The organism is Ignavibacteriota bacterium, assembly GCA_016212665.1.
Taxonomy (GTDB): domain Bacteria; phylum Bacteroidota; class Ignavibacteria; order UBA10030; family SZUA-254; genus FW602-bin19.
This window is the reverse complement of record JACREZ010000036.1, coordinates 1-49,350: the sequence shown is the minus strand read 5'-3', so window position 1 is coordinate 49,350 and position 49,350 is coordinate 1. Positions and strand designations below refer to the sequence as shown.

Sequence of the window (49,350 nt, the reverse complement as noted above, 5' to 3'; positions counted from 1 at the left end):
TGGCTGCACCGATACCGTGGGTGGAATTTCTTGCACGGTCGTATTTGACCATGCGACACATCCCGCTCGGTGTGTAGCACAACAGAAGGACTCGCTCAATAGATACAGAAGACTTGTTCAAGGATTGGCACTCGTCAAGAGAGCAGGGGTGTGCTTTATTTAATGGATAACGTAGTTCTCTTTTTTTGAACATCGTTCGTTCTAATTCCTCTGTTTTATTTCCTCATCCACCATTTCATGGGTGTATCTAGTTCTTACTTTTCACGTATTTGTTGGATTTGCCCCTCATAATTTTCCATGTCGGATTTTAGAGGCGTTAATAATCGAAGAACATCGATATTCATGTTAGAACAGGGCGGACATTCTACCTATATCTAAGAGCGATACTTTTTAAAGTGCCTATCATTCTCATTAAACTGCCTGAGTTATTTTTTGTATTTAACACAAAGTTGAATAAGCCTCCTAAAAAACGCGATTATGTTTCAGTAGTTACAAGGCACGTCATACAGAAATTATGGATTAAAGGTTTATGAAGTTGATTCATTTGATTTTGTTAAGTCTGTATCATAAATTCTTTTATGAGTTGCATATACACCGTCGAACCCACAACATAACAATCATTATGTCCCGCACCGGAGATTTCATAAAATTGTTTCGGTTCGTTCGCTGAGTCAAATAGTTTCTTTCCAAGTGTTATCGGAATAATGTCATCATCACTTCCGTGAACAAACAGGAGAGGAAGATGTAGCGACCGGATTTTTGTTTCTGAATCAAACCGGGAACGGATGAAAAGATGAATGGGGAACCAGGGGAACATTTCTTTAGCCATATCTTTTGCGTTCGTGAGGGAGGATTCAAGAATTAAGCCGGAACAACTTCGTTTTGTTGCAAGGTCAACCGCGTCTGCGGTGCCGAGACTTTGTCCGTACACAAATATTTTCGAGTGTTGAACATCGTTGCGTGTGCGGAGATAATCGTATGCGGCAACAGTATCGAGATATAATCCGTCTTCTGTCGGCTCGCCTTCGCTTCTTCCGTATCCCCTGTAGTCAATGATAAAGATATTACATTGGAGCAAGCGGAATCTTCGTAGTTGGTCGAGCCGGTGAATAATATTGCCTGCATTTCCATGAAGCCATAGAAGTGTTATAGTAGCGGTGTCATTCGGGAGGAACCAACCGTGTAATTTCAATCCATCGGAAGTTGTAAACGTACATTCTTCAATCGGTAAATCAAGAAGAGAGGTATTCCACATTCCCTCTGAGTATTTTATAGGATGATAGACAACATTGTTTTCAAACAAGAGAATGAGGATGATGCCGAGGAGAAGTCCGACGGCGAGAGGGAGAAGGAGGAACATTATGCGTGTGAATATTTTCTTCATGCGTATGAGTTAGCACAATGTAACGGTTGGTTTTGTTTGAACCAATCTTTTATACATTGTGTTATCTTCTTCAATCACAATATTTTGTTATCAACAACGATTGTTTGTAATTCAAGTGACAGTGAGATAGCTTCTCCCGATAAATCGGGAGAAGCAATGACTATTCGACAACACGCGCATCATCAATGGTACAATCGTAAATGAATAAATCTACAATTCAAACTCCTTGTTTTTCTATGCAAAATAGATTAACTTTGTTCCGTAAAAATCGAAAAAATTGAAGAAAATAGGTCTATTTAACGTGAACGCTCAAGGCGTTGCGCCTGCTCGCCATCGTTCAAAGAACTTAGGCGAGCCTGCCAACGGTGATGACCGGACAGTTCAGGAAAACCTGAAGCAGAACGGTCACATCCCTACTCATATTGCTGTCATTATGGATGGAAACGGTCGTTGGGCAAAGCAACGTGGTTTGCCGCGTATAGCCGGGCACAGCGAAGGAGTTGAATCGGTGCGCGATACGGTTGAGGCGTGCGGTCAACTCGGTGTGAAGTATCTGACGTTGTATGCGTTCTCAACTGAGAACTGGAAACGCCCAAAAGACGAAGTCTCGATGTTGATGCGTTTATTGATGCGTGCGTTACGAGATGAGACCGATAAACTCCACAGGAACAATGTTCGTGTTCATACAATCGGCGAGACGCAATCGCTCCCGAAAGAAGTGCAGGATGAATTGTACGACGCCATCGAACGGACGAAGCACAACACCGGATTAAATTTGTTTCTCGCATTAAGTTACAGCGGACGATGGGATTTAGTCGGCGCCGTCCGGAAGATTGCGGAAGATGCGAAGCAGGGAACAATCCTCCCGGAACAAATTAGTGAGAAGTTCATCGAACAATATTTGTCAACCAAAGGAGTTCCCGACCCGGACTTACTTATTCGGACGAGCGGTGAACTTCGCATCAGTAATTTTCTTCTCTGGCAACTTGCATATTCGGAAATTTATATCAGTCAATGTTATTGGCCCCAATTTCGTCGTGAAGAATTGTACGAAGCGATTCGGAATTATCAATCACGTGAGCGACGGTTCGGAATGGTGAGCGAACAGTTGCAGGTAGTTCAGTCGTAACGTGTTTTTACGTTGACGATTCTTTGTCATCCGAACCATTTCTTTCTTCTTTCCCTGCAAGGGTGTGAGGAGAAGGGTGCTTGGGTGATTATTATTTTTCATTTATCAAATAAATATTTTGCTTAAAAAATCTTTCATAGTTTTACTCAGTTTATTTCTTTCGTTGATTGTTTTCCAGAGTGGAAATGCGCAACAGCGAGAGCAGAAAATTTATAAAGTGTTGGGGATTTCCGTAGAAGGAAATACAGAGGGCGGAACCGATGCGAACGCCATCATTACACATTCGGGGTTGAGTGTCGGTGATGAAGTGACGATTCCCGGAAATCAATATCGGAATGCGATTAATCGGTTGCTTGCGTTACGAATTTTTTCTGATGTTCAGATTCTTTCCGACAAAAAAATAGATAACGGAATTTATTTAGTCATTAAAGTCAGGGAAAATTCCCGTCTCACTCGTGTTGAAATTCTCGGAAACGATGAGTTGGATGCGGATGATATTCAAAAGAAATTTACGTTCACAGAAGGACAATACGTCACTCCGAGCGAAATCCATAAAGCGATTCAAAAAATCAAAGAGTATTATTTTTCAGAAGGATATTTACTGACAAAAGTAACCTCGGAATCTGTAGTCGAAGACTCGACAAAGCCAAATTATGTCGTGGTGAAGTTTACGATTGATGAAGGACCTGAAGTGATGCTTGGCTCAATTGAGTTTGAGGGGAATGAAGCGTTCGACGATGGTGAACTCGAAGGAGAAATGGAAGATACGGAAGAAAAAGTCTGGTGGCAGTTCTGGTCATCGCCGCAGTTTGATTCAGTAAAATATAAAGAAGACAAGAAGCGCATTCTTTCATTCTACAGGAAAAGCGGTTACCTCGATGCGGAGATACTTTCAGATTCAGTTTGGTACAGTGAAGATAAAGAGAACGTGAATCTCACTGTTCGTGTGCATGAAGGACCACAGTACAAAGTTCGTTCGATGACATGGGAGGGTGCAACGGTCTATCCGACAGAAACATTGAATGAACGTCTTGACATGAAGAAGGGAGACATCTTTGATGAAGAACGCTTCGAAGGAAATCTTCGCGGCAACAAAGACTTGAACGATGTTTCCTCAATGTATCGTGACCAAGGGTATTTGACAATGGAACTTGACCCGCAGGTTAAGCGAGTTGAAGGGGACAGTGTTGATATTGCAATTCAAGTTATTGAACGGAATCAATTCAAAGTGGGGAAAGTAGAAGTACGCGGGAATACAAAGACGCACGACTATGTGATTCGTCGTGAGTTGTTTGTGAAGCCGGGAGAATATTACAGTCAGGCAAAAATTGTTCGTAGCATCAGACAGTTACAACAATTGAATTATTTTAACATGGAGAAACTTGGGAAAGGACCGGAACTTTCTCCAGTGGATGACCAAACAGTAAACGTTGTCTTCGACCTTGAAGAAAAATCGAGCGACAATGTGAACGCTTCGATTGGATACAGTCAGGTGTTCGGCGTAACGGGTGCGCTTGGATTTACCATCAACAATTTTTCGATAAAAGACCCGCTCGGCGGCGGCGCGGGACAAGTGTTTAACTTCGAGTGGCAATTCGGTGAGGGGCAACGGTACAGAACATTCAGTTTCGGATTTACCGAGCCGTGGCTCTACGGTTCGCCAACAACACTCGGTGTGAACTTGTTCGACACACGACAGAGTTACTTTTTAGATATTCAACAGACAGGAATTTCTGTTCGGTTCGGTCGCCGCTTGAAGTGGCCCGACGATTATTTCCGCGCAGATTGGACAGTGAGATTTCAGAACAACAATGTTCGGGATAATGGCGGGATTTATTATTATCAAACAGGGAACACACAGCAGTACAGTATCAGTCAGTCAATTTCCCGGAACAGTATTGACAATCCAATATTTCCGTCATTCGGTTCGAGCGTTTCGCTTTCTATCGAATTGACAGGCGGACCGTTCCTCCCTGGCAACGTGGATTACCACAAGTGGCAATTTCAAGGAGATTGGTACACACCGCTATTCGGTTCAAGTAAAGTTGTGTTAGCGTCTCAGACTTCGATTGGTTTTGTTGACGGATTTGAAGATAATTCCGTCATTCCGCCACTTGAATATTTCTGGATGGGTGGAAGCGGACTTGGCGCGGTTGCAACAACTCCGTTGCGTGGGTATGAAGAACGAAGTATCGGACCACGAAGCGATGCGGGGACAGAGTTAGGCGGCAAAGTGATGACTAAGCAAACGATGGAACTTCGTCTCGCGGTAACGCTTGAACCAATTCCGATTTATCTTCTTGCCTTCTTAGAAGGTGGAAATGTTTTTACGGATTTCTCTCATGCAGACTTATTCGATTTGAAACGCTCGTACGGTATCGGCGCACGATTGCTGATGAATCCGCTCGGACTGATTGGCTTTGATTATGGCTACGGAATTGATGATGTCAGCGGCGGGAAGTATGGTTTCCCGGACGGCACACCGGACGGCTGGCAGTTTCATTTCCAGTTTGGAAGAGGATTCTGAATATGCAGGGGTGCAGGGTGTTGAGCGCAAGGGAGAATTCTCCCATTCACTCCACTCCAGTGCCCCGATGCAATTTGTATTTATTTATTTACATTTACTCAAAACAATAACAACACGAGGAACAAGTGAAAGTACTACACAAAAATATTTTATTATTGATAATCGCCGGCTTACTTTTTGGCGGAATAGTTCATGCACAGACGATGAAAATCGGGTACGTGAATTCCGCGAAAATCATGCAGGAATTTTCTGAAGCGAAAGATGCACAGAAGCAGATTGATGCATTCCAGATGAAGATTCAGGATTCACTTGATATATTCAACAAAGAATATCAAGACAAACTGAAGGACTATCAGACGAAGGAATCCATGTTAAACGATGCGGCGAAGAAAGAAAAACAACAAGATCTAATCATGCTTGAGCAGCGCTACAACGAATTCCGCGACAGGAAATTAGGACGAGACGGAGAATTGGCTATTGTTACACAACGCTTGCTCGACCCGATTAAGGAAAAAGTTCTGAAATCAATTGCTTCTCTTGCAAAAGATGAGAAACTCACATTCGTGTTCGATAAGAACGAAGCGATTCAAATCTTGCTCTATGGCGATGTGAAATTCGATTACACTAATTTAGTGCTTGACCGCCTTACCCGCGGCAAGTAAATCAAAATAATCAAAAGGAATACGAAGATGATTCTGAACTATTCATTCAAAGCAGTTTTATTGATGATGTGTTTCGCATTTGTTGTGAACGCACAATCAAAAATTGGTTGGTTTAACTCTCAGGCGATAATGGAAAAATATCCTGAAGCGCAGGACGCACAACATCAACTCGACAATATCGTCGCAGATTGGCAGGCGGAACTTGCCAAAATGCAGAACGAGTGGAAGAAGAAATTTGAAGAATACGATAAAAAGAAACTCATTCTTACCGACCAACTTCGTGCTGATTCTGAAAAAGAGTTGCGCGAACTTGACCAAAAGATTTCTGAATTCCGGAACAAGAAGTTCGGACAGAACGGAGAGTTGTTTCAAAAGCAGAACGATTTGATGAAACCCGTTCAAAACAAGATTTACAAAATTCTTGAAGAGGTAGCGAAAGATGAAGAATTCGATTACATCTTTGATAAAAGTGGTGAAATCCTGCTCATGTATTCAAATCCGGCTCTTGATATGACTCAAAAAGTGTTGGAGAAACTGACGAACTTCTCCGAGTCGAAATGACACTTAGTGAAATTGCCCGGTTGCTGAACGGTGAGATTTCCTCAGGAGCGGAAATTGAAATCGAACGGCTTGCAAAAATCGAAGATGCGGGTGAAGGTGATATCACATTCTTCGCGAATCCGAAATATGCAAACCATCTTAGCAAGACATCCGCAACAGCAATTCTCATTACAAAAAATATTGAAGCAAAAGAACTCGCACAACGGACAACACCAATTCATGTTGTCCGGGTTGAAGATTCGTATCGTGCCTTTTTGCAACTCATTGATATCTTTCATCCCAAGGCAACTCCGCTACAAAAGGGAATTCATCCTTCAGCAGTGATTTCACCAATCGCAACACTCGGTGAAGGTGTTGCAATCGGAGCGTGTGTGGTTATTGGTGATGGATGTACGATTGGAAAAAATGTCACGCTTCATCCCGGTGTTGTTTTGAGTGAACATGTCTCGATAGATGAGGGAAGTTTGTTGTATCAAAACGTTTCTGTGCGAGAAGGGTGTAACATCGGAAAGCGAGTCATCATTCACCCGGGAACAGTTGTTGGAAGTGATGGCTTCGGTTTTGCGCCGACTCCGGATGGAACGTATGAAAAAATTCCTCAGCGTGGAATCGTCATCATTGAAGATGATGTAGAGGTTGGAGCGAATTGTACGATTGACCGGGCAACGATTGGAGAAACACGAATCAAACGTGGGGCAAAGTTGGACAACCTCATTCAAGTCGCGCATAATGTTGTGATTGGTGAAAACACTGTCATTGCGGCTCAAGCGGGAATTTCCGGCAGTACGAAGGTCGGGAAGAATTGTGTTATTGCGGGACAGGTCGGTTTGGTCGGACATATTACACTTGGAGACAGAACGACGATTGGCGCTCAATCGGGAGTATCCAAATCGGTGAATGAAACCGGGACGACAATTTTTGGTAGTCCGGCGAAGGAAGCGCGTTTCGCTTTTCGAGTACAGGGTGCAATTCAACAACTACCCGATTTGCTTGTTGAGGTCCGGTCACTACGAAACGAAATCGAGCGGCTAAAATCAGAGATAGAAAAAACAACATAACTTTTGTTCATGGAAAAATATCAACACACAATTAAGCATCCCGTTACGCTTGAAGGAATAGGGTTACACACAGGTGTCAACACAACGATGACGTTCAAACCGGCGCCACCGGATTACGGAATTCGTTTTCAACGGGTTGACTTACCGGATACACCGGAAGTTCCTGCTCTTGCCGACCATGTTGTTGAAGTTGCGCGTGGGACTACGATACAACTTGGCGATGCAAAGGTTTATACAACGGAACACATTCTTGCCGCGTTGGTTGGATTACAGATTGATAATGTTATCATCGAGTTGAACAACATCGAGCCGCCCATTTGCGATGGAAGCGCGAAACCATTTGTTGATGTCTTGCTTCAGGCAGGAATCGAACAACAACAGGCGCTTCGGGATTACTTGGTGGTTGATGAGACTATCAGATATGTTGATGAAAAAAATGGTGTGGACATCGTTGCACTTCCGACCGATGATTATCGTCTCACCGTCATGATTGATTATTCAAATCCCGCTCTCGGAAGTCAGCACACGGGTTTGTTCAATCTCGAAAAAGAATTTATCGAAGATTTTTCTTCGGCACGTACATTTTGCTTCCTCCACGAAGTAGAACATTTGTATGAACAGGGGTTGATTCAAGGAGGTAATCTCAACAATGCAATCGTTATTGTTGATAGAGAACTGCCAAGGAAAGACATTGACCGAATCACGAAGAAACTTGGCATCAGTGATGCAATCGTCATGGATAAAGGGGGGACGCTCAACAATAAACAACTTCACTATAAAAACGAACCTGCACGGCACAAACTCCTTGATTTGATGGGAGACCTTGCGCTCATCGGCGCGCCGCTGAAAGCACAGATTCTTGCCGCTCGTCCGGGACATGCAAGCAACGTTGAGTTCGCGAAGAAAGTCAGGAAGAAATATCTCCAGCATAAATTGGTCAAGAAATATCAACTCGACGGAAAGCAAGGGACAATATTTGATGTGAACGCACTTCAACGAATTCTTCCGCATCGTTTTCCGTTTCTTCTTGTTGACAAAATTATCGAGTTCAAACTTGATGAAAAAATAGTCGGTGTGAAAAATGTTACCATGAACGAATGGTTTTTCGAGGGACATTTCCCGGGCAAACCCGTTATGCCGGGCGTGTTAATCATTGAAGCGATGGCACAGGCAGGCGGCGTGTTGCTGTTGAACGGTGTTGAAAATCCTGATGGGAAACTTGCTATGTTTACGAGCATCAACAATGCGAAATTCCGAAAACCGGTTGTCCCCGGAGATACATTGGTGATGGAAGTAACGATGCAAAACCGTCGTGCAAGAATGGCGCAGATGAATGCCAAAGCATTTGTTGATGGCGTGTTAGCCGCAGAAGCAGATTTAAGTGCGGCAATTGTTGACAGAACAACACTTCCCGGTTCCTCCAATCCACAATAAGTAAAACATAAAAGTATGAGTACAGCAATTGATACAAGAGCCGTTGTAAGTCCGAATGCACAAATAGGCGAGGATGTCGTCATCGGTCCGTTCAGTGTTATTGAAGATGATGTCATAATCGGGCGGGGAACGCGCATCGGTTCGAGCGCGGTGCTTGCAAAAGGAACTCGCGTCGGAGAAGAGTGCAGAATTCATCATGGCGCAGTGCTTGGGACTGTTCCACAAGATTTGAAATTTCATGGTGAAGAATCATTGCTTGTGGTTGGCGACCACACGACGGTGAGAGAATATGCAACATTGAACCGCGGAACATCCGCAACCGGCAAAACAAAAGTTGGTAGTCATTGTTTCATCATGTCGTATGCTCATGTTGCTCATGATTGTGAGGTCGGCGATTATGTGATTCTTGCAAATTCTGTCAACATGGCGGGACATGTAAAGATTGAAGACCATGTAGTCATTGGCGGTATGGTTCCGATTCATCAGTTCACACGCATTGGTCGTCATGTAATGATAGGCGGAGGCTTCCGTGTCTCGAAAGATATTCCGCCCTACGCGCTTGCAGGTCACGACCCGCTGATGTTTGAAGGATTAAATTCAGTTGGATTACGACGGAGAAACTTTTCTCCTGATGTCATCCGCAACATCGAGCATGCGTACGAAATAATTTATCACAGGAAGATGAATGTTTCGCAAGCGCTTGAGACAATCAAAAAAGAAATGCAAATGACGGAGGAAGTAAAATATATTGTCGAATTCATCGAAGCGAGTAAACGAGGCATCATCCCTGCGTACCGATGAAGTGGCAGTTGCTTCAAACAGGATTTCTTTCAGGCAAACTCAACATGGAAATAGACGTTGCGCTTGCAAAATGTTTGAATGAAGAACAAAACGGAGCAGTCCTGCGATTGTATGGTTGGAATCCCCCGGCAATAACCATCGGGTACAATCAGGATATTCATGAGTTTGATGAAACGAAACTTTCACAAGCCGGAATTGATTTGGTGCGAAGACCGACGGGCGGTCGGGCAATTCTTCACTGGAACGAATTAACCTACAGCGCCATCATGCCGATTGAACAACAAGGACTCAAGGAAATTTACCGCTACCTGAATTTGGGCTTACTCGAAGGTGTTCGGTTAATGGGAATTGAGGCAGAACTTTTTGAGTCAGGCAGTTCAACACATCAGATGTATTATGAAACGACTTCAGCCGCGTGCTTTTCAAGTTCCGCAAAGTCAGAAATTCAATATCAACGGAGGAAGTTGATTGGAAGCGCGCAACGGAAAATCGGGAACGTTGTCCTTCAACATGGCTCGCTGTTGTTGGGACCACAACATCTTGAAATTAGTTCGATGTTGAGCGAAGAAAATACTTCACGACAAAATTCCATGAAACAACATTTGCTCGAACATGCGATTGATGCAAAAAGCATCCTCGGAAGGGATGTGTCATTTGAAGAAGCATCAATCTGTATTCAGGCAGGATTTGAACGAGTACATTCTATTAGATTTGAAGAACCGTCAGATACTCTTCTTGACGCAATAACTATTCATACAACAGTACAGTGAAACCGAAATGAAAAACAATAAGACAAAACAAAAACCGCGTGTCGTAACAACGAAAACCGTTTTGAAGATGAAACAAACCGGAGAAAAAATCTCCATGCTCACCGGTTACGATTTTCTCGTCGCAAAGTATTTAGATGAGGTGGGGATTGATATTATTCTCGTCGGCGATTCACTTGGAAATGTTGTGCAGGGGTACGAAACGACATTGCCCGTAACGGTAGATGATATGATTTATCATGCGAAAGCGGTAAAGCGAGCGGTGAAGAACGCGTTGATTGTGGTTGATATGCCGTTCATGTCGTTTCAAACAAGTACCGATGATGCAGTTCGAAACGCCGGAAGAATTATGAAGGAAGTCGGTGTTGGTGCGGTAAAACTTGAAGGTGGCGCGTATATCGCAGACATCGTTCGACATTTGGTGAAAGTGGGAATTCCGGTGATGGGGCATTTGGGATTGACGCCGCAGGCAATTAATAAATTCGGGACGTATGAAGTGCGTGCGACGGATGACGCAGAGGCGGAGGAATTATTGAATGATGCAAAAGTGCTTGCAGAAGCAGGAGTGTTTGCAATTGTGTTGGAAAAAATTCCGTCCGAACTTGCTAAACGTGTAACGGAATCAATTTCTGTTCCCACGATTGGCATCGGGGCGGGAACGGATTGTGACGGGCAGGTTCTTGTTGTGTATGATATGCTCGGATTGACGGAAGAATTTAAGCCGCGCTTTGTTCGTCGGTATGCTGAACTCGCAAACGTTATGCGTGGCGCATTCAAACAATATATTGATGATGTGAAGTTGCAGAAGTTTCCATCAGACAAAGAGAGTTATTAAGGTACGATGAGGACAACATCAAAGAAACGATTACAAATTTTAGTCTCCAATGATGACGGCATAGATTCAGCAGGTATCTTTGCTCTTGTTCGCGAAATGAAGAAACTTGGTGATGTTACCGTTGTAGCGCCGCACAAACAGCAAAGCGCCGTCGGTCATGCCATCACGATGAATTATCCATTGCGAGTAAGTAAATTCAATAAGAACGGAAAGTTTTTCGGTTACGCAGTGGAAGGAACGCCTGCCGATTGTGTGAAATTAGCTGTGCGTTCGTTGCTTCCTTCTCCTCCGGATTTGGTTGTCTCCGGAATCAATCATGGCTCGAACACGGCAATTAATATTATTTATTCCGGAACGGTCTCTGCCGCAACGGAAGGAACTGTGTTGGGAATTCCATCCATCGCTGTTTCATTGACTTCATACAAGAGCCAGGATTTTCTATTTGCCGCGAAGTTTGCGCGGAAACTTTCTACACTTGTTTTGAAGAAGGGATTGCCAAAAGCAACGTTATTAAATGTCAATGTTCCTGCAGTTCCTGAAAATCAAATCAAAGGAATAAAAATAACACGACAAGGAAAGACAAACTGGAACGATACATTTGACACACGGCTCGACCCGTACAAAAATACCTATTATTGGCTCACGGGTGAACTTGAAATCTTAGACCACTCGGAAGACACAGACCAGATTGCCGTGATGAAGAAGAATGTTTCCGTCACGCCGATTCATTATGACTTGACAGATTACAATTTGCTTAAGACATTAGATTCATGGGGAGTGGAGAAATTGCGGTAAGTTTTACCAGACAACAAATCGAATAACGATACCTGCCAACGTCGCATACTGAATTACGGTTGCGGCGTTTTTGTTTTTCTGCTTGATGAATTTCCAACCAAACGCTAACAAGTACATTGCAAGAATCAATCCGGCAGTGAGTCCGATACACTCGGCGTATCCAAGCGTTGGACCGAAAAACCGAATGAAACTCCATTCAAATGTATGTCCGTACACGACGAGTAAGTGTGCGACATACACAAGCAAAGACTCGGTTCCGATTAATGCCACTCCTTTTCTGACATAGCCGGAAGGAAGATGTTCAACGAACCAACATCCGACAAGCAATAAACAAACGATGCCAAATCGAACAAAGAAAAATTCAGGACTTGCATTCCAGAAGTTATGGTTTGAATAGAGATTCCATGGGAGCCATTCAATTAATAAAGAAAGAACGATAACAGAAAATGAAATCAAAGCAATGGAGCGTTGAAGAGTTTTCGGGTTTTTGTTCTGATTCATTTCATTAAGCACGAATCGTCCAACGATTGTTCCTCCGAGTAGAAATGCCGACCAAGGGAAAAGTGGAAATTGCGATTGGTATTTGATGGAAAGATAGGGACGAAGCAGAACGGAAAATTCAGAATAATCAACCGAGCGAACGAACGGGGCAAGAAATACAAACAACAAACCGGACAACAATGTGATGGCGAAAAATGGTTTTTGTTTTTTGATGAGCGCTACAAGTACTGCTGTGGCAATAAGAGTGAGACTGATAACATGAAGAATATCAGCCTGGAAGAATGTTTCCCATTTGTATGCATCAGACAGGTTCATCATCCCTCCGAGCGAAAAGAGTGGGAGATGCAGCGCGTACCCGACAATCAAGATGAATAGTAATCGTCTGATGTAGAGCCAGAACGATTTGTTGAAACTGATGTACTCAATCCATTTTTTTTGTAAAGTAATTGCAAAGGCAAAGCCAGCACAGAAAAGAAATGAAGGGGCAACGAGTCCGTTGAAGAATGTCACATAGGAAAAAAACGCATGTTCACGAAGAGAAGGCATCAGCAAGGCATTCACAACATGGGTTTCAATCATAATGATGACAGCCCAGCCGCGAAGCAAATCAACAAATGCTATTCGTTGAGTTGTAGGTTGGAGTGATGACAAATCAGAATGTGTTATTTCTGCAAGGAATGTATTATTGCCTCAGCGAGTTTGTCGAGGTCAACCGGTTTTGTAAAGTATTCCGTTGCACCGAGCGACGTACCATATTTTTTTGAGAGCGGGTCTTCAACCGCAGTGAGGAAGAAAAATGGAATGGTGGAAAGTCGGTTGATTTTTTTCACATGTTGAAAAAATTCAAATCCGTTCATCGGTTCCATTTTTAAATCAGTGATAATAACGTCGGGAGTAAACGATTTTAATCGTTCGAGCGCGTCGGCTGGATTATCAGTGGTGATAACATCAATATCATGGTCTTTTAATCCTTCCGAAAGAATTTTCAGGATTGTTCTATCATCATCCACAAATAGGACAAGTGGTTTCATCATCTCAGTTTCATTTCTAATTAGTTCGGTTTCTATGCAATTGTAGCAGGAAAAGGGATGAAAAACAAATTCGTGCGACTAAAATCTTATTCCGTACGCTACAACACTCGGTGAGATTTTAAGTGTAGGCATTGGCGCATGAAAATAATTTAATACGCGTTTTAATGTACTGATGAATCCCCCTTCGCCGGGGAGTTTCGTGAAATCAATGTCGAGGCTAAGATAGAGTTCGGATTCTTTGCTTGACGAGAGGTTCTTGACTCCATAACCGAGAGCAATGTTGAGGAATGAGGGGAGGAAATCGGGGGCATGTTTGCCGAGAGCATTTTTGATATTTACACTAAGCCAATAATATTGACTTTCATAATCATCAATCAGGCTTCTGAATTCTCCGTTTCGGAATCGTGGAGATGGAATTACGCTCCATTTGAAGGTGACGGAATGAAGAGAGGGATATTGCACACGAAGAAACGGGATTGCCGCGCCGGCAATATCCGCAACTCCATCGCCTATGCTAAATCCAAGATTGGGATGAAATGCGTCCTCGATTTCCACGTAGAGTTGAAACGCGAGGGCAATTCCTCCGCCAAGGAGCGCGGCGTTTTGTTGTTTCATCCCAGACCAGTAAAATGACTGAGTCATGATATCGCTTGCGACATAACTAAAAAGAAAATGTCCGAATTTATCTGCATACAAATTTGCATTTTCATCATTGTCGAGATGAAATGGAGAGCGTTCGCCTTTCCACCATGAGTTATAGTTTTGCAGATGTGCAACAGTAATTATTCCCGCTGAAGCGCCAACGACTAATCCAAAACGAAGCGGAGAAAGTTCTTGTTCGACAATTTCCGAGTCATTCTTCATTTCAAGATTTTGGGAGTTCAAGTTCTGAAGCATTGAAGTGATGGAGTCTTGGAGTTCTGGAGTTACTAACTTTGGGAGTTGATGCTGTCCCATCAATGCGGATTCTATCAGGAGGAGGAAAAGAATCGTTTTGAAGAAGTATGTATGGTTCGTCTTCATGGTTGGTGAAGTATAAGGAAAGGTGCATTCATTGTCAAAAAAAATATTTTGAAAAAGTCTTGGATTTGAAACCGTGCGAGTGTATATTCACTCTACAATTTACATAGCGATGAAAGTATTCTCCCAAAAATGGGAGAAAGGGAATTCCGTGAATTCGCCGCGGCGAATAATTCGGAAGCTGCCCCGCAACTGTAAGCCCGAACATGTAGTTGATCAAGTAGTGTCACTGTTCCGATTTATCGGGATGGGAAGACAGACCGACTCAAGGGCAAGCCAGGAGACCGACTCTCATCTTGCCTTGAAACACCTTCGCGGGAAGGTTGAGGAAGAAGGAATGATTTTCCTTTTTACCCAACTTTTTCATTTTGAAGGTTGGGTATTTTTTTTAGCCACGAAGTACACGAAACACACGAAGAAAAACTTGTTTCATAAAGCACTCAAAGAGATTCTTACTGTTCGACTTTTGCTTGGATTGATTTTCTTTATGATGAATCCATGGAATGTGCGTTCACAAGTGATTGATTCAACGAAAGAACTGAAAACCTATAAGTTGGAAGAAGTGCTGATTCATGGACGACGGTTGAGCGCACAAATAGGAATGATGACCAAACAATTGCGCAAAACAGATATCGAGGAATTATCAGCAAATACTGTAAGCGACCTTATTTCAATTTCAGGCGGCGTTTTTGTAAAAGATTATGGCGGTTCAGGAATAAAAACAATTTCACAACGCGGGCTTGGAACGGAACACAGTGTTATTCTTTTGAATGGTATGAGAGTCAGTTCGATGCAAAACGGGTTGATGGATTTGGGAATGTTCCCGGTTGAAGAACTGGAACTGCTGGAAATCGCTCAAGGAGGATATTCCGCGCTCGTTGGTGCTGATGCGATTGGTGGTGTGGTGAATTTAGTAACAATTCCATCCGTGAGACAGAATAAACTTCGATTACGTTCTTCGTTCGGTTCTTTTGGTGAACAGGAATTATCTGTAAACGGGTCAGTGAACATCGGGAACGCGAATGTACGGGTTGGTGCCGGGCAACAGCGAAGCAAGGGAAATTTTCCATTCACTTTTTCAAACGGATATTTAACGTACAATTTGGAACGGAAGAATGTTGATTTGCGGGCAACACACGAGACAGTGCAAACTTCGTTTTCATTGAATGGAAATGATTTACTCAATGTTGCAGGATATTGGTATTCATCCGAGCGGGGGAGTGGGGGATTGGTTGTTGGTCCTGTTGGCGAAAGTAAAGCACGACAAACTGATGATGAAGGAGTATTTCAGACATTCTATTATCGTTCGTTCGAAAAGAATTTTTCTTTTGGATTGAACGCGCAATTACATCATCAATATGAACGGTATTCAGACCCGTTGCTGAATGTGGCGGGGAAGCCGCTCGATAATTATTTCAAAAATAATGAACTGAGATTTGAACCTACAGTATCGTACATCAACGACAGTTCGCTCTCATTAACTCTTGGCGGCGAATTTGTCAACACGTTTGCTGAAGGGAATGTTATGAAAACGAAAATACAACGGGAACAATATGCCGCGTATATCCGGTCAGATTTACATCTGGATGTGAATACACGTATCCTGCGAACTGTCGCGCTCATTCCTTCGGTTCGGTATGATATTGTTTCCTCTCTTTTGAATTCATTCAGTCCGCAACTTGAGACACGATTACACTTTAAGAATATTACCTTGCTTGAATCTGAATTGATGCTTCGGATGAATATCAGTAAAAACTTTCGCGCGCCGACCTTTAATGAATTGTATTGGAGCGGTGGAGGTGGCATCGGCAATCCGAACTTAAACCCGGAACGAGCATTCAATTTCGATGGAGGAATATTGTACACATTTATTGCTCTTGGTAGTCATTCTTTGAAAGCGACATATTACACTATTTCAATGACGGACAGAATTATCTGGACTGCCGCAGGCTTTGGAGTTGTTACTCCGAAGAATGTTCGCTCTGTTTCTTCGTACGGAATCGAGACAGCATATAATGGAACATTGTTCGATGAATTGTTAGCGATTGATTTGAATTATACGAATGGAAAGAGCGTCAAAACATTAGCAGAGTATTCAGGAGACCCAACGATACACAATCAACTCCCGTTCGTTCCTGAGGAGATGATGAACTTTGCAATTTCTATCAACAACAAAGTGCATGAGAGTTTTGTTTCTCTTATCGGAGTAACGTTCACACATCAGTTTGTCGGGTACAGATTCACCACGGAGGATAATAAAAACTATGTGCCCGGCTATCGTTTGTACGATGGAAACATTCGGCTCCGTTCGAAAGTCGGAAGCGCTATGTTGAACATGAAATTTGAAGTGAAGAACATTTTTGAGCAGGAGTATCAAGTCATGCCGGCATATCCGATGCCGATGCGCTCATACAGGTTTTCTTTTAGTATTGAATTAACGTAAATTATGCCATGAAAAAATTCTTTTATCTCTTACTTGTTGCTTTTATTTACTTGGGATGTAAAGATGAACCGGTTTCAACATCTGAAATCTATGTTCCTCCACCTACGCCACCACCACCTGCGAAGGTTGTGTATATCCTGAATGAAGGAAATTTCGGAGACCCGTTCGGCGCGAGGTTGATGAAGTATAACATCACCGATGACACGGTCTATTACAACGTGTTTGAATCTGCAAACGGTGGAATCCATCTCGGAAGTACGGGGGATGATTTGCAATATTTACGCGGGAGGTTGTACGCACTGATGAGCGGCTCCATGAATCTTGTAGTGATGCGCGAAAGCGATTTGAAAGTGACACAGACGTTTTATTTTTCTTCTACGCCGCACGACCGTGTGATTGATTCAAACCGAAGTAAGGCATACATCACGCGCTTGTTCAGCAATTCGATTTACGTGATGAACCTTGCAGGTTTTGTGTTGAGCGATTCGATTGATGTCGGGACAAATCCGCAAGGGATGTTAGTGGTTGATAGTCAATTGTATGTGTGCAATTCCGGGTACGGAGCAGACAGTACGGTGACAGTGATTGACGTAAACGCGGACACGGTGAAAACAACGCTCAGAGTCGGCTATGGACCTTCCGGCATTACCGCGTTGAAAAACGGGAAAGTAATTATTTCGTGTACAGGTAATGCGACATCATTCGGCAGACTTGTGATTATCAACCCATCCACAAATACGATTGAAGATACGATTGACGTTGCAGAAAATTTATTTGGAAGTATTACCGTTGGATTCGATGGCTCGGTGTACGTTCTCGGAGTAACTGCAGGGAGTTACTATGGCGGTCCCGTGCATCGTCTCAATCCGGATACGAAAGTAGTGACGATGAATTTTATAGCCGGCACGTATTACAATATTGCAGTTGACCAGGCAGAGGATGAAATCTATGTTACCGATGTGAAGCAATTCAATGCAGACGGGGAAGTACAGATTTACAAGAAGGATGGAACACTGAAAAAATTATTCACTGCACAAATGGGACCGAGTGTGATTGTGTTTAAGAGGTAGAAGAGAGCAAAACATCGTGTTTGTTCCATGTAGGGACAGTGACACCAAAGTAAATAACAGTTGTTTTTGTCACTATGGATATGGACAATAGAAATAAAAAAAACTTCCTCATCTATTCATAAGTTTCTCCTTAATTCCAAGTAGATTTTTTACATATTGTTTTTCCCCATTCGGCAACATATTTGGCTCGAACTCATTGTTGGGTTTGTACCACGTCTGTTTTGCAAAATAATTTGATAACGAAGTATCTTTAAATACATATCCATGTCTGGCGAATAACTCATTTTTCATTAAACGTACTTGCTCAATCGACTCTATGGTACCATAAAATTCCGGACATGGATGAGTATCTGTTTCTTCTGAAAAAGACCAATATGAGTGAAACCAAATATCTACTTCTTCATTTCGTTTTGGCAAATAATTTGAAAATGAGTATACAGTACTATCGTTAAAGAATTCGGGTTTCAATTGAGCCCAAATAGATTTCTTAATAACAAAGTTCGTTGTTGCCAAATTTGAATGATCAAAAACAATCCGACCTTCTTTAATAGGACCTGCCCAAGATGAACCTGTCCCTATAGTATAAACAAAAGCTTGCTCACACATTGTACCACTCCAATCCCCGTCGTATTCGTTTTCAATAAAAACTGTATCCTTACTTTTGAATTCAACTATCCATGTATACCAGTTTTCTTCTTCCTCAGTGCTATCGTAGCGATAGGATGTTTGAAGTTTTGTTTCTCCAATATCTGTTACTGTTTCGCCGTTAACTCTACAAGTGAAATTTCTAATTGGATTAGAAGATGTTCCTGGGTTGATATGAAAATTAGGAAAACCGACGGACACAACATCATTAGAACCAGAATTATAAAACCAAAATTGACATTTAACGTGAGAGTCATTCTGGAATAATTGAATATAAATGTTCTCTTTGATCATTTGTATCGAATCTGCTCTACCCATAGGAAAGGCGTTTCCACCTACTGAACCGAGATAAGAATCATCCGAATAGGAAGTTATGCTGAAAATAAAAATAAATAAAATTGATTTCAGTCTCATGATCCCGCTAATTATTTAGTGTTTTTCTTTTCCAAATAGTGGAGTCCACTCATTATCAGGTACGGAATTGCTACGAGTGGACTCCATCTGAATACTTAGTACTGATTACTGAGAAACCTTCCCCTTAATCTCATTCAAAATATTTTGTGCATTGGCATATTTGTCAATGTAGAACAACACGTAGCGCGAGTCAACGGAGATTGTGCGGTTGACGGAGGGTTGGTAGTAATAGTCGTTTGCCATTCCTTCCCAGTTTCCATCAAATGCAACGCCGATGAGTTCGCCTTTTCCGTTCATCACGGGACTTCCGCTGTTGCCGCCGGTAATATCAAGCGTCGCAACGAACGCAACCGGAACATCGTTCGATTTCGGGTCTGCGTACTCACCGAATGCTTTTTTATCGTAGAGTGTCTTTAATTTTTCCGGAACAACAAACGGGTCGGCGCCAGTCTCTTTTTGCATTACGCCGGATAATGTTGTTACATAATTGTAGCGTACAGCATCACGTGCGTAATACGGCATCACTTGTCCGTACGTGAATCGTAAGGTGCGGTTCGCGTCGGGATAAATTTCCGTGTTCTTATATTTGAGCCATGCTTCCATCAATTTCGTGCGTAACGCTCCTGCCTTCGCATTGAACTTTTGCGTGGCTTCTTGAAGCGGGACAAAATCTTTATCAAGTTCGAGTGCGAATTGTACAAATGCATCATCTTTTATATCATCTGCATCTTTCGTGAGAAGTTTCTCACACCCTTCGACTGTCATAACGCGAGAATCATCATACAAATCATTAACAAAATTCCAGATTGCTTTATCAAGTTTCTCTCCGGTTTTCTCACCGGCTATTTTTTGTACAACTGAAATTTTCTGTTCCGCGGGAAGTTCCGTTGCTTTCTTCAGCATAGCAACGAGCAATGTCTTGTCCACATTCACGTCAGAGTTTTTCAAGACGTTTGTGTAAGTATCTTTCAGATTCTTTATTGCAGATTCTGTCGGTTTCATGTCGCCGCTTGCAGAATCCTTTTCAAACGAGTTTGCAAAATCTTTAAACGCTCCGGCAAGGCGGATTGCATCTGCAACATATATTCCTTGACCGAGAACGATTTGTTTTTTGTTGAACGTGCGAAGTTCTTTATACAACTGGTCAATTTCATAAATGATGTTCCCATACTTCTTCTGAAGTTCCGGAAAAGTGGAGAGGAATGATTTGAATTTTGTTTCTTCATTCTGTCGCAATTTAATCACGTCTGCCGATTTGATTCCGAGCAACGCGCCTTCACGATATTTCCATCCGTTGGAAATTCCCTGAACGCGGCTGTGGTACTTGATGGAAACAGCGTGGTCTTTTTTCCGCGCTTCATTAATAATATCAATTTGAGTTTTCCCTAAATCAATTCCGAGCGGCAGTGTTTCATCTACTTGAATTTGGATTTCCGGCGATGTGCGATAGCGGAATGTTCTTCCGGGGAACCCCATAATCATGGAGAATGTTCCTTCCTGAATTCCTTCGGTTGACATAGGGAGGAATTTGCGCGGTTTATACGGAACATTTTCTTTCGCATACGCAACCGATTTTCCTTCGGGAGAAACATACGCTCGCATGAACGCGAAGTCGCCTGTATGTCGGGGCCACATCCAGTTATCATCATCGCCGCCAAACGTACCGATGGAAACCGGCGGCGCAAGGACGAGCCGGACATCCTTCAATGTTTCATATTTTATCAAATAATATTTTACGCCGTAAAAGAAATCTACGACGCGGCAGGTATAGTCACTTTCGCCTTTTGCTTTCTTTTCCAACTCTGTTGATTTTGTTCGAATCGCTTTCGCACGGGCTTCGGGCGACATGGTATCGCTCACTACCGACATGATGTCGTTGGTAACATCTTGCATATCAACAACAACCTGTGCATTGTAGGATGGAATGGAAAGTTCCTTGTCTCGTGTATCGGCGGCAAATCCGTCGTTCAAATAATCTGTTTCAACAGAACTGACTGACTGAACCGCGCCGACTGCAACGTGATGGTTCGTGATAATCAAGCCATCTGCCGAAACGAAGGAACCGGTTCCGCCGCCAAGCAAAACGATAGCATCTTCAAGACTCGGTCCGTTGGGATTATAAATTTGTTCAGGAGTTAATTGAAGTCCGAGTTGTTGCAACAAAGTCCAATCAAGCGATTTAATTTGTGTGGGCATCCATTGTCCTTCATCTTTTGATGAAAGTGGGAGGACGAAAAGGCAAATTGATAAGAAAAGAACTGTGAGATGATAGAGGGATTTCGATTTCATAGATTCTCCGGAGTTATTATTCTGTGGGATTCATTATTTAGTGGGTGAAAAATGCGAAAATTTGAAATGAGAAAAAAGTTTCAAAGGGATTGTGAGATTGCTTCATCCCGTTCTTATACATGATGAACGGGATTCGCAATGACAGTGGAGTGTGGGTCATTGCGAATCCCGCTTCAGCGGAGTGAAGCAATCTTCGTCTTTCATGCTACGATGAATAAAACATGCGGTTCATTAGTAGTGGGTAGTAGTTAGTCTGAAAAAACTCACCACTCACAACTAACCAACAACCCTATTTCGTGATAATGACAAGATACTGCTCTGTCCAAAACTTTTCAGTATCAAGGATGAGGAGTTTTGCAGTTGAACCATCTTGTGTGAGTGTGTAATATTCCTGCTTACGTTTTGGGATGATTTCATCAACCTTCCCATCAATTTCAATGGTTGTTTGCTCGTTCTTATCAATCGTAATAAAGTCGCTTTTATCAAAGCCGCTTGCAAGCGTTGTAGTTTTTCCTACCAAGCCGAGGAATCCGCCTTCATGTTTGATAATATTCAGTTTCTCTAATTCATCGAATGTGCCGACGATATAAAATGCCTTGTTGATTTCTTTTTTCTGCGAGGATATTACCTGTTCTTTTTGTTGTTCAGATTCAGTCTTTTGTGCAAGCCGTTCCTCGAGTGATTGAATCTGGATGTTCATATCTTTCAACTTCGATTCGAGCGATTCAATGGAGCGCTCTTTTTCGGCGAGTGTTTGTTTCAGTGTTTCGACCATCTGTTGTAAGCCCGCATATTTTCTGTTTGCTGACTTCAACTTGTTCTCAAGTTCTTTTAACTTTTTTCTGTTCTCTGCCAGATAATTATCAATGCCGGAAATCTGACTGAGAATTTGTTCGCGCAATTGTGTCTGCATTGCGGCTTTTCCCGTTTCCAACTCTTTGGTTGATTTGGAAAGCATCGACTCGCCTTCGGTAATCTTCTGCATGTTCGAATAGACACCGTTGATTGCGTTTGTAACATCATTGATGTACTGACTTTGCACGGAAAGGTCACGCATTGCAGACTCGTATTGTTGTTGGAGTTGCGTATTCTTCCGTTCCAATTCCTGAACCTGAGATTTATCGCATCCAAGAAATACAAACGCGAGAAGAATAAAAGAAATGAGGGATTTCATAAACTTGCTTCTTTTGTGATAGATTAAACGATTACACTACTTTGCGAGTAGAGAATACGAAAAAAATAGGAGGGAATCAACCTTTTAAGCGAGCCGCAACGGGAAGTGGAATAGCATCGAACGACATGGCTGTCAATACGAACACGCAAGAAAGTAAATTCTACATTTTTTTGTTCGATGCTTAGAAGGAAGATTGTTAAATGTAAATCAATGATTCAATGTATATGTGTGAACAAAAACTAGACGAAATATTTGTATCTCACTTCCACGTTCTGTAATTTGCAGACGGACAAACAAATAAAGACGAGTTACATGTTCTCACATATTTACAGCGCCGGAACGTATGGCATCAACGCGCAAATTGTTGATGTGGAAATTCATTTGCAGAAAGGTTCGCCCTACTTCAGCATTGTTGGTTTGCCTGATAATGCTGTGAAGGAAAGTAAAGACCGCGTGTACGCGGCTATCAAAACATCGGAGATGTATTTCCCGGGTGGACATAAAATTACGGTGAATCTTGCACCTGCTGATTTAAAGAAAGAAGGTTCGGCGTACGATTTACCAATAGCGATTGGTTTGCTTGCAGCGTCCGAGTGCGTTGATTCCGATTTGCTGAAAGATTTTGTGATTCTCGGCGAACTTGCTCTTGATGGAACCTTGCGTCCGATTCACGGCACGTTGCCGATTGCTCTGGAAGTTAAAAAGCAAAAACTACGCGGCATAATTCTCCCGAAAGAAAACGCACGTGAAGCCGCGATGGTGGAAGGCATCGAAGTCTATCCGATGGAATCGCTTTCCGAAACGTACGCATTTCTCAACGGCGAATATAAACTTCTCAAACCATTTCATGTGGATTTGCGCGAAGTGTTTTCCACTCATCAAAAATACGCGGTGGATTTTTCTGATGTGAAGGGACAGGAGAATGTAAAGCGTGCGCTTGAAGTCGCCGCGGCAGGCGGTCATAACATCATCATGATTGGTCCGCCCGGCTCCGGAAAGACGATGCTTGCCAAACGACTTCCGACAATTCTTCCGCCATTGAATTTTGATGAAGCAATCGAGACAACAAAAATTCATTCCGTTGCGGGATTGTTGCCGCCCGATTCTGCCTTGGTTGCAACTCGTCCGTTCCGCTCGCCGCATCATACAATATCCGATAGCGCGCTTGTTGGCGGCGGAACGATTCCTCGCCCCGGTGAAATTTCACTCTCGCATCACGGAGTTCTATTTCTTGATGAGTTGCCGGAATTTGCTCGCAACGTGCTTGAAGTTCTCCGTCAGCCGTTGGAGGATGGACACGTGACCATCAGCCGCTCGAAAATGTCCATTGATTATCCCGCCAACTTCATGCTCATCTGTGCGATGAATCCTTGTCCCTGCGGCTACTACACAGACCCGGCGAAGGAGTGTACGTGCAACACAGGGATGATTCAGAAATACATGGCAAAAATTTCCGGTCCGCTTCTCGATAGAATTGATTTGCATATCGAAGTTCCGGCAGTGAAGTACAAAGAACTTGCAAGTAAAGAAGTAAGTGAAACTTCCGAATCAATTCGTTCACGAGTGATTCAGACGAGAGAAATTCAAACGAAACGATTTGCAGGGAGAAAAGGTTTGTATAGCAATGCCGATATGCAATCGAAAGAGATACAGGAATTTTGCAAGATAGATTCTTCGGGCGAGGAGTTGATGAAGATGGCAATCAACAAACTCGGACTTTCTGCCCGCGCGTATGACCGCATCTTGAAAGTCGCACGCACGATTGCAGACTTAGCACAATCAACTTCTATTCGTCCAGAGCATTTGAGTGAGGCTATACAGTACCGGACGCTTGATAGGAATTTGTGGCAGAATTAATTGGCTGATTTTTATAAGTAAAATAAGGAATGTGAATTTATAAGAATATGAAAGAAGTGCTTTGCGTCTTTACCTCCGATTCCATTAATTTATATTTTCAAAAATTTTCAACAGGAAGCTTAGTTTCTGCTTTGTCAGATAGGTGGGATAGTGGAATCCCAATGCATATTAGCCATGATATCACACGTCTTGCAGGATGGGGGCGACCGACAATGGTTTACTTTGAACCTGGCTTAACAAGGCTTGTAGGTTTAAATATCTTACCTGAAACAGACATTGAAATAGAAACAGTAATTACTGCTCAACGACTACATATCTCAGAACATATTAATAAAATATGCAGTCCTGATCTTGTTTATAAACTTAATGAACTGATTAAAGAGCATCTTCAGGGGAATGAGATTCCATTCGAAACTAACTGCGTTACTCTTTATCGAAAAAATCTTGCTAAGGAAGTTTTTCCGGAACTCTTCAATTTATCAGATAAAGATTCACTTATTTCAACCTCTGAATTAAAATATATGGGGCAAGGCCTCTTTGAAAAAAATGGTCTCCTTTTATTTGCGCATCCTTGGTATAGAAGATCTAATACCAGGCTGAATACTTTAAACACGGCATTTCTTGATCTTTTTTTTTCCGTTATTGATAAATATAAAAGCCATGGTTCAATAGCACTTGATTCTGATTTAGTAGGGCTATCATCAACACAACAAAAACATTTAGAGCATGAATATTGGTGGGGTCCAAAATTTTCAAATGATCTCGTGACGATTCCAATTGGAGTAACGAGACATGAAACATCTAAGTATGAACGATTATTTCATTCTATATCATCAACAGAATTCTGGTGGCAATCCAGGGATGGTCAACATATTTTGGAAATTGAAGAATTGAAGAATCGTCCGGTTTTGCAAGATGATGGTTCATCCTTTTACGGTTGTAGATATGTACATTCAATAGTTGATGAGAAAACCCGAAACATCATCCATCTTGATGGAGCCATTAGAGGGTACAATGAAGATGAAATGGTTCTAAGATTGGACAAGAAAATAAATGAAGCAGGAAAGCAAACATTATATACAAAATTGTGGCGACTGGATATACCTATAGGAATAGAAGAGTGGAAAAGGTTAATCTCCGATTATTTCCGTGATAATCATCTCATTGGAGAATACTTTGGAATTAATCCAGAGGAAAAGGATGGTCGTCCAGTAGTTTTGGAAAAGGAGGATCCCTCTGATGTCATTTTGAAGTATGTTCCGTATTCAATAAAAAAGGGAACTGGTTTTCGCGTATCTGTTAGTTTTCATTATCTAGATAATCATCCAACCGAATATTTGGAAATTGTACCCACCGATACTGTTACTGTTGACAACACAACATTAACAGTCGTTTCAACAGAGACTATTGAATTACGTAAAATTTGCGCACGTAATAATGTTCTACTACAGGTGCAGGATTCTATTAACTTTATAGCATTTGAGGATTTATATACAGATTTTCCTTTGATCAAGATTCCGTTCAATAACACAAAAAATAATTTAGACAAACTACTTAATACCTTTAGACAACTTATAAATGCATTTGTGAGCAAAAATCAAGATCGAATTGTATCGTTTGTTTTTGGTTTACCATTATCGGATAGGGAATTACGAATTGCATTTGTCGGACCTGTAGCTGATATTTTGAGTTGGCTAAACTCGCCCTTATCATTTCTCCCTTTCGATTTAGAAACATTGCAGGATTGGTCAGATAAGATGTCATATTTTCTTTCTTCTGAATTTAAAACGATTTCTGATTGCCCAAAACTAACCGATATATATCAATCATCAGGTATTTTTTTTCTAAAGAGAACTCCTCTCCCACCATCCGAATACGAAGTATTGTATTCAAAAGAAAAAAAAGGATTAGTTTACGAACTAAGGATTCATCCAACACAAGACGATCTTGGTTATGCACTTCAGGAAGAAAAATTGGCAATTTGCTCTTCTTTTTTTATTACATCTTCAGAATGTTCAATTTGCCATAGTGAATATAGAACCTGTCCATGCTCAAAATATCTTGACGGTGGAGGGCAAATAGTCAAAAAATGTGAACATGCGTTTGCGTATATTTCGGATCGTCCTGCCTTTATTCGAAAGGAATAAGTATGCAGAATTAAATTAATGTCTCGCGTTATCTCCACCCCATGCGCTTTCCACTGATTGTTTATCTTCAGGCATTGTTTCGTGTGGGATCAGGTTTTCCAACCTGACCCAGCTTGCCACGAAGAACATATATCCCTTAGGAAGAAATCAGTCGGGTCGAAAGAGCCGACTGCACGATAAATGAGCTGTAAACCGGAAAGAGAATCAGTGTCTCGCGTAATCTCCTCCCCACGCGCTTTCAACAGCATACTTATCATCAGGCATTGTTGGATGTTGCGGTACAGGAATTTCGTATCAATTATTTTAGTAGTAATGCTTCATTCAAAGTGAGTCATTCTTTCTCCATAGAAGTATAATCAAGAACGCCGAAAAAGGTTGCCTTGTTTTGAGGTGGGTAGGCAGGTTCGTTCCTCTCTTGAGTAAATCGAGCAATTCAATATAGTTTCAACATTGAAATCTTAAGTCTTCTTCCTCTTTTAATTTTTTGGGTTGAATTTTCTGGGGCGGTTTGGGTTTAGAACGAACGGGTTTCTGTTCGGGAATTATCTTCTCGGTAATGATTATCGGTTCTCCTCCAAAAAACCGGCATAACGTTTTCCGACGTTCAAATTCTGTTTTCTCTTCTTCGGTTTTTCCAGCATGTAATTTTGGATTCAAAATGGTTTCTTTCCAGCCGTTATATCCTCCCAATAGAGTATAAATGCTATCATAGTCCTTCATTTTCATTAACATCCACGCCTGAGAGGCGTGAATGCCACCTTCTGAATAAATGACCGTTAACTCATTCTTTTGCATTTCGTTATTCAAAAGTTGTTGCAGGGTCATCAATTCTGATTTGGGAATGTGTTCCTCGAAATGCGAAACAGAATCCCGGATATCAATCAAACGAATCTTCTTACCTGAAAATATTTGTTCAGCAAGTTCCAATGGAGTGATGTGGTCTTCTTCGGATTGAATAAGTAAAGCGATTTCTTCAAGGCGAGGGTCGTCTCGTTTAGGTAATCCGATGATTGCCGCAAGTAATGCCAGAGTTAATGCAACAGAGGCAAGTATTTTATTAAGAGACATAATAGACAAAATGTTATTGTTTTGAACGAAACCGCTCTTCGAGTTTTTCAGCGCCGTAAAATCCTGCAAGTGCAATTAGAACAATGAGGAGAACAACAGAGCCGTGTGAAAGATTGAAAACTTGTTGCAGTGTTAAATCTCCCATTGATGTAGAAGAATACCAGTCGCTCATAATCGGAAATAATTCTCCAAAAAGAAATATTCCTGTCATCATTCCGAAGAGATGAATCCATCCATCTATTTTTCCTGTTACTGCCGCGACGCAACACGTTCCCGGGCAATAACCTCCCATCACGAATCCAACACCGAACAGCAATCCGCCAACTAACTGCGGGACAAGATATGTCGGTAAAATATTCACCAACGATAGGTCAATGAATCCAAGCCATGAAAGCCAGAAGAGACCGAGCATAGCAGTAATGATTGCTGAGAACATTACTTTGAAAACGGTGAGATCGCGTAAGTAGAATTGCTGTGCTAATTTTATGCTGCTGCCGAATCCTGCCTGCTCGAGGAAGAATCCGAATCCGATGCCTATCACGATTGCAAGAAAAAGAGCCGAATCGTTTCCAAATAATCCGAGTTGATAGAATGGTGCATTCATATCGTTATGTCCACTGCTTTTTAAAAAAATAAGCAACCGCATATGCACTTGCAAAAACTGCCAACATAAAAACCCAACTCCCGACACTCAGCAATGCACCGCCAGTCAACGCTTGCCCGCTTGTGCAACCGCGGGCAAGTTTAGAACCAATACCAACTAACAAACCGCCGCAAAAAGCATAGAAAAATCTCGTGCTGTTTGTTGCTCGAATACCCTTATCAATAGTCCGATTCACTCTGCCCGAAAGTAGTCCGGAAATCAATCCGCCGATGAGAACTCCAACGATTTCAAAGACAAGCCAGTCATTCAGAGGATTTCCATTTGTAGTGTTGAGATATTCTTTGTAGAACGTGTTCGCACGTGCATGTTCCGGTGCAATCGTATTGACTCCGAAAGTAACGACCGAACTAAGCGCACCCGACGCTCCAAGCCCACGTCCCATAACTACAAATGCAGAAAGCAAAACAAGTCCAAGACCGATGCCGGCAAGAAATGGATTGAGGTATGGTTTTGGAGTTTGCATTTTTACATTATCAAGACTTTTATGTCAGGGAAGCCCATGAGTTTGAGAATAAAATAATTGACTGCCGCTTCACCCGGATCATCAGAGAAGCAGATAATTTCCGCGTATCGTGACACACCGGCTTTTGATAGAATATCCCAGATTTCATTCGCTTTTTTCGGGATGCCGTTATCTTTTACAAGTTCTGTATATGGGACGTGAACTACCTTGCCATCTTTAATTTTGCCGGAAATATTTTTTCCTGATGCGATAAATAATTTTGGGTATTGACCTTCTGTACTTTTTGAGTCTTTGATAATCACATCTTTTCGGAAACTGACCGGGTAAGTCGTTGGAGGAATGGATAAGAAATTGGCTCCTGTTTTCGGTCCTACCGATGTCGTATCTTTTGTAAGAGCATTGCCGGTTTCTTTTCCTTTTTCAAGCGGGTCAATAAAGATTGAAACTTTTTTCTGTCCAAGTTTTTCCAACAACACGTACGCGAGAGCAGATTCTTTCGTCAATCCGGCTCCGGAAATAATCACTGCCTCGTGAGTTGCATCTACGCCGGCTGGTCCCAGTATTTTAGAAAGTTTTTCGGGGGCGTTCATATTGTTTTTGAATTCATCTACAGGAATGTTTAGAGAAAAAGGTAAATGACCTTGATAGAATTCCTGAGCAGGTCGCACATCAACCATACTAACTTGTGAGATTCCGTACATTCTAAACATTTTTCCGCCCCAACTCTTGAGCCAGTCAATATTTCGCATGAGATGCGGAGCGTCGTACGTCCAGAGCGGCAGTTCTCTTTTGTCAGAAACCCATTCCAACTGAGAACCGGAGTGCAGTTTTACCTTGGGGTAGCCAATGATGAATTTAAGTGCGAAGTACGGACCACTTGCCGCAATTCCACCTCCGCAATGAGTGTAAAAATTTTGTTCTGGTGTTAAACCAAAATAATTTACCATCTTTATTAATTCTTCAGGAGACTTGAAAGTTTTATCCGCTTTGAAAAAGTCGGCGCTCGGCATTAGTATGGCATTGGGCACATGACCGGGTCTGTCAAAAAACTGTTGACCTCCAAAATGCCAACCTGCGTCGAGTGCATCCACTAAAACATTGTTACGAGTATCTCCCGATGCGTTCAGGAATTCAGTCAGGGTTGCTTTTATATCATCATTGATCTTGTTGATTTTGAACGTACCTTTGGTCGGCGATGGAGTCGCATCTTTCGTTACCGGTAGCCCTGCTTCTTCCCACTTGGCGAGGCCTCCATCAAGGATGAAAAGTTCGTTTACAGGGAAGCCATAATATTCGAGTGAGAAAAAAAGTCTTGTAGCCATGTACGTGCCGCCCTGATCATACATGACAATTTTCTTTTCAGGGCTTATTCCCCAAGACTGATAGCGTTTTTCTATCTCAGCGACGGGCAGTTCCTGAACACCATACGTAAAGATGTCGTAATTGATTGCACCGGGAATGTGCTTCTTCATGTAAATCTGTGCAGGTGATGCGTCGAGCAACACGATATCAGTATTTTTCAGGTTTTTCTCAAGCCAACTGACTGTGACAAGATTACCGTTGAAGCCATCTTGCGCAATCAGATTCAGCGGTAGATGCAAACAAACTACAATCACGATGAGGAGGCTATGCTTCAATATTTTCAACATGTTTAATCCTTTATTATTTGTTAATTTTGGTATATTCAAGAGTTAATTTTCTTCAAGTTGACGAATAGTGTATTTCAATTATGAAATACTCATAGTAACTATACGGTGATTTCTTTTTTTGTGATAGACGATTATAGGTTATTCGTAGACTGCGAAGGAGATTATGTAGACTGAAAAATTTAATAGAAGAGATAAACGATTCGGATTAACTCAAAACAAAATGAAAATATCAATAGACAGAAAACGATTTCAATTGTATTTGTGGCTCGGCGCCGCTTACTATTTGTTATGGTTGTTTATTGATTTATCAATCAATCCGGAAACCTTTCTGGAGAGAGCGTGGAATCATGTTTGGTTGATCAGTTATGTTATTGTTATTAATTTCATCTTTTTCGAATATTCTCTGCCTTATATCAAAGTATCATGGAAAAGAATTCTTGTAGGGTTAGTGCTTATCTGGGTTCATGTGATGTTATGTTCTTTCGGATTGTATGCATGGAGGACGCTTGGAATCGGGCTACATCTATATTTTCCATTAATAACACACGCTTCGGTGTTCAAAGGAGTGGAATATCATGTTCCATATAGCATTTTCTCCGGCTTCTTTTTTGGGATTATAAAACACATTTATGATTATCGAAAATTAAAGGAGGCAGCACAGCAACTACGAATTGAAAAGCAGGAAGCAGAATTGAACTACCTCAAGTCGCAAACGAATCCGCATTTTCTATTCAACACATTGAATAACATTTACTCATTGGCAAGAGATAAATCCGATCTGGCGCCGGAATCAATTCTCCGTCTATCGAAAATATTACGCTACATGTTATACGAAACAGGCGGAGAGTTCATCGCTATAGAACAGGAATTGAAAATTATCAGTGATTATATTTCTCTTGAAAAATTACGCTACGATGATTCCTTACATGTTAACTTCAACTACGACATTGAAGATATGAAACAAGCATTTCCACCTCTTCTGCTAATTCCATTAGTAGAAAATGCGTTCAAACATGGTGTATCTGAAACAAGAACTCGACCGTTTGTGGATATTCATCTTTCGGTGGGGCAGCGACAATTAGTATTTGTTGTGAAGAATTCTGCTGAATCACTTCCACAAGAAATTGGCGTAAAAGAAAGCATCGGCCTTTCCAATTTGAGACGCCAACTCAAATTACTCTATACCGATTACAGTCTCTCGGTTGAGCAATTCGAATTTGTTTTTACTGCCACGTTAAAAATTAATCTTGCAAGCCATGTCTAAGATAACGTGCATCATAATAGAAGATGAACCATTAGCAATCAAGGTCTTATCAGATTATATCATGGAGGTACCGTTTCTGGATTTGCAAGGAATATTTAAAGATGCAATTCTTGCAACTGAGTACTTGCAGAAAAATACTGTTGACTTAATTTTTTTAGATATTCATCTTCCTAAACTAAAAGGAATGGATTTCCTCAGAACGCTTTTACAGCCGCCCGCTGTCATCATAACAACAGCGTATCATCAGTATGCGGTAGAAGGGTTTAACTTCAATGTCATAGATTACCTCCTAAAACCGTTCGAGTTTCAAAGATTCTTAACAGCAGTAACCAAAGTTAAAGCGAAACAAGGCGGCAATCTGAAATTCAAGGAAAGCGAAGGAACGAAGGATTTTATTTTCCTCAGCGTGCAAAAAAAGAAAGTAAAAATTTTGTTTTCTGAAATCATCTACATAGAAAGCCAGAGGGAATACATCAAGGTCAAGACAACAAAGAAAGATTATATCTCAAAAATGAGTACGCACGAAATCGAATCTCTTTTACCTGTCAATCTCTTCAAGCGGATTCACCGGTCTTTTATCATTTCGTTAAGCAAGATAGAGTCATACACAGCCGATAAAGTTGAAGTTCATGGCATATCCATTCCCATAGGTAAGGGCTACAGAAAATTTATAGAACAGTTGTGACACGTCCCTAATTTGCATACTACCACCAAGTATTTGCCCTGAACACTTGAGTGAAGCAATTCAGTACCGAGCGCTTGATAGAAATTTGTGGCAGAACTTGTAGAGAAAGTTGTGCGATATGGGATATGGGATATGAGATATGGATATGTGTCTCAAATCCCATGTCTAATTTTCTTTCAATCAGTTAACGAAGAACTAAAACTGTCAACTAAACGAGTCGTAGACCGACAACTTTCAACAAAGAACTATAAACAGGAAACCGAAAACCGGAAACTGAAAACTGGAAACTGAATCAGTGCCTCGCGTAATCTCCACCCCAAGCGCTTTCAACAGCATTCTTATCATCAGGCATTGTTGAAGGTTGCGGTTCGGGAATTTCGTGTCGAACCGATTTCAAGTTTCTGAGATACACGACAACAGCATGTTGGTCTTCTACGGTTAGATTGGAGTATGCGCTCCATGGCATTGCGAGCATGATATTTCCTGTTTCATCAACTCCGCTTCGCAGAACATTTTTCACATATTCATCGGAACGGCGCGCAAGTCCGGTTTGTGAATCGGGTGTGAGATTTCGGGAGATAACCGTTCCGTATTCCTTCGCTTGAAACTTCATTCCGCCCGCGAGATATTTTTCCCATTGAGGACCCTGTTCGCCTCCGGATGTATGACAGCCGGTGCAACCAATGACGGTGACAAGATATTTTCCTCGTTCGGCAATGAGCCGAGTTGCCGGGTCAGAAATATGCGCGACTGAAGGAGCCGCATCTATTTCCTGTTGACTGAATGTTTCGGGCGGAGCCAACGTGAAGGGAGGAATCAAATAAAGAAACGCTACGAATGCAATGACAAGTAAACATCCGACGATAATACCAAACCATTTGAAAAACTTTTTCATGTTAGTTTGCCTTTCCTGATGTGTGAACAGGTTCAAACTTCAGAGCAATGTTGTTGTTGCTTGTGTTGGTTTGACTTGTTGCTTGCGCTTGTCCCGAATTTTCCGGATAAATAATTATTGGAAAATCTTCTTTCAGAATCAACATTTTAAATTTTCCCCACATGTACGAAAAAATATTTAACGGTTCCGGCTCAGGAATTTTGTTGTGTACCGGTGGAATAGTTCTCAAGTATGCGACAATCGCGTTGAGGTCATTTTTCGTTAGCATCGAGTATCCTGTCCATCCCATCGGGAAAGGCAACATTCTTCTGCCGCCCCTGACGATTCCTTTCGTTATTGCTTCCTTTATTTCTTCATCAGTCCAGTTACCAAGTCCGGTTTCTTTGTCTGAAGTCAAATTGGGAGTGTAAAAATCTCCGTACGGTCCGATTCGCCAACGAGACCCGCCCGCCATTCTGAATTGTTCCATAACAGAGCGTCCTTCGGTGAATGGTGAATGGCAATCCGCACATCCGAAAACTTCGACTAAATATTTTCCACGTTGTACCGGATTTGATTTGTTGGTTTCATCCAACTTGCTGTAATGAGTTTGTAATTCATTCTCGTTCATTTGCCACGCAGGTTTTCGTCCGAGTGAAGCAACAAAGTTTGCAAGGTTCCACAAATCCTGTTCGCTTGCGCTTTCGCTGTACGAGGGCATCGGAGTTCCATCAATTCCGGTTTTTAATCTGAGATAAATATCGGAGGCAGACGCGCCGCTTCGAAATGTCCACGGCTCAGTCAGATTTGTTGCGGCGATGATGTTTCCCCATTCATCATTGAAATCTCTCGCAATTGCATCAGTTCCATCTCCCGCAGTTCCATGACAACTTGCACACTCTAATTTTTCATACACAATTTTTCCATCAGAAATACTTTTTACTGAGGAAGGAATCGCGTTTGAGACAGATACGGGTTTGGGTTGTTCGTTTTGAAATCGTGTGGAAAATGATTGTATGTACGCAATCAGCGTCTGAAGCGAATCGCCTGTGATGAATTCTTTCCATCCAACCATCGCAGTCCCGTGTATCCCTTCGTTAATGATACGGGCAAGGTCATCGACAGTCGGGATGCTTCCCGATTCTGTTGAACGGAACTTGAATAATCCTTTGGTGAAGTCGCGTGGCTTGGGATGGAGATTAACAGCGACAATACCCTTACCATCACCGTTCGCTCCATGGCAGACAGCGCAACGCGAATCAAAAATATTTTTGCCGAGCCCGGGATTTCCGGACAGAGGTTGAGAAGGTTGTGAACCCTTGAGAGGTTTGGTGGCGAGGAGAAACACAACAACAAACCCTACAGTTATTGCAATGCAACTCATAAGCAAAGCGGGGAATGGTTTTTTCATAACAAAAGAACAATAATAAATGATGATTGATTTATGACAATATATAAGTTCATTTTTCTTTTCCAAAAAATCTCTCTATGTTTCTTTTGTGAGTAGTCGAGTCGTCAACAGTCAGTTGAAAGATTCTTGATACTTGATGCTTGATTTTACATAAGTAGTTATTTTGAATTCGAAACTTACATACTGCCGATTGTCACCGAAAACTGAAATCAGAAACAGGAAACAGAAAACTTGATACAATTACATCAATTAACAAAAACATTCGGTTCGTTCACTGCGGTGAAGAATCTTTCGCTTGAATTGAAGCAAGGAGAGTTCTTCGGCTTTCTCGGTCCGAACGGGGCGGGAAAAACGACGACGATAAAAATGATGACCGGATTGTTTGCGCCAACGTCGGGACAAATTCTTATCAATGGATTTGATATTCAGAAGAATTCGACGGAAGCAAAGTTGACAACGGGTTTCATTCCCGACCAACCGTTTTTGTATGAGAAGTTGACGGGGAAGGAGTTTCTTTTTTTCAGCGCGGGGTTGTACAAATTAAATCACGGTATGACATCACAGCGAATCGAGGAAGTGATTGATATGCTCGAACTCGGTTCGTGGATAGACAGGCGTGCAGAAGATTATTCCCAGGGAATGAGACAGCGAGTGTGCATTGCCGCGGCATTATTACATCGTCCGAAAGTAATGGTTGTAGATGAACCGATGGTCGGTCTTGACCCGCGAAGCGCGCACATTGTCAAACGAATTTTTAAGGAGCAATCTCAGCAAGGTGTAACGATTTTTATGTCAACGCACAGTTTGCCTGTTGCAGAAGAATTGTGCGACAGAATCGGAATCATCAAAGAAGGAGAATTGATTTTCAACAACACCATCGAAGCGTTGCATGAATACAAGCAACAGTTCGATGGTAAATTTGAATCGGTATTTTTGGAACTGACAAAGTAGATGAGAACAATTCTTCATATTGTTTGGTACAAAGCGCTCAGTTTTTTCAAGACGACAACGCAACTGAAAGTTGCAAGCATGGCAAAAAGCATTGCATCATTGTTCGTGTTTGGCGGATTCGCTCTCGGCGCGTACTTCTTTACATACAATACCATTCAGTACATCATGGAGGTGGCAGATTTAGGTTCGTTTCTCTTGCATCGCTTTCTTTCGATGCTGTTATATGTCTTTTTCCTTTCGATTAATATCGGCAACATCATTGTTTCGTATGCGACACTCTATCGCTCGAAGGAGACAGAGTTCTTTTTCACAAAGCCGGTTCCGCATCTTTCTCTTTTCATTATAAAATTTCTCGATAACTTTTTCTACAGTTCAACCACGCTGTTCATGATTGCTTTGGCGGTGTTGTTTGGTTATGGACAGTATTTTCAACTCCCGTGGACATTTTATGTGAACACACTCTTGTTCCTTTTTCTTCCGTTCATGTTGATTGCCGCGTCGTTAGGTGTGACTGTGTTAATGGTGTTGATGAAGATTGCCGGAAAAATCGGAACGAAAGCAACACTCATCAGTCTTGTAGTCGGATATGTCGGTGTCGTGATAGCGTATTTCAAGGTAATCAACCCGGCGAAACTTGTGAACGGAGTAATGAAACACTTCCCATACACAGACCAATATTTCGGTTATCTCGACCCTCCAGCATCAACCTTCTTACCTAATCATTGGATGACAGAAGCGTTGTATTGGAATCTGAAAGGCGATACAACAAGTGTTCTAACCAACACGGCGCTACTTATTGTTGTTTCGGTTTGTTGTGTTTCATTCATGTTCTTTATCGCGCGAAAACTTTATTATAAAAGTTGGCTTGCGTTTCTTGAATTAAAAGCGCACAGCGAAACACATGCAACAGCCAACGGCTTCTTTTCGTTTGCGAAAAAGTCGGTGTTTGAACCGCAAACTGCCGTTCTCATCAAGAAAGAATTCTGGCAGTTCTTTCGGGAGCCGAGTCAGTGGATTCACCTTGCAATCATTTTGTTGCTCATTGTTGTTTTCGTGGCAAGTATTTTTCAACTAACGCTCGGAACAAATCAACCCTATTTGCAAACGGTCTCGTATTTGGTGATGTATGTGTTCAACGCGTTTCTTGTTACTTCCGTCGCATTACGGTTTGTTTATCCGATGATGAGTACGGAGGGATTGAGTTTCTGGAAAGTGCGGAGCGCACCGATTCAACTCAGCAAGGTTTATTGGTTGAAATTTCTCCTTGCCGTTATTCCTGTGTTAATTGCCAACGAAGTTCTCATGATTGCTTCGCATCATGCAATCGCTCACCACCAAATGATTGTGCTGATGGGATTATTGACATCAGTGTTTGTTGCTCTCTCCATCATCAGTTTGAATCTCGGCACGGGAACATTCTTTGCTGATTACCGCGAAACAAATCCAATAAAAATTTCTTCTTCACAAGGCGCGACGCTGACCTTCCTAATGAGCATCGCCTATCTTGTCTTTCTGATTGCGATGTTGTTCTTCCCGTTGTTTGGATATTTCCAGATGTCATACAAGCATATTCCATATTCAAGCGCGATGTTTTTTGTCAGCATCGGAGTGTTCCTGCTCGGTTCTGCAATATTGATGGTTGTGTCGCACTCAGTAGGATTGAAGGCAATCAAACGGGATTTTTAAGGTTTGAAGTTCAGCGAACCTTTTTGTATGTTCTCGGCATGAGTTTTCGAGTGAGACTTTTCTACAAAACATTGAAACACACCTTCTACTTTTTTATTTCCGTTGTTTGCATCTCGTTCGGAGTTGCACAGGAAAATTACCGATACAACGAAGAAGCAGAGCAACTCTTCCAAGAGGGAATTGTTTTTTATGATTCCATCGCTTACGAAAATGCGGCGGATGCATTTGAGCAAGCGCTGAACATTAACCCCGTTCATCAACGTACGACTGCCTGTTATATGATGGCGGCAAAATCGTGGATGCAATTGCATGAACATGCACAAGCAATGTTTCTGATGAATAATCTTCTCAAACGGTTTCCTGAAACAGAGTATGCACGCGAGGCGCATTTCACACTCGGCTCGGCATATTATTATTTGAATCTGAATAAAAACAGCGCGAGGGAATTCTCACTTGCACTTGATTCAATCAATGAAGACGGAAGAACGAAGCGGGCGTTGGAGATTCTTGATTCACTTGCCCGATTTGTTCTCCCGCTTTCCGAAGTTCAGGAATTACGAGACGAAATTTCAAATTCACTCGTACAATCTCTGTTTTCAAAAATACTGGAAGAGAGAACGATTGTTCTTCAGAAAGAGGATGAGGCGAAGGAATCGAATAAAAAGCAATTGAAGAACAAGGTCATCAATATCGGTGTGTTACTACCGCTGATGGAAAATGTTGCTTCCAGTCCTGCCAAGAAAGCGTCGGAAGAAGTGTTGGATGGAATCAGAATAGCGCAGGAAGAATTCGAGCAGGCGAACGACAATGTCAGCATCGTGCTTGATGTGAGAGACTCAGAGCGTGATTCGAACATTGCAAAAAAGCAGATGAGAGAACTTTCAAACAACGATGATAATTCTGTCATCATCGGAGAATTGTTCAGCAATATCACGCAATCGTGTGTGCCGATTGCAGAGGATGAAGAGATTCCGCTCATTACTCCTACGGCAAACATGAACGGACTTGCGGGAATGGGAAAGTACATCGTTCAGGCGAACGCTGATATTTCGATGCACGGAAAAGCATTAGCACAATATGCTGTCAATCATCTCGGCATGACAACGCTTGCCATTCTTTCACCGAACAATCCGAATAGTAAAATCATAACAAAAGAATTTATTGATGAAGCAACGCGACTCGGGGCTAAGATACTCGCATCGGAGGAATATGAAAAGAGTTCGAATGATTTGAGCAAGCAATTCATTGCACTGAGGAAAGCGACTGCGAATTCCGAACCTCTTGTTTCATTCGACATGCGAGTCAACAAAGCATTCAGAAAGAAAATTCTTCAAGCCGGTGCAAATGCAGAACTTGTTGATTCATTAATTGAGACAAAAGGAAAAATTCCTGTCAGTCGATTATTCGGAGCGAATGGGTTACGGAAGGCGGAATCATTAAAGATGAAAATCATCAATCCGAAATCACACGCATCGAATGTTGAAGTTCCGGTGTATGCAATTCAAGGAGTGTTTGTGCCTGTTGCATATCCTGAAGATATCGGAGTGATTGCATCACAGATGACGTATTACAATATCAAAGCGCAATTGCTCGGAAGTGCAGAGTGGTACGATGAAGCAATTCTCGAAAATCAACGGCGGTATTTGAATGGCGTGATTTTCTGCTCTGATTATTTTATTGATGACAGTGACGATGCGACAATTTCATTTCAGAATAAACTCAAGCGACGCCCAACAAAATACTCGTTGTTCGGTTACGATGTAATGAACATGCTGACTTCATGCTTTGAAAGCGGAGCGGTGAAACGGGATGAGATTCGTGAATGTCTCGAAAATATGCAGCACTTCGAAGGATTACATTCGATGATATCGTTGAAGCCAAATCGTGTCAACCGGGTGATGCAGATTTTGCAATTCAAAGACGGAGAAGTGAAAAGATTGAGGGAGATATTCGTTGATTGATTTTTCAGTATTGAATATCGAATTTTGAATATTGAAAGAAGAAGTTTATTTATGAGTAAACCGGTTGGGGAAATGAAATCAAATCAAACTTCAGAACCACAGGTTAAGTATTCACGCATCCTCGATTGGCCCGAAGATGACCGACCGAGAGAGAAATTACTCAATCACGGGGCAGATACGTTGTCAGATGCGGAATTGCTTGCCATTCTCATCAGAACAGGGACGAAAAATGCAACGGCGGTTGACATCGGGAAGCAGTTGATGAACAAATACAAATCGTTGCATGACATTTCACACCGCACTGTTCAAGAATTGATTGATGAAAAAATCCCCGGTTTGAAAAAGGCAAAACTTATCACACTGATTGCTGCATTCACGATTGGAAAACGAATAGCGAACGATATAAAAAACAAGAAGAAGATTCAGGTTCATTCTCCGGAAGTCATTGCCGATATGTTTATGAGTAAAATGCAAAACCTGAAACAAGAAGAGTTTTTTATTGTTATGTTAGATAGCGCAAACCATTTCATTCGCGAACAAAAGATTACAAGCGGTACGCTCAATTCTTCTCTTGCACATCCGCGAGAAGTGTTTCGTCCTGCAATCGCAGAACCGGCGGCGAGCATCATTCTCCTTCACAATCATCCGAGTGGAAATCCTGAACCAAGTTCGGAAGACATGCAAATCACGAAGCAACTTGTCGAAGCGGGAAAAATCATTGGTATTCCTGTTCACGACCATATCATCATCGCGGGACATACATTTACTTCGTTCGCAGAGCGTGGCCTTATCTGACGTTACTTGTTATCAGTTAATTGTTAATCGGTTTAGTCAATTGTCATTCGTCATTAGTCATTTGTATTTTTTGTGTATGAGCATAATTTTTTTCTTTATGAAACAGGAAATCTGTAACCTATAACCGCTACCAACCACTCACTCCTCACCAATCACAACTCACCATTAACCAACTTGCTTCCAATAGAAAACATTCTCCCCGAACTCCGTTCGACTTTGCAAACGACTACCAACGTTGTTCTTTCCGCCGAGCCGGGCGCGGGGAAGACAACGAGGGTTCCGATTGCGTTGATGAATGAATCGTGGTTGAGCGGGAAGAAGATTATTATGCTGGAGCCGAGACGATTGGCGGCGCAACGGGCGGCGTCATACATGGCTCAGCAAATACATGAGAACGTGGGAGCGACAATTGGATACAGAATTCGAGGAGACGCGAAAGTTGGAGCGAAGACGAGAATCGAAGTGGTGACGGAAGGAATTTTGACTCGTATGATTCAGAGCGAGCCGGATTTATCCGATGTCGGTTTGCTCATCTTCGATGAATTTCATGAGAGAAGTATCCACGCTGACCTTGGACTTGCACTTGCATTGGATGTTCAGGAACAGTTGAGGGATGATTTGAGAATTCTTGTCATGTCAGCAACGCTTGATGGGATTTCAATTTCTTCATTGCTTGGGAATGCGCCGGTTCTTCAAAGCGCAGGGAGAACATTTCCGATTACGACACATTACTTGAAACGAGTTCATGATGGAGCGATTGAGCCGCTCATTGTTTCAGCAATTCATCAAACAATAAAGGAAGATGAAGGAGATGTGCTGGTGTTTCTTCCGGGGCAGAGGGAGATTCGGCGAGTTGAATCGTTATTGCTTGATAAGGAATTGCCAGAAGAAATTATCATTCACACATTGTTTGGTGAGGCATCGCCAAAGCAACAACAAACCGCGCTTGCAACAGCGCCTAACGGGAAAAGGAAAATCATTCTCTCAACAAGTATTGCCGAAACAAGTTTGACGATTGATGGAGTTCAAGTTGTGATTGATTCGGGACTTGCGCGTGTACCGCGATTTGATTCGAAGCGGGGAATGTCGGGACTTGTGACAACGCAAGTTTCTCAGGCGAACGCGGAACAACGACGAGGAAGAGCGGGAAGACAAGCGCCCGGAGTCTGTTATCGTTTGTGGACAGAACAACAACAAACGGAATTGCCAAAGTTTCTTTCTCCGGAAATTCTTGTAAGTGATTTAGCGCCGTTCGCTCTTGAACTTGCACGATGGGGAGATGCCGAGGCAAAGCGACTTCGCTTCCTCGATGCGCCGTCGGAAAAACATCTGACACAAGCGCGAACCTTGTTAACGCAACTCGGCGCGTTTGATGCAAAAGGAAAATTGACGCCACATGGCAAAGCAATGGCTGAACTTCCCGTGCATCCGCGGCTTGCGCACATGTTGTTGAAAGGGAAGGAATTGCATTTTGGAAGTATGGCGTGCGATGTGGCGGCGTTGTTGGAGGAGCGAGACATTCTCCGTGGCGAGAACGATTCGGATATTGACCTTGCTTCGCGATGGCATGTGTTGGAAACAGGAAAAGGGGCGAGTCGGTTTGCTTTGGAACGAGCACAGGAACAATCTGTACGACTTCGTCACCTTCTAAATGTCAGACATGGAAAGAGTGATGAAAAAGAATTGGGTTTGTTGCTTGCTCTCGCTTATCCTGAACGAGTTGCACGGCGACGAGATTCGGGCGAAGGACGGTATCAAATGGTTTCAGGTACGGGCGCACTCTTGCCAAAGAAGAGTATGCTTTCGCGGGAGGAGTTTCTTGCTATTGGGGAAGTGGACGGCATAGGGAGTGAAGTGAAAATATTTCTTGCCGCTCCGTTGTCTGAGAAACAAATCCGTCTTGCATTCGATGAACAACTTACCGAAGCGGAAGAAGTCCATTGGGATGAACGTGAAGAATCGGTAGTAGCAAGAAAGATTACTCGTCTCGGTGCGTTGGAACTATCGGTGGTTCCGTTATCAACTTCTTCTGAGAAAACAACGAATGCGATGCTCGATGGAATTCGATTGCTTGGGCTTGATGCGTTACCGTGGACGAAGGATGCAAATTCAATCCGAACGCGAAATGAGTGGCTGCGTATTCATAATCTTACAAAATCATCATTGCCGAATGTAAGTAATGAATATCTCCTTGAAACATTGGGGGATTGGCTTGCACCGTATCTCTCAGGAATTACGCGGCGTGTGCACTTGCAGAAACTTGATATGAGTATGATTGTTCGTGCAATGTTTTCGTTTGAACAACTTCGGGAAGTTGAACGACTTGCGCCAACGCATCTCACCGTTCCGACCGGTTCACATATCCCGATAGATTATTCAGGCGAGCAACCAGTCCTTGCCGTTCGACTTCAGGAAATGTTTGGTGAGACAGAAACGCCAACAGTTGCAAACGGAAAAGTGAAAGTCCTGTTGCATCTTCTTTCTCCGGCGCATCGTCCGCTTGCGATTACACAGGACTTGCCGAGTTTCTGGAAGAACGCGTATCCAGATGTTCGGAAAGATATGCGTGGAAGGTATCCGAAACATTATTGGCCCGAAAATCCGAAAGAAGCAGAGCCGACGAGACGGACGAAGAGACGTTAGCGTAAGCGGTGTTGACTACGAAACAAGCTCGCGTTGATTCCGTAAGCGAAGAAAAATTCTTAGGTTCTCTGGGAGATTTTTCTTAATTTCACCGCCGTTTCATTACTTATTAACAAAGGTCAGTATGGTTTTTAACACATTTCATTTTCCAAAGGTTATTTTATTTTTCACTGCGCTGAGTTTTCTGGTATCTGTTTCGTTTGCACAGAAACCGATTGATACTCAAAATTTCGATATATCTGTTAAGCCAACAGACGATTTCTTTCTTTATGTGAACGGTACGTGGATGAAGAACAATCCGATACCACCCGACCAGAGTCGGTGGGGAAGTTTCAGTGAAGTGCAGGAACGGAATTTCAAAATCCTCCATGAAATATTAGACGAAGCCGCGGCAAACACCGGAGCGAAAAAGGGAAGTATCGTTCAGAAGGTCGGCGATTTTTATTTCAGCGGGATGGATACGTTGAGTATTCAAAAGCAAGGGGCATTTCCGTTGGCTGATGAGTTCAACCGAATTGCAAAAATAAAAAACTCAAGAGAGTTAATTGATTTGATTGCATATTTTCACACAGCATCAGCCGGAGTTCCTTTTGCATTTTACGCGATGCAGGATATGAAGAACAGTACAGCGATTATTGCAAACCTGTTTCAGAGCGGACTTGGATTACCGGACAGAGATTATTATTTGAAGGATGATGATAAGTCGAAAGAGTTACGCTCAAAGTATTTAGCGCATGTTGCGAAGATGTTCCAATTACTTGGCGACAATGCATCTACCGCTGAATCAAACGCGAAGATTGTGATGGATATGGAAACACGCCTCGCAAAAGCATCTCTGACAAGAGTTGAGTTGCGTGACCCGGAAAACAGTTACCACAGAATGACGTTAGATGAGATGAGTGAATTGACACCCATGTTCCCATGGCAACAATATTTCAGAGGCATTGGCTTACCAAATCCCGGCGATGTGAATGTCGGTCAGCCGGAATTCATTAAAGAAGTTGCAAACATGGTTATGGATGTGACGTTAGAGAGTTGGAAAACATATCTGCGTTGGCATCTTATCAATGCAACAGCAGATTATTTGAGTTCAGAATTTGTGAATGAACATTTCGATTTCTTTGGTCGTGCAATGACGGGGCAGAAAGAAATGAAAGTGCGATGGAAACGCGTTCTTCAAACCATTGACGGAAATATCGGAGAGGCGCTCGGACAACTGTATGTCGAAAAAGCATTCGGCGCGCAGGCGAAGAAGCGGGCGTTGGAAATGGTGAAAGATATTCAGGATGCATTTCGCGAGAAGGTGAAGAATCTAGATTGGATGAGTGACTTAACGAAGAAGGAAGCGCTGAGAAAATTAGATGCGTTTACTGTGAAAATTGGGTATCCCGATAAATGGCGTGATTATTCTTCACTTGATATTACACGAGGCGCGTACGTTATTAATGTTCTTCGTGCTTCTCAGTTTGAGTTCAAACGCAATCTGAGTCAGATTGGAAAACCGGTGGATAGAACCGAATGGGGAATGTCGCCGCCGACGGTGAACGCGTATTACAATCCGAGCATGAACGAGATTGTTTTTCCTGCCGGAATATTACAGCCGCCCTTTTTTGATGCGAATGCAGATGACGCTGTGAACTATGGCGGAATCGGCGCTGTCATTGGACATGAAATCACACACGGATTTGATGACCAAGGAAGAAAGTTCAATGCCGACGGAAACATGATTGACTGGTGGACGGACGGTGATAGTAAATTGTATGAAACAAAGGCGGCAGTCGTTGAACAACAATTCAACAATTACGTTGCGCTCGATACTCAACATGTGAACGGCGCATTAACGTTGGGAGAAAATATTGCCGACCTCGGCGGACTTTCCATCGCGTACGATGCGTTGCAACGTTCTTTCCGGAAGAACGGACGACCGGCAGATATTGATGGCTTTACTGCCGAACAACGATTCTTTATTTCGTTCGGTCAGATTTGGAGACAGAACATTCGTGATGAAGCGTTACGGCTTCGTTTGAACACCGACCCCCATTCTCCCGGTCGGTTCCGTTGCATCGGTCCGGTTTCAAACATGGAAGAATGGATGAAAGCATTCGATGCGAAAGAAGGGGACCCAATGGTGAGAAGAGAGAAGGCGAAAATCTGGTGAGAGAGATTTGAGAACGCACAAAGTGATTTTCAATCTACTAAGGGGCTGTCTCATAAGGCACAAATGATGGTAGGACAGACATTCTTGTCTGTCGAAAACTTGTCATATTCACAAACGTGACAGGCAGGAATGCCTGTTCTACCAACTTTTGAGACAGCCCCTTTTTTATTCTTCCATGAAAAATTTGTTCAGATTCTGTTTGATTATTCAGAAAAATGACCTATCTTCTGGCGAATTTATTTGGGGCAAATACTATACTCTACCATCTTGAGTAGCTCATGTTCTTTTTTAGTGTGTGAAGTATTCACGACTGTAAGTTCCTCTACGGATTTTACTAATGAGCGTTTTGCCGAACACCGAAAATTGTCTTTGCGAGGAGCGAAGCGACGAAGCAATCCCGCATTCCACTCTACTTTCAATAGTGAGATTGCTTCGCTGCGCTCGCAATGACCATTCGGCAACACGCTCCTAATGTATTGAATGTTTGTAGTTACAAGAATATCCAACAACGGGCATGAGAGTTATATGAAAAATAGTATTCAACATTTATTTCTACTCGGATTCCTTTTCTGTTTCTGTAGTATTTCACTGGGTCAGGAAAAGATTGAGACATATCATCTTAAAGATGGAACAACACTGCGTGGTAAGGTTATCAGTCAGAACGATACAACGGTTGTTGTTGCTACGGAGTACGGTGAAATGACGATTCGAAAATCGGAAATCCAAACAAGAGAGTTTGGCGCTACTACTGAAACACCCGTTACGAATCGCGAACGTCAGATGATTCAGTTGGTTGATGGTAGTATCATCAAGGGAATAATCATTATGGAGACAAGCGATTCCCTGACCATTCAAACCTACGATGAGAGACGTATCATCCCGAAAACGCGAGTTCAAAAAATCACCAACTATATACCTTCAGTCAGAGAACAAAGCGGTGAGTATGTTGAACCTACGTATGCACTCGTAGAAGATTCCTATACCCGTTGGACAATTTTTGTTGGAATGAGTTTCCCCACATCAGATTTTGGTTCTACCGATATTCATAATTCAGAAGCCGGATTAGCGAAGCAAGGATTTTCTGTGGGATTCTTTTATCACAATGTTCCGAATGAAGGAATAGAATTAACACTGAAAGAATACCTCAGTTATAATACAGTTGATGAAGCAAGTTATTCACGTGGTCTTCCTTCGGGCGTGAGTGTGGATGCAGGACCATGGTTTACATGGTGGACGATGGGTGGGTTCGGAGCGAATATCAGAATTCAAGAAGATAAGAGAATTAATTTCGGAGGATTATTAGGTGTTTTGCTTGGTGTCAGTCCGGAAATATCTGCAACGGACGGATATAATTCCGTAAAACTATCCAGCGCGGCGGGCGCTGATTTTGCATACGGAGGATATTTCGGTTTCAGCATCAATCGTTTTGTTCTCGAAGGAATATATTCTGCAAGTGAACCCGAATATGAAACAGATGTTTCCGGGGCAAAATTTAAGTTAAAACAAAAGACCACCTTGATTCAACTTACGGTGGGAGTTATAGTCAATTAATATGTTACATAAACAATAAGGAAAACATGATGAAGTACTCACCTATTCTTATCTGCAGTGTTTTTGTCTTGCTTATCGGATGTACACATTTTCAGGAAACGCTGACAAATACCGAGCAAGTGTACCCAGTAACAAACAAAGATGCAATCGAAATATTTTTAACTATAGAAAGTCCAACCCGTGCGTTTACAGAAGTTGGCTTTGTCACAGTTGAACATCAGGAAAATGTTCAAGCGGCAGTGACGTTTCTCAAAGAGAAAGCGGCGAAGCAAGGAGCGGATGCAATCATCAATTTTGAAGTTCATGTTTATCGCCGGCTTGCCGCGCTGATTTTATTCATCCCGATTTATGAAAATACCTATATTGCTTCCGGCGTTGCGGTAAAATATTCTCTGAACACTTCAAGCATAGGAAAAACGTTATGAAAAAAATATTGCTGGCTATTACGACGCTGAGTTTGCTGATTTCCTTTACCGGGTGTGGTCCGGGATACGGTACGTATCTTAAATCTGTTCAGGCATATCAACCTACCAATGCGAAGGATGTTCGTGTGTATGCAGTCTCCCAACCGGAAGGTGAGTATATAGTCATTGGTTACATTTCTGTGTATGATGCTCAGGCGCAGGATAAAGGAAACACACTCCGCGATCTATTGAAAGAACGTGCCGCTCAACTTGGAGCGAATGCAATAATTTCATTCAAATTAGTTTTGGAGCCACAAGCAGGCGGCGGCGCAGAAGGAATTGCGATTCGGTTTAAGTAACTGATGTTTCGCCTCGGTTTGATAAGCCGAATATACTGAATGGTTAAGAGGGTGTCCGAAAAGTCAGATTGGCATGTAGGTGCAGACTATACGTCCGCGTTCTTAGTTTGGAAACGCAACCATAAAGGTTGCGTCTACGACTTTTGGACATCCTCTTTGACTAATACAAATCTTCTTCTTTTCCCCCGCGTTTCAAATACTCTTCCAGATATATCGCCGCTTGTTCTTCATCTTGTAAACGGAGATATATCCGTGCAAGATTTGAGTAAGCGAGAAGTAAATCAGGATTTGAGGCGATTGCTTGTTTAAACAATTCAATCGCAGTTGTATAGTCGCCGTTCCGCCGATAGATAAGGGCTAAATTATGCAATGCACGGTCAAACCTCGGATTTGCATTGAGCGCCATCTTGTATGCTGTTTCTGCCAATCCGAATTCATCGAGCGATGAGTACGCAATACCTAAGACATAGAAGGATTTATCATCATCTTTCTTCAATGTAACAGCCCGTTGCAAATAAGGGAGAGCTTCCTGAAATTTACTCATCCTGCAATACAACTCTCCTATTTTAGACAGGAGTGGTTGAATATAATGTTCATCGGTCTGTTGTGAAAGTGCGTCGAGCAAATAAACAAGAGCTGTCTCATCATGTTCTTCCATGTAAAAGGTGAAGCCGATATCTTCCTTCGTGTATGCCTGAAATTGAGGGTCATCGGAAAACTTTTCTAATGCTTTGAAATAATACTCCCGTGCTTTCGCGTACTCTTTCAATTCAGTATAATACTCACCGATGTGGCGGAGAATAACTCCTTGTTCCCCTTCATCCTCTTCGAGCGAAAGTTGTATGAGGCAGTACGTTATTGCTTCGCGAAAATTCTTCATTGCGGCGAGTGTTATCGCGAGGAATGCCGCACTCTCCGATTCTCCCGGTGCAAGTTCGAATGCTCGTGTATGATACTTCAAAGCAAGGTCGTATTGTTTCTGACTCCAGTACAAATATCCAAGTTGCCTGTTCGCATTTGCATCCGTTGGATTCTCTTTTACTTTTTCAACAAAGCGAGGAATGTCTTTTGAATGCCAATTCGATTTCTTCTCTTCACAACGCCTGATACATTCGTCAATAGTAGGATATTCAGGAGTACGTTTCTTGATGTATTCGTAATGAGTGAGCGCGCCGTCTTCCCAATTCCGTAGTTCTTCCATCTGCGCCAATGCGAAGCGCGCATCGTTGTGAAACGGATTGCACTTGATTGCTTTCTCGTAGCAATTTCTTTTTTCATCGAACATTTTCTGTTCGGCAAAGGAATACGACTCTACTTGATACGTATTCCCGAGAAGATACCACAAATCGGCATCCTTCGGATTCTTTTCGAGTTGTTCTTTGATGAGTTCTTGTTCGTCCATGGTTGTTTACATTGATGTCAACGACTTTCCGTGCTGAGATATATTCTGTAATATCTCCCTTTATTATCTTTCCCAACTCCGTCACCTGATTCAAGGTTATGCGCGATGTTGTAAAAAATAATTTCTATGACTGTTCCGTCATCCCCGACGATAATACCTGTTCCAACAGGTCGTGCACGATACTCTTTTGAGAAGCCATACAAGTCAGCAAAATTCTTGCTTGTCGAATCGTTCAACATGCTTGTTGTCCCTTTCGAATATGATTCGTGACCGGGATAAGTTATTCCCCTATCGTACAGAACATACTCACCTCTGAACTGGCTCCCCTCCGTGTTTGATGATGAAATCGTTCCGTGTTCACGATTGGTTGCATGAAATATCACTTCGAGAGTGTTTCCACTTTCGAGGTCATACAACCGTAAAGGTTGAACAATATGTGGAAATGTGCAACCTCCCAGAGTAAAAGCTACCCATATGAAAATTGTTATGATTGATATTTGATTCATAGAAACTATCTTTCAGTTATTGAGTTCCCCTTCCTACGGTCTTAGTAGGAACAGTTGTACATTTCACTCTACGGAGTGGATGCAGAGTGCAGTAGCAATTATAACGTTGGAAAATAAACAAAATCTAACAGAAGACACAAAGTAAATTATTCTAAAAACTATTGTTAAATAATTCCGTAGGTCACGAACCATTTCGTGACCTAAAGAAAACTTGAGAAAATCAGGTCTGAAGTTCCCAAGAACAGGCGTGAAGTAGGGAAGATTAGGTCTGAAGTTCCCAAGAACAGGCGTGAAGTAGGGAAGATTAGGTCT

General features: G+C 42.3%; 41 protein-coding genes and 1 riboswitch. Of the genes, 26 read left to right on the top strand and 15 right to left on the bottom strand.

What is annotated here, in order from left to right; genetic code table 11:
- Positions 1-553: 553 nt before the first annotated feature.
- Positions 554-1,384, bottom strand: a complete 831-nt coding sequence (locus HY960_13000) for an alpha/beta hydrolase (protein ID MBI5216663.1) — start codon at positions 1,382-1,384, stop codon at positions 554-556.
- 301 nt (positions 1,385-1,685) lie between these two features.
- Between HY960_13000 and HY960_12995 the strand changes: the two genes are divergently transcribed.
- From HY960_12995 to surE, 10 genes are all read left to right on the top strand, one after another.
- Positions 1,686-2,513, top strand: coding sequence for an isoprenyl transferase (locus HY960_12995; GenBank protein ID MBI5216662.1), 828 nt, complete (start codon positions 1,686-1,688; stop codon positions 2,511-2,513).
- 118 nt (positions 2,514-2,631) lie between these two features.
- Entirely contained in the window at positions 2,632-5,040 is a 2,409-nt protein-coding gene (bamA, locus tag HY960_12990; GenBank protein MBI5216661.1) for an outer membrane protein assembly factor BamA, read from the top strand.
- 125 nt (positions 5,041-5,165) lie between these two features.
- Entirely contained in the window at positions 5,166-5,702 is a 537-nt protein-coding gene (locus tag HY960_12985; GenBank protein MBI5216660.1) for an OmpH family outer membrane protein, read from the top strand.
- 27 nt (positions 5,703-5,729) lie between these two features.
- Positions 5,730-6,263 carry an OmpH family outer membrane protein gene (locus tag HY960_12980; protein ID MBI5216659.1) on the top strand — a complete coding sequence of 178 codons (534 nt, stop codon included), beginning with the start codon at positions 5,730-5,732 and terminating at the stop codon, positions 6,261-6,263.
- Complete coding sequence (gene lpxD / locus HY960_12975; protein MBI5216658.1) at positions 6,260-7,321, top strand: UDP-3-O-(3-hydroxymyristoyl)glucosamine N-acyltransferase; 1,062 nt, start codon at positions 6,260-6,262, stop codon at positions 7,319-7,321. The genes HY960_12980 and lpxD overlap by 4 nt, the downstream gene beginning before the upstream one ends.
- A 9-nt stretch (positions 7,322-7,330) precedes the next feature.
- Positions 7,331-8,755 (top strand): bifunctional UDP-3-O-[3-hydroxymyristoyl] N-acetylglucosamine deacetylase/3-hydroxyacyl-ACP dehydratase, encoded by a 1,425-nt coding sequence (locus HY960_12970; GenBank protein MBI5216657.1) that lies wholly within the window; start codon positions 7,331-7,333, stop codon positions 8,753-8,755.
- Positions 8,756-8,770: 15 nt separating this feature from the next.
- Positions 8,771-9,556, top strand: coding sequence for an acyl-ACP--UDP-N-acetylglucosamine O-acyltransferase (gene lpxA / locus HY960_12965; GenBank protein MBI5216656.1), 786 nt, complete (start codon positions 8,771-8,773; stop codon positions 9,554-9,556).
- Positions 9,553-10,326: a hypothetical protein gene (locus tag HY960_12960; GenBank protein ID MBI5216655.1), complete on the top strand. Its 774-nt coding sequence runs from the start codon at positions 9,553-9,555 to the stop codon at positions 10,324-10,326. Before lpxA ends, HY960_12960 begins: the two co-directional genes overlap by 4 nt.
- Positions 10,327-10,333: 7 nt before the next feature.
- Positions 10,334-11,158, top strand: coding sequence for a 3-methyl-2-oxobutanoate hydroxymethyltransferase (panB, locus tag HY960_12955; protein ID MBI5216654.1), 825 nt, complete (start codon positions 10,334-10,336; stop codon positions 11,156-11,158).
- Positions 11,159-11,164: 6 nt separating this feature from the next.
- On the top strand, positions 11,165-11,953 hold the full coding sequence (gene surE, locus HY960_12950) for a 5'/3'-nucleotidase SurE (protein MBI5216653.1): 789 nt from the start codon (positions 11,165-11,167) through the stop codon (positions 11,951-11,953).
- A gap of 3 nt (positions 11,954-11,956) precedes the next feature.
- Here surE and HY960_12945 read toward each other — a convergent pair whose 3' ends face one another.
- The 3 genes from HY960_12945 to HY960_12935 form a co-directional block, all read right to left on the bottom strand.
- Positions 11,957-13,105 (bottom strand): DUF1624 domain-containing protein, encoded by a 1,149-nt coding sequence (locus HY960_12945; GenBank protein ID MBI5216652.1) that lies wholly within the window; start codon positions 13,103-13,105, stop codon positions 11,957-11,959.
- A gap of 11 nt (positions 13,106-13,116) precedes the next feature.
- Positions 13,117-13,488: a response regulator gene (locus tag HY960_12940; GenBank protein MBI5216651.1), complete on the bottom strand. Its 372-nt coding sequence runs from the start codon at positions 13,486-13,488 to the stop codon at positions 13,117-13,119.
- Between the two features lie 75 nt (positions 13,489-13,563).
- Positions 13,564-14,508 (bottom strand): DUF2279 domain-containing protein, encoded by a 945-nt coding sequence (locus tag HY960_12935; protein MBI5216650.1) that lies wholly within the window; start codon positions 14,506-14,508, stop codon positions 13,564-13,566.
- Positions 14,509-14,604: 96 nt separating this feature from the next.
- A riboswitch (cobalamin riboswitch) is annotated at positions 14,605-14,813 on the top strand.
- On the opposite strand from HY960_12935, the gene HY960_12930 reads away from it, so the two are divergent.
- Both HY960_12930 and HY960_12925 read left to right on the top strand, forming a co-directional pair.
- On the top strand, positions 14,807-16,948 hold the full coding sequence (locus HY960_12930) for a TonB-dependent receptor (GenBank protein MBI5216649.1): 2,142 nt from the start codon (positions 14,807-14,809) through the stop codon (positions 16,946-16,948). Its footprint overlaps the riboswitch before it by 7 nt.
- 8 nt (positions 16,949-16,956) lie before the next feature.
- The gene (locus HY960_12925; protein ID MBI5216648.1) at positions 16,957-18,018 is read left to right on the top strand and encodes a hypothetical protein; all 1,062 of its coding nucleotides are present in this window, start codon (positions 16,957-16,959) and stop codon (positions 18,016-18,018) included.
- 108 nt (positions 18,019-18,126) lie between these two features.
- Here the strand turns inward: HY960_12925 and HY960_12920 are convergent, their stop codons facing one another.
- The 3 genes from HY960_12920 to HY960_12910 form a co-directional block, all read right to left on the bottom strand.
- Entirely contained in the window at positions 18,127-19,077 is a 951-nt protein-coding gene (locus HY960_12920; GenBank protein ID MBI5216647.1) for a YARHG domain-containing protein, read from the bottom strand.
- A 105-nt stretch (positions 19,078-19,182) separates the two neighbouring features.
- On the bottom strand, positions 19,183-21,366 hold the full coding sequence (locus tag HY960_12915) for a S46 family peptidase (GenBank protein MBI5216646.1): 2,184 nt from the start codon (positions 21,364-21,366) through the stop codon (positions 19,183-19,185).
- Between the two features lie 289 nt (positions 21,367-21,655).
- Positions 21,656-22,540: a hypothetical protein gene (locus HY960_12910; protein MBI5216645.1), complete on the bottom strand. Its 885-nt coding sequence runs from the start codon at positions 22,538-22,540 to the stop codon at positions 21,656-21,658.
- A 41-nt stretch (positions 22,541-22,581) separates the two neighbouring features.
- Here HY960_12910 and HY960_12905 point away from each other — a divergent pair, with 41 nt between their 5' ends.
- From HY960_12905 to HY960_12895, 3 genes are all read left to right on the top strand, one after another.
- Entirely contained in the window at positions 22,582-22,725 is a 144-nt protein-coding gene (locus tag HY960_12905) for a hypothetical protein (protein ID MBI5216644.1), read from the top strand.
- 127 nt (positions 22,726-22,852) lie between these two features.
- The gene (locus HY960_12900) at positions 22,853-24,397 is read left to right on the top strand and encodes a YifB family Mg chelatase-like AAA ATPase (GenBank protein MBI5216643.1); all 1,545 of its coding nucleotides are present in this window, start codon (positions 22,853-22,855) and stop codon (positions 24,395-24,397) included.
- Between the two features lie 47 nt (positions 24,398-24,444).
- Positions 24,445-26,544: a hypothetical protein gene (locus HY960_12895; GenBank protein MBI5216642.1), complete on the top strand. Its 2,100-nt coding sequence runs from the start codon at positions 24,445-24,447 to the stop codon at positions 26,542-26,544.
- A gap of 444 nt (positions 26,545-26,988) precedes the next feature.
- Here HY960_12895 and HY960_12890 read toward each other — a convergent pair whose 3' ends face one another.
- Genes HY960_12890 through HY960_12875 form a run of 4 tightly spaced genes read right to left on the bottom strand, consistent with a single transcriptional unit; the run spans position 26,989 to position 30,388 of the window.
- Positions 26,989-27,612, bottom strand: coding sequence for a rhodanese-like domain-containing protein (locus HY960_12890; protein MBI5216641.1), 624 nt, complete (start codon positions 27,610-27,612; stop codon positions 26,989-26,991).
- Between the two features lie 13 nt (positions 27,613-27,625).
- Entirely contained in the window at positions 27,626-28,216 is a 591-nt protein-coding gene (locus HY960_12885) for a YeeE/YedE family protein (GenBank protein MBI5216640.1), read from the bottom strand.
- Between the two features lie 4 nt (positions 28,217-28,220).
- A complete protein-coding gene (locus tag HY960_12880) occupies positions 28,221-28,739 on the bottom strand; it encodes a YeeE/YedE family protein (protein ID MBI5216639.1) in 519 nt (172 codons plus the stop codon).
- A gap of 2 nt (positions 28,740-28,741) precedes the next feature.
- Positions 28,742-30,388, bottom strand: a complete 1,647-nt coding sequence (locus HY960_12875; GenBank protein MBI5216638.1) for a hypothetical protein — start codon at positions 30,386-30,388, stop codon at positions 28,742-28,744.
- Between the two features lie 220 nt (positions 30,389-30,608).
- Between HY960_12875 and HY960_12870 the strand changes: the two genes are divergently transcribed.
- Together HY960_12870 and HY960_12865 are read left to right on the top strand one after the other, a co-directional pair.
- A complete protein-coding gene (locus tag HY960_12870) occupies positions 30,609-31,652 on the top strand; it encodes a histidine kinase (protein MBI5216637.1) in 1,044 nt (347 codons plus the stop codon).
- Positions 31,645-32,337: a response regulator gene (locus tag HY960_12865; protein ID MBI5216636.1), complete on the top strand. Its 693-nt coding sequence runs from the start codon at positions 31,645-31,647 to the stop codon at positions 32,335-32,337. Before HY960_12870 ends, HY960_12865 begins: the two co-directional genes overlap by 8 nt.
- Before the next feature lie 292 nt (positions 32,338-32,629).
- Here HY960_12865 and HY960_12860 read toward each other — a convergent pair whose 3' ends face one another.
- Complete coding sequence (locus tag HY960_12860; protein MBI5216635.1) at positions 32,630-33,232, bottom strand: c-type cytochrome; 603 nt, start codon at positions 33,230-33,232, stop codon at positions 32,630-32,632.
- A 1-nt stretch (position 33,233) separates the two neighbouring features.
- Entirely contained in the window at positions 33,234-34,622 is a 1,389-nt protein-coding gene (locus HY960_12855; GenBank protein MBI5216634.1) for a c-type cytochrome, read from the bottom strand.
- Between the two features lie 231 nt (positions 34,623-34,853).
- On the opposite strand from HY960_12855, the gene HY960_12850 reads away from it, so the two are divergent.
- From HY960_12850 to HY960_12810, 9 genes are all read left to right on the top strand, one after another.
- Positions 34,854-35,573 carry an ABC transporter ATP-binding protein gene (locus HY960_12850; GenBank protein ID MBI5216633.1) on the top strand — a complete coding sequence of 240 codons (720 nt, stop codon included), beginning with the start codon at positions 34,854-34,856 and terminating at the stop codon, positions 35,571-35,573.
- Positions 35,574-37,259 carry a hypothetical protein gene (locus tag HY960_12845; GenBank protein ID MBI5216632.1) on the top strand — a complete coding sequence of 562 codons (1,686 nt, stop codon included), beginning with the start codon at positions 35,574-35,576 and terminating at the stop codon, positions 37,257-37,259.
- 71 nt (positions 37,260-37,330) lie between these two features.
- Positions 37,331-39,220 carry an ABC transporter substrate-binding protein gene (locus tag HY960_12840; GenBank protein ID MBI5216631.1) on the top strand — a complete coding sequence of 630 codons (1,890 nt, stop codon included), beginning with the start codon at positions 37,331-37,333 and terminating at the stop codon, positions 39,218-39,220.
- A gap of 51 nt (positions 39,221-39,271) precedes the next feature.
- The gene (radC, locus tag HY960_12835; GenBank protein ID MBI5216630.1) at positions 39,272-40,015 is read left to right on the top strand and encodes a DNA repair protein RadC; all 744 of its coding nucleotides are present in this window, start codon (positions 39,272-39,274) and stop codon (positions 40,013-40,015) included.
- A gap of 174 nt (positions 40,016-40,189) precedes the next feature.
- On the top strand, positions 40,190-42,658 hold the full coding sequence (gene hrpB, locus HY960_12830) for an ATP-dependent helicase HrpB (protein ID MBI5216629.1): 2,469 nt from the start codon (positions 40,190-40,192) through the stop codon (positions 42,656-42,658).
- A 124-nt stretch (positions 42,659-42,782) separates the two neighbouring features.
- Entirely contained in the window at positions 42,783-44,816 is a 2,034-nt protein-coding gene (locus HY960_12825; protein ID MBI5216628.1) for a M13 family metallopeptidase, read from the top strand.
- A gap of 525 nt (positions 44,817-45,341) precedes the next feature.
- Positions 45,342-46,367 carry a hypothetical protein gene (locus HY960_12820; GenBank protein MBI5216627.1) on the top strand — a complete coding sequence of 342 codons (1,026 nt, stop codon included), beginning with the start codon at positions 45,342-45,344 and terminating at the stop codon, positions 46,365-46,367.
- 29 nt (positions 46,368-46,396) lie between these two features.
- Positions 46,397-46,792: a hypothetical protein gene (locus HY960_12815; protein ID MBI5216626.1), complete on the top strand. Its 396-nt coding sequence runs from the start codon at positions 46,397-46,399 to the stop codon at positions 46,790-46,792.
- Positions 46,789-47,130 (top strand): hypothetical protein, encoded by a 342-nt coding sequence (locus HY960_12810; protein ID MBI5216625.1) that lies wholly within the window; start codon positions 46,789-46,791, stop codon positions 47,128-47,130. Before HY960_12815 ends, HY960_12810 begins: the two co-directional genes overlap by 4 nt.
- Positions 47,131-47,290: 160 nt before the next feature.
- On the opposite strand, the gene HY960_12805 is transcribed toward HY960_12810, so the two are convergent.
- Complete coding sequence (locus HY960_12805; GenBank protein MBI5216624.1) at positions 47,291-48,532, bottom strand: tetratricopeptide repeat protein; 1,242 nt, start codon at positions 48,530-48,532, stop codon at positions 47,291-47,293.
- 17 nt (positions 48,533-48,549) lie between these two features.
- On the bottom strand, positions 48,550-49,038 hold the full coding sequence (locus HY960_12800) for a hypothetical protein (GenBank protein MBI5216623.1): 489 nt from the start codon (positions 49,036-49,038) through the stop codon (positions 48,550-48,552).
- Between the last annotated feature and the right edge of the window lie 312 nt (positions 49,039-49,350).

Excerpts from the sequence above, each read along its gene's own strand:
- HY960_12875 (MBI5216638.1), bottom strand. The coding sequence starts at position 30,388 with ATGTTGAAAATATTGAAGCATAGCCTCCTCATCGTGATTGTAGTTTGT.
- HY960_12880 (MBI5216639.1), bottom strand. The coding sequence starts at position 28,739 with ATGCAAACTCCAAAACCATACCTCAATCCATTTCTTGCCGGCATCGGT.
- HY960_12980 (MBI5216659.1), top strand. The coding sequence starts at position 5,730 with ATGATTCTGAACTATTCATTCAAAGCAGTTTTATTGATGATGTGTTTC.
- HY960_12800 (MBI5216623.1), bottom strand. The coding sequence starts at position 49,038 with ATGAATCAAATATCAATCATAACAATTTTCATATGGGTAGCTTTTACT.
- HY960_12855 (MBI5216634.1), bottom strand. The coding sequence starts at position 34,622 with ATGAAAAAACCATTCCCCGCTTTGCTTATGAGTTGCATTGCAATAACT.
- HY960_12825 (MBI5216628.1), top strand. The coding sequence starts at position 42,783 with ATGGTTTTTAACACATTTCATTTTCCAAAGGTTATTTTATTTTTCACT.
- HY960_12920 (MBI5216647.1), bottom strand. The coding sequence starts at position 19,077 with ATGAGACTGAAATCAATTTTATTTATTTTTATTTTCAGCATAACTTCC.
- HY960_12885 (MBI5216640.1), bottom strand. The coding sequence starts at position 28,216 with ATGAATGCACCATTCTATCAACTCGGATTATTTGGAAACGATTCGGCT.
- HY960_12900 (MBI5216643.1), top strand. The coding sequence starts at position 22,853 with ATGTTCTCACATATTTACAGCGCCGGAACGTATGGCATCAACGCGCAA.
- HY960_12860 (MBI5216635.1), bottom strand. The coding sequence starts at position 33,232 with ATGAAAAAGTTTTTCAAATGGTTTGGTATTATCGTCGGATGTTTACTT.
- HY960_12960 (MBI5216655.1), top strand. The coding sequence starts at position 9,553 with ATGAAGTGGCAGTTGCTTCAAACAGGATTTCTTTCAGGCAAACTCAAC.
- HY960_12910 (MBI5216645.1), bottom strand. The coding sequence starts at position 22,540 with ATGAAATCCCTCATTTCTTTTATTCTTCTCGCGTTTGTATTTCTTGGA.
- HY960_12865 (MBI5216636.1), top strand. The coding sequence starts at position 31,645 with ATGTCTAAGATAACGTGCATCATAATAGAAGATGAACCATTAGCAATC.
- surE (MBI5216653.1), top strand. The coding sequence starts at position 11,165 with ATGAGGACAACATCAAAGAAACGATTACAAATTTTAGTCTCCAATGAT.
- HY960_12915 (MBI5216646.1), bottom strand. The coding sequence starts at position 21,366 with ATGAAATCGAAATCCCTCTATCATCTCACAGTTCTTTTCTTATCAATT.
- HY960_12890 (MBI5216641.1), bottom strand. The coding sequence starts at position 27,612 with ATGTCTCTTAATAAAATACTTGCCTCTGTTGCATTAACTCTGGCATTA.
- HY960_12810 (MBI5216625.1), top strand. The coding sequence starts at position 46,789 with ATGAAAAAAATATTGCTGGCTATTACGACGCTGAGTTTGCTGATTTCC.
- HY960_13000 (MBI5216663.1), bottom strand. The coding sequence starts at position 1,384 with ATGAAGAAAATATTCACACGCATAATGTTCCTCCTTCTCCCTCTCGCC.
- HY960_12940 (MBI5216651.1), bottom strand. The coding sequence starts at position 13,488 with ATGATGAAACCACTTGTCCTATTTGTGGATGATGATAGAACAATCCTG.
- HY960_12895 (MBI5216642.1), top strand. The coding sequence starts at position 24,445 with ATGAAAGAAGTGCTTTGCGTCTTTACCTCCGATTCCATTAATTTATAT.
- HY960_12815 (MBI5216626.1), top strand. The coding sequence starts at position 46,397 with ATGAAGTACTCACCTATTCTTATCTGCAGTGTTTTTGTCTTGCTTATC.
- HY960_12925 (MBI5216648.1), top strand. The coding sequence starts at position 16,957 with ATGAAAAAATTCTTTTATCTCTTACTTGTTGCTTTTATTTACTTGGGA.
- HY960_12820 (MBI5216627.1), top strand. The coding sequence starts at position 45,342 with ATGAAAAATAGTATTCAACATTTATTTCTACTCGGATTCCTTTTCTGT.
- radC (MBI5216630.1), top strand. The coding sequence starts at position 39,272 with ATGAGTAAACCGGTTGGGGAAATGAAATCAAATCAAACTTCAGAACCA.
- lpxA (MBI5216656.1), top strand. The coding sequence starts at position 8,771 with ATGAGTACAGCAATTGATACAAGAGCCGTTGTAAGTCCGAATGCACAA.
- HY960_12970 (MBI5216657.1), top strand. The coding sequence starts at position 7,331 with ATGGAAAAATATCAACACACAATTAAGCATCCCGTTACGCTTGAAGGA.
- HY960_12805 (MBI5216624.1), bottom strand. The coding sequence starts at position 48,532 with ATGGACGAACAAGAACTCATCAAAGAACAACTCGAAAAGAATCCGAAG.
- HY960_12935 (MBI5216650.1), bottom strand. The coding sequence starts at position 14,508 with ATGAAGACGAACCATACATACTTCTTCAAAACGATTCTTTTCCTCCTC.
- HY960_12845 (MBI5216632.1), top strand. The coding sequence starts at position 35,574 with ATGAGAACAATTCTTCATATTGTTTGGTACAAAGCGCTCAGTTTTTTC.
- panB (MBI5216654.1), top strand. The coding sequence starts at position 10,334 with ATGAAAAACAATAAGACAAAACAAAAACCGCGTGTCGTAACAACGAAA.
- lpxD (MBI5216658.1), top strand. The coding sequence starts at position 6,260 with ATGACACTTAGTGAAATTGCCCGGTTGCTGAACGGTGAGATTTCCTCA.
- HY960_12870 (MBI5216637.1), top strand. The coding sequence starts at position 30,609 with ATGAAAATATCAATAGACAGAAAACGATTTCAATTGTATTTGTGGCTC.